Below are 52,169 nucleotides of genomic sequence, written 5' to 3'. Positions count from 1 at the left end.
CCGCCGTCGAGGCAGGCCGGTTCGCAGCCGACGACCAGGACGCGCCCGGCGTCGCCCCCGAGCAGGCGGAGCAGCCGGAACACCGCGTCCGGCCGCAGGCCGTGCGGATCGATCGACGCCGAGGCGGCCAGGTCGTCGGTGTCCGCCTCGATCAGCGAGAGCGTGCCGGGCGGACGGCCGTGCGGGGTCGCGTCGAGCAGGATCGTCGTGTCGTAGCCGCCCGTCAGGTCGTAGGCGAGGTAGGGGACGGCGATGCCGTAGTCGGCGATCTGCACCCACGGCGGCAGGTCGGCCGCCGCCAGCTCCTTGATGACCTCGACGCCGAAACCGTCGTCGCTCAGGAAGATGTTGCCGATGCCGGCGACCAGGACCCGTGGCCTCATTCCGCGACCTCCAGTGCGGTGGCTCGTCCCCGGTCCAGGCTAGAACTGTGAAATGGATCACACAATAGATCGAACGGTCAGAAGTGGTGCTCCCGGTCGTCCTGGACGTGCTCCGCCCGGGCGAGCCACTGCTCCGCCTCATGGGCGGCCCCGCGCGACCGCAGCATCCGGGCCAGGCTGAGCATGCCCTGGACGTCGCCGGTGTCGGCGGCCCGGCGGAACCACCGCTCGGCCTCGCCGAGGTCGTCCCGGTGCTCGGCGAGGTGCCCGAGGTTGGTGAGCGCCGGGACGCTGCCGTGCTCGGCGGCCTTGCGGTACCAGGCCGCGGCCTCGCCCTCGTCGCCGCGGTTGCGGGCCAGCACGCCGAGGTTGGTCATCGCGGCCGGGTCGCCGCGCTCGGCCGCGTCGAGGTACCAGTTCTCGGCTTCTTCGAGGTCGCCGCGGCGGTGCAGCAGCAGCCCCAGCCGGACGATCGCCTCGACGTGCCCGCCGACCGCGCCTTGGCGGTACCACGACTCGGCGTCGCCGGGCCGGCCGAGCCGTTCGGCCTGCCGGCCCAGCTGGCAGGTGGCGGCGAGGTCGCCGGCCTGCACGGCCGAGCGCCACCAGCGGGAGGCTTCGGCGGCCTGGCCGCGGTCGCGCAGCACGACGCCGAGGTCGATCATCGCGCTCGTGAACCCGGCGTCGGCGGCCTGCCGCAGCCAGGTCTCGGCCTCCTCGGTCCGCCCCTGCTCACGCAGCATGTGCCCGAGCGCGGCGATCGAGGGCAGGTCGCCGGTGCGGGCGGCCTCGCCGTACCAGTGCTGGGCGTCTTCGCGCTTGCCGCGCCGCTCGTAGGAGCGGGCGAGGTTCAGCATCCCGTGCGGCTCGCCGGCCAGGGCGGCTTCGTGGTACCAGCGCTCGGCCTCTTCCTGCGCGCCGCGTTCGGCGAGCAGGTGCGCCAGCGACGTCATGGAGACGCGGTCGCCGCCCATCGCCGCCTTGCGGAACCATGACTCGGCCTCGGCGAGGTTCCCCTGCTCGCGCATGGCCGAGCCCATCCTGGCCATGGCGATGACGTTGCCGCCTTCCGCGGCTTTGCGCTGGAAGAACTCGTCGAACTTCTTGAGCCGGCCGGGCATCGGCTGCTCCCTCCGGATGGGTCCTGCTCCGGTAGTCGCAGATGATCGGCTCGGTGTGACACCCCTGCCGTGGGTGGGCGAGGTCACATTCGCGCCAGGTCGTCGTGTCGGCGCGGTTTTCCCAGGCCGGCAGGGGTGAGACTACGCCGCGCCCAGGTGAATTCGAGAGGAGAAAATCGTGGCGGCCCGCGGCTTTCGGCTCAGCGTGACCCAGCGATCTCTGCTGGTAGTCGCGATCATCGCGGTCGCCTTCTTCGGGTACTGGGCGACGAGAAGCTCCGGCGCGACCCCGCCGCCGCCGTCGTCGCCCTCGGCACCGGTTCCGGTCGGCGCGGCCGACGCGCAGAAGCAGCTCGGCGAGCTGACCATCGCCGCGCGGACGTCCATGGACGGCTACTCGCGTGAGAAGTTCCCGCACTGGGACAGCCAGGGGTCAGGCTGTGACACCCGCGAAGTCGTCCTCAAGCGGGCCGGCAAGGACGTCAAGACCGACAAGGACTGCAGGGCGACGTCCGGGACGTGGACCAGCGTCTACGACGACGAGACGTGGACCAAGGCGACCGACCTCGACATCGACCACATGGTCCCGCTCGGGCAGGCGTGGGCCAGCGGCGCGAAGACGTGGACGACCGAAAAGCGCGAGCAGTTCGCCAACGACCTGACCCGGCCGCAGCTGTTCGCCGTCACCGACAACCTCAACCAGCAGAAGAGCGACAAGGCGCCGGACCAGTGGAAGCCGCCGCTCGTGGCGTTCTGGTGCACCTACGCGACCGACTGGATCGTCGTGAAGCACTACTACGGCCTGACGATCACCGAAGGCGAGAAAACCGCCTTGACGGACATGCTGCGCCGCTGCTGAGCTGGCCGGCATGACGACGTTCGCGCTGATCCACGGGGGCGGCGGCAGCGGGTGGGACTTCCACCTGCTCGGCCCGGAACTCCAGGCGCGCGGCCACGGCTTCGTCGCGCCGGACCTGCCGATCACGGACCCTGCGGCGGGGCTGTCCGCCTTTGTCGACACGGTCTTGGCGGCGTTGGGGGACGCTTCGGACGTCGCCGTCGTCGGGCATTCGTACGGCGGGTTCACGGCGTCGCTGGTCGCGGCGAAGGTGCGGGCGCGGCTGCTGGTCTACCTGGCCGGGATGATCCCGGCGCCGGGGGAGCCGCCGGGGCAGTGGTGGTCCGCCACGGGCTTTTCCGCTCCCGAGGGGGTGAGCGAGACCGAGCAGTTCTTCAACGGCGTCCCGGCGGCATTGGCCGAGGAGTGCCAGGCGCACGGGCGCGACCAGGTGAGCAAGGAGTGGGACGAGCCGTGGCCGTTGCCGGCGCACCCGGACGTCCCGACGCGGGTCCTGCTGTGCCGGGACGACCGGTTCTTCACGCCGGACTTCCAGCGCCGGGTGGCCGAGGAACGCCTCGGCCTGACGCCGGACGAGGTCGACGGCCCGCACTGCGCGCCCCTGAGTCACCCCGCGCAGATCGCCGACCGCCTGGTGGGTTACCTCGGCTGAGCCGATCGGGGTACCGGGAAACTTAAAGGTCTAGACCTATTGACTGGGTGGTCCAGGCCACTTAACGTCGGTTGCGCGGCGAACCCGCACCTCCCCACCTGCGTCACCTCCACCCCGGTCCCCACCATGGAGGTCTCCTCGTCATGCGCTTCGCCAGGGTCCTCGTGCTGGCGGCCTTCGCCGCCGGCAGCGTGCTCGTCGCTCCCGCCGCGTCCGCGGCCACTTTGCCCGCCTGTCAGCACTTCTACCAAGGCACCATCCCCGATCGCCCGGTCACCGGCGGCCACGGGCCCGGCACGCTCGTCGGCGCCGTCGACGTCACCGACCGCCTGCCCGCGCCGGGCTCGGTCAGCGGCGGCCTCGGCGCGGACGGCAAGATCACCTTCACCTTCGCCCGCGTCTCCGGCGCGAAGGCCTACCGCGCGTTCCGCAACGGCCAGGCCCTGCAGTGGATCAGCGACTGGGGCCAGCCGACGCTCACCGTCACCGACGCGAGCCCGTGCCAGAACGCGAACTACCAGCTCTACGCGATGACGGCGGAGGACAACTCGCCCGGCTCGCTCGGCCAGATCTCGACGGCGTACCGCCTCGACGGCGCCGGCCGGCTCGCGGCCTACCGCATCCCCGCCGGCACCACGCTGAACTACCGCGTCACGTCCTACAACGACGTCGCCCAGACCGCGCTGGGGTACAACGCCGGGCCGGGCTTCTGCGCCGTCGACGCCCGGATCATCCCGTGGGGCACCCGGTTTTCCGTGCCGGGCTACGGCGAGTGCTACGCGGCGGACATCGGCAGCTGGATCTCCGGCGACATCGTCGACGTCTGGCTGCCCGGCTCGCAGGCCGACGCCTGGGGCATCCAGCGGCTCACCCTGACCGTGCGCTGAGCCACCAGGCGGCCGAAAGGCCGTGGCGGCCTCCTTGCCGACGTCCCCAACGCCCCGGCAAGGAGGCCTTCACGGCGGTTCACCACCGGTCGAGGTGCAGCACTTCCTCGAGCGGCTGCCGCGCCGCGGGCTTGAACGTCTCGCCCGTGTAGAACGCCGTCGGGATCAGCGCCGCCTGGTGGACGTTCTTCGGCAGCTCCAAGACCTCCGCCGCCTCCTGCTCGTACGCCAGGTGCAGCGTCGTCCACGCCGTGCCCAGCGTCACCGACCTCGCCGCCAGCATGTAGCTCCACACCGCCGGCAGCAGCGAGGCCCACAGCCCCGCCTGGTTGCCCGCCGGGAGCTCCGCCGACGGCGTCTCCAGGCACGGCACCACCAGCACCGGCACGTCACCCATCCGGTCGGCCAGGTACTCGACGCTGCTGCCGACCCGCTGCTGCACCGCGGCCCGCGAAGGGTCGTCCGCGAACAGCTTGCCGGCCGCGCGGTCCGAAGCCAGGTACTCGCGGCACGCCCGGCCGTAGATGCTCCCGAGCGCCGCCCGCTGGTCCGCGTCCGTGACCACCAGCCACTGCCAGCGCTGGGTGTTCGAGCCGCTCGGCGCCTGCAGCGCCACCTGGACGCAGTGTTTCACCAGGTCGAGCGGCACGGGCCGGTCGAAGTCGAGCCGCTTGCGGACGGTCCTGGTGGTCGTCAGGAGCTCTTCGGGCGTCATCATCGGCCCATCATGCCGGGACTACCAGCGATCGTGCACGAGCGGACGCACCAGCTCGTCGTACGTCTCGCGGACCCCCGCCAGCGCCTCCGCGGACAACGGCGGCAACGCGGCGGCCGCAGTGTTCGCCGTGGCCTGGGAAGCGTTGCGAGCGCCCGGGATCACCGTGCTCACGCCCGGCTGGTCGATGATCCAGCGCAGCGCGAACTGCGCCAGCGTCTGGTCGGCGGGCACCAGCCCGCGCAGCCGCTCGACCGCTTCCAGCCCGACCTCGTACGGCACGCCCGAGAACGTCTCGCCGACGTCGAACGCCTCTCCGTGGCGGTTGAAGTTGCGGTGGTCGTCCGCGGCGAACGTCGTCGAAGCCGTGTAGCGCCCGGACAGCAGACCCGACGCCAGCGGCACCCGCGCGATGATCCCCGCGCCCGCCTCGGCCGCCGCGGGCAACACGCGCTCCAAGGGCTTCAGGCGCAGGCAGTTCAGGATGATCTGCACCGAAGCGACGTTCGGCCGCGCCAGCGCCGTCAACGCCTCATCACACGTCTCGACGCTCACGCCGTACGCCTTGATCCGGCCTTCGTCGACCATCGCGTCGAGCGCGTCGTACACCGCGTCGGACGAGTACACCGGCGTCGGCGGGCAGTGCAGCTGGACCAGGTCGAGCGTGTCCACCCCGAGGTTGCGGCGCGACCGGTCGTTCCACTCGCGGAAGTTCGCGGCGACGTAGTTCTCCGGCACCTGCTCGACCCGCCGGCCCATCTTGGTCGCCACGAAGACCTCCCGCGCGGCCGCGAACCGGCCCACCAGCCGTTCGCTGCGCCCGTCGCCGTAGACGTCCGCGGTGTCGAAGAAGGTGACGCCGGCGTCGGCTGCCGCGTGCAGCACCGCCAGTGCGTCCTTTTCGTCGACTTCGCCCCAGTCCGCCCCGAGCTGCCAGCAGCCGAGCCCGACGACGGACACCTCACGGCCCAGCCGGGCGATCTTCCGGTTCTCCATGCCGCGATCCAAGCACACGGCCCCGCCTATGATCGGCCGTCATGGCCATGACATCGGGTCCGGACGGGCTGGGGACCCGGATGCGGCACGTCCTCGAGATCTTCGAGACCGACGTCGCGGGGTTCCTCGCCGACATCGGCCTCGCCGACTACCGCCCGCGGTACTCGCCGGTGGTGCGGGCGCTGCTCGCGCGCGGCCCGCTGGCCATCCGCGACCTGGCCGGGGAGATCGGCGTGACGCACTCGGCGGCCAGCCAGACCGTCGCGCAGATGAACCGCGCCGGGCTCGTCAGCCTCGAACCGGGCGTGGACGCCCGCCGGCGCATCGTGTCGCTCACCGAGAAGACGCGCGGCCTGCTGCCGTTGATCGAGGCGGAGTGGACGGCGACGACCGAGGCGTCGGAGGCGCTGGAAGCCGAGCTGCCCTACCCGTTGCGCGGGGTGCTGGCGGCGATCGTCGAGGCGCTCGAGCGGAAGCCGTTCCGGCAGCGGATCGCGGAGACCGCCGCCGCGCGGGAGCTGCTGGAACCCTGATCAGGCGCCGGGGACGCGGAAGACGGCCCAGACGAGCTTGCCGCCGGGGCAGCGCTCGAAGCCCCAGTCCTCCGAGAGCGCCTGGACCAGGACGAGCCCGCGGCTGCGCGCCTCGGCCGGCGACGGCGCCCGCAGCTCCGGCAGCAGCTGCCCGGCGTCGTACACCCGCAGCGTCAGCCGCCCGTCGGCGTAGCCGAACTCCAGGGACCGCGGGCACTCACCGTGCTCGAAGGCGTTGGTGACCAGTTCGGACGTGGCCAGCAGGACGTCGTCCAGCTGCGCCTCGTCCAGGCCGGCCGCGAGCATGGCCGAGCGCACCTCGTGCCGCGCCCGGGCCGGGGCCGTCACGTCGTCCGGGAGGGGCACCGTCAGCGGCGCGGCCGGAACAGCCGTGCGCTGCGGAAGCTCCGAGGTCGTCATCGGTCCCCCTCCCAGTGAGTTCCGGTACCGTCCGCTTGGTACCCAAGCGGGTCGGCGGCTAATCAGGTGCCGTCGGCGAGCTCGGATTCGTCCAGGCCCGAACGCAGCTTCTTCAAGGTCGCGGCCAGCAACCGCGACACCTGCATCTGGGAGACCCCGACGCGGCGCGCGATGTCCGACTGGCTCATCCCGGACCCGAACCGCAGCGCGACGATCTTGCGCTCCCGCTCGGGCAGGCTCTCCAGCATCGGCCGCAGGGCCTCGCGCAGCTCGGCCTGGCCGAGTTCGGCGTCCGGCGCCCCGAACCGCGTGTGCGCGGCGTTCTCCAGCAGGTGGTCCAGCGAAGCGCCGTACCGGCCCTGACCGGCGCGAAGGCCCTCGTAGACGTCCTCGATCGGCACGCCGAGCCGCGACGCGATCTCACTGGGCTTCGGCGCGCGCGAAAGCTGCACCGTGAGCTCCTCGCGCGCGGCGGAGATGTTCGCGTTCAGCTCCTTGAGCCGCCGCGGCACCCGCACCGACCAGCTGTTGTCGCGGAAGTGGTGGCGCAGCTCCCCGGAGATCGTGGGGACGGCGAACGCCAGGAAGTCCGTCCCCTGCTCGGGGTCGAACCGGTCGACGGCGTGGATCAGCCCGACCGTGGCGATCTGGACCAGGTCCTCCATCGCCTCGTCGCGGTTGCGGAACTTCCGGGCGAGGTTGCGCGCGAGCTCCAGGTGCGTGCGCACCAGCGTGTCGCGGATGCGCTCCCGCTCCGGGGAGTCCGCCGGCAGCCCGGCGAGTTGGGTGAACAGCGCGGCGACGTCGTCCCCGCTGCCCCCGGCGGGGTCGGTCACGAGTCCGCCGCCTGGCTCTCCCGGACGAGGTCGACCCGGGACAGGTAGCGCCCGTTCTCCGGGGTCACCGTGCGCTCGGCCGACGTCGCGAGCGCGGTCAGCAGCTGCCACGACAGACCGGAGTCGTCTTCGTGGTCGGGTGTGTCCGAAAGCACCGAAACCGAGACCTCGATGCGCGGCCCGCTCCACGAGAAGACGCAGGTGAGGCGGCCGTCCGAGGCGGCGGGGAGCAGCAGTGAGCAGGCCTCGTCCACCGCCATCCGGAGGTCCTCGACGGCGTCGAGGTCGAAGTCCTGGCGCATGGCGATGTCCGCCACGATCGTGCGCAGCGTCGGCACGACGTGCGGGATCGCGGCCGTCCGCACCTCGATGACCTGCGCGCCTTCCGGGACGAGCGGGGCGTTGTCCTCCACTTTTGTTCCTTTCTCCGGCTCGCGCTCCAGGGGTCGGCGGTGTCCTCTTCACGCCCGGTCGCGAGATGCCCGTGGGGTGAGCAAACCAAACCCGCGTTTGATCCGCTCCACCGGCGGGCATGTAGCGGTCGACATGCTCTTCCGGGGAAAGGCAGGGACGACATGGCTGACGTCAGCCGGCTGCCCAACGTGGTTGCTGAAGAGTGGGAGTGGCAGCTGCGCGGTTCGTGCCGGGGCGCGGACAGCAGCCTGTTCTTCCACACGGACAACGAGCGGGGTTCGGCGCGCGAGCGTCGCGAGTCCCGGGCCAAGGCGATCTGCCAGACCTGCCCGGTGCTGGCCCAGTGCCGGCAACACGCGATGACCGTGCAGGAGCCGTACGGCATCTGGGGCGGCCTCGGCGAGATCGAACGGCGGCAGCTGTTCCTGCGCCAGCGCAGGGCGGCTCGCAAGGCCGTCGGCGCGCACTGACCAGGCAGGATCCGATCGCAAGTGAACAGTCCACGCGAAAGGGCGGCGGCCGTGGCGGGCTCGGTCGCTTCCTGGGTTAGGGTTGGCCTCGGAGTTGCCTTTGACCGTGCCGGCGCGAGCTTCAGGAAGGCACGGTGACACGGTTGCCGCTTGAGACAGCAGGCGCGTACCCGGCGCAGGAGCAGCGCCTGACGAGGAGAAACTGCATGCCCGCAGCCGACCAGAACGCCACCCCGCCCGGGTTCGGCATCACGCTGGACACCGACGCGACGGAGCCCCGGGTGGTGGTCACCGGCGAGCTCGATCTGCTCACCAGCCCGCAGCTGCAGGAGGCCCTGGCCGGGCTGATCGCGGACAAGCGCGCGCAGCGGGTCGTGGCCGATCTGACCGGGGTGACCTTCTTCGATTCCTCCGCGCTGAACGTGGTGCTCCGCGCACAACGCCAGGCCGGCGAGCAGGAAGTCGAGCTCGAGGTCGTCCCGAGTCCCGCCGTGAGCCGCGTGATCGAGCTCACCGGCGTGGCCGAACACCTGAGCGTGTCGGAGGACCCCCAAGCCTGACCGCCCGCTACGGTTCCGCGAGCTGATTTTCGTTCGCGGACCTGGGGGACGGCACGATGATGGGGCGGACGCACGCCCTGACCGGCTGGTGCGCGGGCTTGGCCCTGGCGCCCGCGGTCGGGGCCGGGTCGGTGCACCAGGCGGTGGTCTTCGCGGCCACCACGGCGGGGTTCGCCCTGCTGCCCGACCTCGACCACCCCGGAGCGAGCGCGTCCCGGCTGCTCGGCTGGCTGACGGGCGCGTTGTCGTGGCTGCTTCGCCGCGTGTCGGCGGCGTTCTACGCGCTGACGAAGGGGCCTCGCGACGAGAAGGTGACGGGCCAGCACCGCCACCTGTCCCACACGGTCCTGTTCGCGGCCGGCGTGGGCGCGCTGACGTCGTGGGGTACCGAGGCCGGCGGTCCCTGGGCGGTCGTCGGCGTGGTGATCTTCGGCTTGATGCTGGCGGAAGGCGCGCTGGGCGACTGGCTGCTGCCGGTGAGCGGTTCCGCGGTGGCCTGGTGGTTCTTCACGGCGCCGCCCGACCGGGCCGGCGAGCTCGAGTCGATCACCGGCTGGCTGGGGATCGCGGTGGCCGCGGGCTGCCTGACCCACTGCCTGGGCGACGCGCTGACCGAGTCCGGCTGCCCGTTCCTCTTCCCGATCCCGATCGCGGGCGAGACCTGGTACGAGCTGGGACCGCCGAAGGCGCTCCGGTTCAAGACGGGCAAGAAGGTCGAGAAGCGGCTGGTCTTCCCGGTGTTCCTGGTGCTCGGCGTGCTGCTGGTGCCCGGCGTGTGGGACTGGTCGGTGAGCACGTTCGAGCGGCTGTTCATCCCGCCGGCGAGTCAGCAGGCGACAACGCCTTGATTCGTTCCGCCGCCGCGGCGGTGTCGGTGTAGTCGCGGGTGTGCGTGATCAGGCCGTCCTTGATCGTCATGACCATCACGTACGTGGCGACGAAGCTTTCGCCGCCCATTTCCTGGTGGAGGTCGAACTCCGCGACGAGCACCGCGGGGTCGGCCGTCTCGTGGACGACGACATTGGCGGCCTTCGTGATCCGGCGCGCCTCGCCGACGCGGCGGAACCGGCGGCGCAGCTCCTCGCGGCCGTGGGTCACCCGCGGTGCTCCGGGCAGGGTGAACGGCATTTCGAGGGTGACGTCCTCGGCGTAGCAGTCGGCGAGGTCGTCCCAGCGGTTCTCGACCGAGGCGGCGAGGAAGCGGTCGAAGACAGCGCGGATCTCGGACATCGGAATTCTCCTGGAAGACTGGGCGTTGAATCGGAACGGTGCACCCGCTTACGACGATACGGAGCATGCGTTCCGGTTGTCAACGAGGAGACGAACATGGAGAAGATGCGCGCGGACGCGCGGCGCAACCGGGCCAAGGTCCTGGCTGCCGCCGAAGAGGCGTTCGCCGCCGACGGGCTCGCCGTGCCGCTCGACGACATCGCGCGGCTGGCCGGCGTCGGCGCCGGCACCGTCTACCGGCACTTCCCCAGCAAGGAGGCGCTCTTTCAGGCCGTCGTCCTCGAGCGGATCGAGCAGTTCGCCGAGGAGGCCCGCGGGCTCGCCGCCGCCGACGACCCCGGTGAGGTCTTCCTCGACTACTTCGTCCGGGTCATCAAGCAGGCGTCGCTCAACCGGGCCATCTGCGACGCCCTCGCCGAGTCCGGCGGCCACGCTTTCAAGGCCGGCGCGGGCGACGACTTCCGCTCCGCGCTCGGCGCCCTGCTGAAGCGGGCGCAGGACGCCGGGACCGTCCGGCGCGACATCGACGGCGACGACCTGCGCGCGCTCATCGTCGGCTGCCTCGCCGTCGAGCGGTACTCGCCGGGCAGCCGGCACCTCGTTCGGATCGTCGTCGACGGGCTGCGGGCGTCAGCCGGGGAGAGCGACGTCGCGTAGCTGCGCCCGGCTGGCGACGCCGAGCTTCGGGAACACCTTGTACAGGTGGTACCCCACGGTCCGCGGGCTGAGGAACAGCCGCGCGCCGATCTCGCGGTTGGACAGCCCGGCCGCGGCGAGCTCCGCGACCTGACGCTCCTGCGCCGTCAGCTGCCCGGTCCCCGGCGCGGACGACCCGGCCGCCCGCAGTTCGCGGCCGGCGGTGGCGGCCCACTCGGCCGCGCCGAGGCTTTCGAACGTCTCCAACGCCGCCCGCAGCTCGACCTTCGCTTCGGTGATCCGCCGTTCCCGCCGCAGCCGCTGGCCCAGCCGAAGCCGGCCTCGCGCCTGTTCGAATGGCAGGTCGGGCCCGTCGACCCACTCCGACGCCGCTTCGGCGCGGTCGAGCGCGGACGCGGCGACGACGTCGCGGTGCCCGAGCGCCGCAAGCCGTTCCGCCGCTTCGGCGAGTTCGCCGCGCGAAAGGTGCAGCGCGCCCAAGGCCCACCGGGCGTGGGCCGCCGCGAGCGCGTTGTCCTGCGCCGGTGCGTCGCGCAGCACCAGCTCCGCGTACCGGCGACACGTCGAGGCGTCACCACGCAAGGCGGCGAGACGCGCCAGGACGGCGTGGGCGTCGGCCACGGTCACGCGCTGCTCGGCCGCGGTCCGCAGCGCTTCTTCCGCGTGCGCCTGGGCGTCGGCCCAGCGGCCCAGGTCCAGTTCGAGCTCGGCCAGCCAGACCAGCAGGACCGCGTACAACGCGAGAATTCCGTTGGCGCGCAAGCGTTCCGCGGCGACGAGCCCGAACTCGCGGGTCGCCTGCCGGTGCGGGCCGCGGCGGCTGATCGCCATCGTGACGAGCCAGCGGTGCGCGTGCCGCTCGGTGAGCGTGTCCGGCACGGCGTCGACGATCTGCCACGGGTCCGGCGTCTCACCGCCGCCGACGAGCAGCTCGGCCAGGACGTGGAAGCCGGGTTCGCACGGAAGCGTGGTGATCCGCCGGGCCAGCGTGACGACGTCCTCCCAGCGGTCGCGGTGGTGGGCGGCGTCGATGGCGAGGAACAGCAGCCGGGCGGCGTGGCTGGGATCGGTCTGCCCGGCGACGGCGGTCAGGTGCTCCTGCGCGGCGGCCAGGTTCCCGCTGTAGAGCTCGATGAGCCCGCGCAGCCGCCCGGTGAACGGCCGGGCGACGGGCTCGCGCACCTCCGCGGCCATGACTTCGAGCAGCCGCCGGGCCCGCGCGGGATAACCGGCTTTCCACGCGGAGTGGGCGGCTTCGCAAAGGCCGTGGGCCCGCGCGGTTTCGTCCATGCTTCGACGCTAGGGGTGCCCGGCTGAGACCCCGTTCAGGTCACGCAGATTCCGCAGTGGTGACCAGAGCAGGATCGCCGCCGACGCGAGCACCCCGGCCGCCGCGATGTGCAGCGTCACCCGCATCCCGAACGCGCTCGCCAGCGCGCCGCCGAGCAGGCTGCCGAGCGGGATGGCGCCGAAGATCAGCGTGTGCGTGATCGAGTTGACCCGGCCCAGCAGCTCGGGTGGCGCCACGGCCTGCTGGAAGCTCATGCCGAAGACGTTCAGCACGATGACACCGAAGCTGGCGAAGAACCCGGCGACGACGTAGCAGGCGAGCGCCCAGCCGGGGCCGGTGAACGGGTAGAACTGGTAAGCCAGGCCGTACAGCACCGCCGCGCCCCAGAGCGCCCGCGCGCCGCCGATCCGCGCGCCGATCCGCCGCGCGGTGAGCCCGGCGGTGAGGGCGCCGGTCAGCGTCGCCGTGCCGAGCAGCCCGATCGCCCACGCCGACAGGCCGACGTCGCGGGCGAGGAACACGACGACGATGGCCAGGTGCACCGACTGGAAGAAGCTCGACACGGCGCCGTGCAGGCTGATGGCCAGCAGGATCCGGTCGCCGCGGACGACGCGGAGGCCGTCGCCGATCTCGCGGAGCAGCCGCCGTGGCCGGCGATCGGGCCGCACGTCGGGCGTTTCGATCCGGCGCAGCCACAGGGCGGACCACAGGTAGCTGACGGCGTCGACGGCCAAGGCCGCCGCGTTGCCGAGCGCCTGGACGACCAGCCCGGCCAGGCCGGGACCCGCGACCGCGGCCATCGACAGGTTCGTCTGGAGCCGGGAGTTCGCGTCCGGCAGCTGCTCGCGCGTCACCAGCCGCGGGACGTAGGTCTGGTGCGCGATGTCGAAGAACACGCCCAGCAGCCCGACGCCGAGCACGACGACCAGCAGGTGCGCCAGCCCGAGCACGCCGAACAGCGCGGCGACCGGGATGGACGCGATCAGCACCGCGCGGCCGACGTCGGCGGCGATCAGCACCGGGCGGTGGCGCATCCGGTCGCACCACGCGCCGACCTGCAGGCCGAGCACCAGGTACGGCAGGCTCTCCGCCGTCCGCAGGAGCGAGACCTCGAAGACCGACGCGCCGAGCGCGGTGACGGCGAGCAGCGGCACCGCCAGCACGTCGACCCGGCTCCCGAGCTGGCTCACCAGGTCGGCGAGCCACAGCCGGCGGAAGTCGCGGTTCGCCAGTGCCCCCATGAATCCAACGTAGCAACAAGTTGAGTCAAGTCGACTCAAGGTGCACGTTCGGTAACACCAGCTAAGATCAACGCGAGTTATTCCTCGTACCTGCGCTGCGCGTGGCGAGGGGGTGCCCGGATGAACGGCCGACCTACCTGGGGCTCCGCCGCGGTCACCGGGCTGGCGGGATTCTCCGCCGGACTGCTGGTCGCCGCGTTGCTCATCGCCGGCCGGGCCGCTCCCAGGCCGGTCGACCTCACCACCCCGCCGCCCACCACCGTGTCGGCCGTGCCCGTCACCGTGACCGCGTCCGTGCCGCCCTCCACCGTCACCTCGGTGGAGACTTCGCCGCCGACCACCACCACGAGCGTCGTCGAAGTGACCGTGACGCCGTCGACCACGGCCACTTCCGCCACGGAAACCTCGCCCGCGCTTCCGCTGACCAGCGGGTGGCGTGACTGACCCGTGCAACCCGCGTGCCCGGAAACTCCGTCCAGACCGCATGCGAAGGATTCCGTGGATCGCGGTGCTGCTCGTCGCCGGCTGCGGCCAGGCGGGCAGCGGCGGGGTGGCCTGCCCGGACATCGGCACCCGGGTCGGCATCGGTCTCAGCGTCCCGGACCCCGCCGGGGTCACCCGCGCGACGCTCGACGCCTGCTGGGGCGACCGGTGCGTCACCCGCCCGGTCGACCTGCGACCGGAGACGGCCGCCGGGCCGACGTCCTGCACCGGGACCGGCCCGGACGCCGCCTGCGGAGCCGCGATGGCCCCGACCGGCGGCCTCCAGGGCTTCGCCGACATCCCGGGCCTGCCCGCCGAGCCGGTCAAGGTCACCGTCCGGTTCGACGACGGCCGCCCGCACACGGTCACCGTCACGCCCGGCTTCCTGCACCCCGGTGGCCCCGCTTGCGGGCAGGGTGGGCCGCAGGCCCAGCTCGTGGCCGGTCCCGGCCACGAGCTGAAACCGCGCTAGCCGACGTCGCGGCGGCGCCAGCCCACCAGGCCGGCCACCAGCGCGACGATCGCGATCGCCAGCAGCCAGACCAGCGGTGTCGCGACCAGCTCCTGGCCCGGGATCTTCGGCGGGTGCTGGAACGGCGACACGTCCAGCACCGCCTGGGGCAGGTTGACGACCGGGCCGAACAGGCTCAGCAGCAGCGCCAGCGCGCCGACCGCCCACGCGGCGGCCGAGAATCCCGGTACCAGCCCGAAAATCGTCACCGCGAGCGCGACGATCACCCAGGCCGCCGGCAGCTGGACGAGCATCCCGGCGAGCGCGTCACCGACCGAGCCGCCGACGTCGCCGGTGCGCAACCCGTTGGCCAGCCCCATGAACAGCCCGCCGACGAGCAGCAGCAACGCCGTCCCGAAGAACGCGAACACCAGGTGCCCGCCCGCCCAGCGCAGCTTGCCGACGCTCGTGGCCAGCACCGGCTCGAGCCGGATCGCCGTCTCCTCGCCGCGCATCCGCAGCACGGCCTGGACGCCGTACAGCGACGCGACCATGGCGAACATCCCGGCCATCGCGGCCAGGAACGCCTGCGTCAGCGCGTGGCTGCCGCCGAGCCGTTCGAAGATCTGCTGCGCCTGCGGGCTCGAGCCGACCAGGTCGCCGATGCCGCTGGCGATCGAGCCGAAGACCGCGCCGACCACGGCCGTGCCGATCGTCCAGCCGAGCAGCGGGCCGCGGTGCAGCCGCCAGGCCAGCGCCAACGGCGACCGCAGGCTCGCCGCCGCCCGCGCGGGGCCCGGCCGCGGCGGCAGGATGCCGACGCCGACGTCGCGGCGGGGGAGCAGCCAGTACCCGGCCGCGCCGACGACCAGGGTGAACGCCACCGGCAGCAGGAGCACCCACCAGCGTTCCCCGGCGAACGGCCGGACCTGCTGCACCCACCCGATCGGCGACAGCCACGACAGCCAGCGAGCGTCCACAGTGGAGTCCCCGGCGCCGCGCAGCAGGAACGCCGCGCCGACGACGGCGGTGCCGATCCCGTTGGCCGTGCGAGAGTACTCGGCGAGCTGGACGGCGACCGCCGCGACAGCGGTGAACCCCAGCCCTGTCAAGGCTTCCGACGCGCCGAAGGCGACCGAACCCGCGGCGGGCAGGCCGGCGCCGATCATGCTGACCGCCTGGACGAGTCCGATGAGGACACTCGCCCCGCCGGCCACCAGCAGCGCCGACGTCAGCGCCGCGTACCGGCCGACGACCGCGGACGCGAGCAGCTCCGCGCGGCCCGTGTCCTCCTCCGCGCGGGTGTGCCGGGTGACCGTGAAGACCACCATCAGCCCGGTGAGCAGCGCCAGGAACCCGCACATGCGCCAGGCGATGAACCCGCCCGCGGTGGTCAGGTCGAACGGCGGCCCGTAGAGCAGCGCGTACGACGGGTTGGTGTTCGCGCCGGCCTGCAGGGCCAGCCGGTCGGCGACGGTCGGGTAGAACTGCGTGAACGTGTTGACCGTGCTCGCCGGGACGATGCTCAGCAACACGATCCAGATCGGCAGGACCACGCGGTCGCGGCGCAGCGCGAGCCGGGTGAGGTGCCAGGTGCCCGCGAGTTCGTGCGCGGGCGCGACCTCGGCTTCGGCGCGGGAGAGGGTCGCGGTCATTTCGCGCTCGCCTCGGTCGTGTAGTGCCGCAGGAACAGCTCTTCCAGCGTCGGCGGCTGGCTGACCAGGCTCCGGACGCCGACCTCGGTGAGCTGGCGCAGGGCGTCGTCCAGCGACCGCGTCTCGACGTCGAAGCGGACGCGGTTGCCCTCGACCTTGAGGTCGTGGATGTTCGCCAGCTTCGTCAGCCCGTTCGGTGGCCCGGCCAGCTCGGCGGTGATCGACGTCCGGGTCAGGTGCCGCAGCTCGGCGAGGGTGCCGGACTCGACGGTCTTGCCGTTGCGGATGATGCTGACCTTGTCGCACAGCGCCTCGACCTCGGCGAGGATGTGGCTGGAGAGGAGCACGGTCCGGCCCTGCTCGCGCTCCTCCTGGATGGCGTACTGGAACGTCGCCTCCATCAGCGGGTCGAGGCCGGACGTCGGCTCGTCGAGGATCAGCAGGTCGACCCGCGACGCGAGCGCCGCGACGATGGCGACCTTCTGCCGGTTGCCCTTCGAGTACGTCCGCCCCTTCTTCTTCGGGTCGAGGTCGAACCGCTCGATGAGGTCGGCGCGGCGCTTCTCGTCGAGCCCGCCGCGCAGGCGGCCGAGCAGGTCGATCACCTCGCCGCCGGAGAGGTTGGGCCAGAGGTTGACGTCGCCGGGCACGTAGGCCAGGCGGCGGTGCAGGCTCGCGGCGTCCTTCCAGGGGTCGCCGCCGAGCAGGCGGACGTCCCCGGAGTCGGCGTGGAGCAGCCCGAGCAGGACCCGGACGGTGGTGGACTTCCCGGCGCCGTTCGGGCCGAGGAACCCGTGTACTTCCCCAGTAGGTACCTGCAGATCGAGGCCGTCGAGGGCCTTCGTCCGGCCGAACGACTTGTGGAGGCCGGAGATCGCGATGGCGTTTTCCATGCTTCGGAAGCTACACTGGTTTCACAAAGTTGTGAAGTTAAGAAAATGTCTAGATTGAGTGATCTTGGGGGATGGGTACGGAAGGATGGGGCCGATGACGACGCCTGACACGAAGAGAGACGAAGACGCCGTCCGCCGTTACGTCGAAAGCCTCGCGCTCGTGCTTTCGCAGATCGGGATGCAGCGCATGGCCGCGCGGGTGTTCGCCGCGCTGATGACCACCGACGAGGGCCGCCTGACCGCCGCCGACCTGGCTTCGCAGCTGTCGGTAAGCCCGGCCGCGATCTCGGGCGCGGTCCGCTTCCTCGAACAGATCGGCCTGGTCGCCAAGGAGCGCGAGCCCGGCGAGCGCCGCGACCACTACCGCCTCTACGACGACCTCTGGTACGCCACGTTCCTCAAGCGCGACCGCATGATCATCATGTGGCGCGACGCGGCCGAGAACGGCATCGAAGCGCTCGGCGAGGACTCGCCGGCGGGGAAGCGGCTCGCCGAGATGCGGGACTTCCTGTCGTTCATGCTGGTCGAGCTCAACGGCATGTACGAGCGCTGGCACAAGCTCCGCGAAGAGAAGAACGCCTAAAGCGCGGCGAGCAGGGTGGCCGCCAGCCGGCCGGCGAGTTCGGCCGGCTCGCTCTCCTCGAAGGTGGCCAGGAACGCCTGCTGGAAGCACGCGCCGAGCAGCAGGGACGCGGCCGCTTCGACGTCGGCCTCGGGCTTGATCCGGCCCAGCGCCTGCTCGGCGCGCAGGTAGTCGGCGACACCTTTCAACGGCATGCGCGGGCCGGTCGAGCCCATCCGCTCACGGTGGTTCCGGAGCAGCTCGCGGGACGAGAACACCGAGACCGCGATCGGGAAGCCCTCGAGGTAGAAGGCCAGGCCGAGCCGGGCGACGCGGACGAGGTTGTCCCGCAGCGACGCCTGCCCGGGGTCCGCGGTCAGCTTCGCCAGGGTCGCGCCCAGCGCCGGCAGCTCCTCGGCCATGACGCTGAGGAACAGGTCGGTCTTGTCGCGGAAGTGCTTGTAGAGCATCGCCTCCGAGTAGCCCGCGGTCCGCGCGATGACCTTGGTGGTCGCGTGGGCGTAGCCCTGCTCGCGCATCACCTTCGCGGCCGCGGCGACGATCTCCTCACGGCTTCCCATGACGGCTCCTGAGTGCGTTCTCAGCGTGGTTAGTGAACACTCACCCTACCTGGTGAGTGTTCACTAACCGAGGAGGAACCACCATGAAGATCACCGTTCTGGGGGCGACCGGCGGCGTCGGCGGCGAGGTCGTCAAGCAGGCGCTGGAGCGCGGCTGGGGCGTCACGGCCGTGGTCCGCGATCCCGCGAAGCTGCGGTTGCCGGCCCACGTCGTCGTCGCCGGCCTGCACGACCACGACAAGCTGGCCGCCGCGATCGAGGGCCGTGACGCGGTCATCTCGGCGGTCGGCTCCCGCGACCGTGGGCCGACGACGGTCTGCGTGGACGGTGCCCGCGCGGCGCTCGAGGCCGGCGCGAAACGCCTGCTGGTGGTCAGCGCGAGCGGCATGCACACCGAAGGGGACGGCTTCTTCACCCGCACGCTCGTGAAGCCGCTGCTCAACACGTTCCTCAAGCACGGCTGGGCCGACATGCTGGCGATGGAGGACGTCGTCACGGCGTCCGGTGTGGACTGGACGGTCGTCCGCCCGCCGATGCTCCTGAACGGTCCCCGCACGGGCAAGGTCGCGAGCCGGCTCGACGGGAACGTCCGCACCTTCACCATCCGGCGGGCCGACGTCGCCGCGTACCTGCTCGACGCCGTGGCGGACCCCACGCTGATCAGGGCGAAAGTCTCGATCGCCCACGGCTAGCCTCCGCCTTCCTCCCCGCCACCGCCCTCAACGGAGGCGCTTCGCGCCGCTGTTCTAATCGAGCCATGGTGATCCTGGCTCAAGCCCTGTACGTCAAGCGCACGACCCCGCGGCTCCCGGGCGCCGCGGGACCGACCGAGGGGCTCGTGCCGGGAACCGGTGAGCCGTTCCGCCTGGCCGTGCTCGGCGAGTCCACAGTGGACGGCGTCGGCGCGGCGACCCACGAGGAAGCGCTCACTGGCTGCCTCGCCCGCGAACTCGCCCGCGGCGGCCGGGCGGTGCGCTGGCAGGCGGCCGGGCGGACCGGCGCCAACGCCCGGGTCGTCCGCGCCGAGCTGGTCCCGCTGCTGCGCCCGGCCGACCTGGTCGTGGTCGCCCTCGGCGTCAACGACACCATCGAGCTCCGGACGGCTCCCGCCTACCGCCGTGACCTGCTCGAACTGGTCGTCGAGCTGCGGCGGCGGCTCGGCCCGGTCGACGTCCTGCTGGCCGGGGTGCCGCCGATGTCCCGCTTCCCGGCGCTGCCGCGGCCGCTGCGGGACGTCCTCGCCGCCCGCTCGACCGCCCTCGACAAGGCGGCCGTGGCGCTGGCGAAGCTCCCCGGCGTCCGGCACGTGCCGATGGACCCCGCCCTGCTCGACCCGGCCGCCTTCGCCTCCGACAACTTCCACCCCGGACCCGCCGGATACGCCCGCTGGGCGCGAAACCTGGCACTCCCCGTGATCGGTTAGCCGCGCTGCGTCGATCTTCGAAAAAACTCGGAGATTCCGGTATCTGGCGGTGTCGCCACTGCGTCCTGTGGGGCAGCCAAGCACGGAGATGGGAACGAGGCAGGGGGTGCCGAGTTCGACAGATGCGCGGTGGCCGGGAGCCGAGGGGGCTACCGGACACCGTAGGCCGGGTGCTCTTCGGGGGAGGGGACATCCGGCGGGGCCCGTTGGGGAGCGGGTCCTTGAGGGAGGGGAGTACCGGTCGGCGCGGGTTCACCCGCTCGCGTCGGCCGGTACCTCCCTCGATCGTCATTTGACCGGAGCGCGACCGACGAAGTAAGTGACTTGATGTATCCGAGATCCACCTGCACGCTCCTTCCCCCCGAAGGACCCGCGATACTGCCGTTGCCGACTCGAAGACTTTTCCGAAGAGGGGCAGATACCGTGACCGACGTGCAGACCACCGAGGTAGACCCGCCGTGGGAAGGCCTGACCGGCGCCGAGCTGCACGCCGCCTGCATGCGGGCGGCCCGGGACGGCGACCGCCGGGCGATGGACCGCCTGGTCGCCGAGCTGACCCCGCTCGTCTGGCACGTCGCCCGCGCCAACGGCCTCGACCGCTCGGTCGCCGAGGACGTCGTGCAGACCGTGTGGCTGGCGCTGTTCAGCCAGCTCGGCAAGCTCCGTGACCCCAAGGCCCTCGCCGCCTGGCTCATCACGACCACCCGGCGCGAAGCCACCCACCCCTTCGGCCGCCGCATCCAGCCGGTGCCCTTGAGCGACGAGGTCGCCGAGGCCATGCCGAGCACCCAACCGGCACCCGAAGACGAAGCCGTCCGCGCCGACCGCGACCGCCGGGTCTGGCGCGCCTTCGTCCGGCTGCCCCAACGCTGTCAGGAACTGCTCCGGCTGACCGTCCTCGCGGGCCGCGCGGAGTACCAGCTCGTCGCCGAGGCGCTGCGCATGCCACGCGGCAGTGTCGGACCGACCAGGGGGCGCTGCCTCGACCAGATGCGCGATCTCCTCGCCAGTGAAGGGGGAAGCCGATGAACGACCTCGGAGCGCCGGGCGAGGCCTTTTCCGACGACATGATCCTGGCCGACATCGGCCGTTTCCTCGACGAGCTGGACCCGCCACCGGGTGACCTGGTGCAGCGGGTCCAGTTCGCGCTCGCCCTCGAAGACCTCGACGTCGAGGTCGCGCGGTGGGAGCGGCTGGACAACCTCGCCGGCGTGCGCGGCGGCGGCACCGGGACGATCACGTTCACCGTCAGCGACCTGACGGTGATGATCAACCTGACCAAGATGGGCAAGCTGCACCGCATCGACGGCTGGCTGGTGCCCGCCGGCCAGTACGGCGTCGAGGTGCGCGTCGCCGAGCACGGCACGACGTCCACGACCGCCGACGAAGGCGGCCGGTTCGTGCTGGACAACGTGCCGCGCGGGACGACGCAGATCCTCGTGCACCTCGGTGACGTGTCGTGCCGCCGGACGGTCGTGACGCCGACGGTGGTGCTCTAACCGAGGAAGTCGGCCAGGGGGACGGGGGTCAGCCCGTCCTTCTTCGCCTGCTCGACGAACGCCGTGTAGTCCTCTTCGAAGGTCTTGCGGAAGTGCATCAGCACGATGTCGCCGGGCTTGAGCTTGTCGCCGGCCTGGAACTGGACGTGGCCGTCGTTGACCGCGGCCGTCCACAGCACCGCGGCGCGCATCCCGCACGCGGCCGCCGCGCGCAGGGTGTTCTGGTCGTAGTTGCCGAACGGCGGCCGGAAGAGCGACGGCCGCACGCCGAGCTCCGTCGCGAAGTCGTCGGCGTCGTCGCAGATCTCCTTGCGCTGGAACTCGAACGGCTTGCCCTTGAGGTTCGGGTGGTCGACCGTGTGGTCGCCGAGCGTCGCGCCGGTGGCGTCGAGGATCTGCTTGAAGTAGGCCTCGTGGCCCTTCACGTACTTCTGGTTCAGGAACAGCACCGGGTGGGTGCCGTTCTGCTGCATGAGCTTCAGCGCGTCGGGGTCCTTGACCGCGCCGTCGTCCATGGTGAGGAAGACGTACGGCTTGTCGGTGGTGATCCGGCGGACCACCGGGACCTGGCCGTTCTCGACGGCCGGCGCCTTCTGCTGGACCGTGCCGAACGGGTACGGCGCCGACGTCGTCGCCCCGGGCCCGCCGCCGGGTGCCGGGTTCGGCTGGCTGGTGCCGAACTCCCGCTGGTCCGGCTCGGTCGCCGAACAGGCCGTCAAAGCCAGTGCCGCCGCGACGACCACCGCTGCCACGCGCTTCATCCACGTCCCCCTCTCGGAATTACCCGATCGGGTGACGTGGGGGTGGTGCGCGGCGTTGATCGCGTGTGGCGCGGACCACGCAGGTCAGCGCCCGGTTTCGGCCGCCTTGACGAGCTTGCCCGAGAACAGCCGGATCACCGCGCGCAGCCCGGCGGCGAGTGCCGGGCCGCTGCCCTTGACCGGCTCGGTGAACGAGCCGGTCCACCGCAGGTGCGTGCCGCCGTCGGCGGTGGGGGTGAGGAGCACCTCGGCGCGGTAGTCCTTGATCGGGTTGGCGCCGAAGAACGTGTAGACGTGCTTGCGGCCGGGCTCGTACTCGACCGTTTCCTCGCGGATCAGCACCGGCCAGAGGCCGACCTCGCGGACGGCGCCGACGCCGGGGCCGGGCCGCTTCCAGCGGGCCTGGACGATGAGTGGCTTTCCCCACTCCGCCCAGCGCGGGCCTTCGGCCTCGCGCGCGAACAGCGCCTCCGGCGGTGCCGTGCTCGTGCGGTTGACCTCGAAGGAGAACTTGCGGCCCACCGGAACCTCCCACGTTGTTGACAGATTGATAATTAAGCGTTCCCGGCAGCGTAGGTCAAGATGGGGGCGTGAGCACGCCGCGTCCCGACCTCGCCGCGCCGCACTGGCTGACCCAGCTCCTGCGCAGCAAGCCGGTCCCGGTGCCGTGGAACATGGTCGCCCGCGCCGTTCTCGCGCTGGCCGTGCCGCTCGCGATCGCCTACGCGGCCGGCGACATCGCGGTCGGCGCCCTGATCTCGACCGGTGCGCTGCCCGCCGTGCTGTCCGAATCGGCCGGTCCCTACCGCTACCGCGCGCGACGCCTGGGCGGCGCGACGCTCGCCGCGACCGCCGGGTACCTCGTCGGGCTGCTCACCGGCGGCACGCCCGCGCTGTCCGTGCCGGCGGTGATCCTGGTCGCGGCGGTGTCCGCGCTGATCAGCGCGGCCGGCAGCAACGCCTCGGTCGCCGGGCTGCAGATGTTCGTGTTCTGCGTGCTCGGCACCGGCCAGCACGCGACCGGCGTGCGCGTCGAAGTCCTGTTCGGCTTCTTCTGCCTCGGCGCCGCCTGGAGCTTCCTCGTCGCGCTCGCCAGCTGGACGTTCCGGGCGACCAGCCCCGAACGCTCGGCCGTCGCGCACGTGTACGTCGAGCTGGCCGCGATGCTCTCGGCGACCGACGAAGCCGTCTCGCGCGTCGCCCGCCACCGGCTGACCACGGCCATGAACACCGCCTACGACCAGCTGCTCACCGCGCGCTCGTGGCTGTCCGGCCGCGACGCCGCCTACCGGCAACTGCTCAACCTGCTTTCGGCGACGACGCCCGCGGTCGAGGCGTCGGTCGCGATGGTCAACGCCGGCCGCCGCCCGCCGCAGGACGTCATCGACCACTTCGTCGCGCTGTCGGCGTCGGTGCTGGCCAGCCAGCCGCTGCCGGAGCCGCCGCCGAAGCCGGCCGACGAAGGCGACCCGCTGCTCGCCGCGCTGTACGCCGGCCTGGTCCGGATCGGCAAGGGCGACGACCGCAAGCGCCGCGAGCCGACGCCGTGGTACCGGCGCCTGCGGACGTGGGCGGGCTCGCTGGCGTCCGGCCCGCTGACCTGGATCGCCGCGCTGCGGCTGACCCTGTGCGTCGCGATCGCCGAGGTCGTCGGGCTGCTCGTGCCGTTCGAGCGGTCCTACTGGATCACCCTGACCGTCGGGATCGTGCTCAAGCCCGACTTCGGCTCGGTGTTCGGCCGGGCGGTGCTGCGCGGGATCGGGACGGTCGTCGGCGTCGGCGTGGGTGCCGTCGTGCTCGGCGTCGGCGGGCACGGCTGGCTGCTGGTCGCGCTGATCGCGGTCTTCGCCGGCGGGGTCGCGGTCGGGAAGGTGCGCAACTACGGCATCCTCAGCGCCTTCGTGACGCCGTTGATCATCCTGCAGATGGACCTGGCGAACACCGGCAGCTGGGACGTCGTGGTCGCGCGGCTGGTCGACACCGTCCTGGGTTGCGCGATCGTGCTCGTCTTCGGCTACCTGCTCTGGCCGGGCAGCCGCCGTCCGCAGGTCGGCGGGCGGCTGGCCGACGGGCTGGACGCGGTCGCGAAGTACGTCTCGTGCGCGCTGGTCGAGGCGTCGTCCGGGGACGCCCGGCTCGCGCGGTCGCGGGCTCGTCGCGGTGCCTACCGGGCGCTGGCCGACCTGCGGACGGCGTTCCAGCAGGTCGTCGTCGAGCCGTCGGCGAACGGCCGCCAGGCGGTGGCGTGGTGGCCGGTCATCGCGGCGCAGGAACGCGTGGCCGACGCCGTCACCGAAGTCGGCGTGACGATCGGCCGCGGGGTGGCGCCACCGGCGCCGGCTGACATCGAGCTGCTGACCGCCGCCTTGGACGAGCTGGCGTCGGCGATCCGCGAACAGCGCGAGCCGCGGTCGGTGCCGCTGCCGGACAGCCCGCAGCTCGCCGGCGTGGTCGACCAGCTGGAGTCGGCGTTCGACGCCGTCCGCGGGCCCGACCTGGTGGAACGCACGCCGTTGCGGCTGGTCCGGCGGTTCCTGCCGTACCACAGGCGCACCTGAGGTCCGTGCTGTTCAATTGCCGCATGGGAATCGACTTCGACGCGTTGAAGGGCAAGGCCGAAGAGGCCCTGCGCGAGCACAACGACAAGATCGAGGAGGGCCTGGACAAGGCGGCGGACTTCGCGAAGTCCAAGTTCGCCGGCCACGACTCGCAGATCGACAGCGGTGTCGAGAAGGCGAAGGACTTCCTCAACAAGTTCGACGACACGCCGGACAACCCGCCCGCTCAGTAGCTACTGGACCTCGCCGGTCGCGATCCCGTCCGCAAGGCCGGTGATCCGGCCGCCGCGCTCGCCGAGCGCGATCAGGCCCTGCCGCGCGTCCGGTGCCGAAAGGCTGATCCGGACGCCGGCGCGGTCGACATCCAGGCTGGCGGCGAGCGCCTGCGCGCCTTCGTACCCCGCGTTGATCGTGGCCGCCAGCCCGCCGGTCGACGCGAGCGAGCCGCGCGCGGCGCCGAGCCGGCCGAGAGCCTCGTCGACGATCGGCAGCAGCGCGTCCCGGTTGCCCTCGGTCATCGCGCGGACGAGGTGCGGGTTCGAACCCGCGACCCGCGTGCCGTCGCGGTAGGACCCGGCGGCCAGCGACATGGCGAGCGGCCCGCCCTCGGCGCCGATCGTGGCGAGGATCGCTGCGAACAGGTGCGGCAGGTGCGAGATCCGGGCGACGGCTTCGTCGTGCGACTCGGCGGGCAGCGGCACGACGTGCGCCCCGACGTCGAGCACGAACCCCGCGACCTCGGCCCACGCCTCGAGGTCGGTGTCCTCCTCGACGGTGACGACCCAGGCGGCGCCCTGGAACAGCGCGGCGTCCCCGGCCAGCCAGCCCGAGTTCGACGTCCCGGCCATCGGGTGCCCGCCGACGTACCGCGTGTACGGCACGCGACGGCGGACGGCGTCCAGGACCGGCGCTTTCACGCTGGTCACGTCGGTGAGCAGGCAGTGCGACGCGTGCTGGGACACCAGGCGCAGCAGGTCTTCGACGGCGGGCAGCGGCACGGCCAGCACGACCATCGCGTCGGCGGCGGCGGCCCGGTGCAACGCGGCTTCGACGTCCGTCGTGACGTCGTAACCCGCTCGGCTGGCCGCGTCGGCGTCCACTTCGGAAACCGCGGCGCCGAACGCCGTGCGGCCGCTGGCGGCCGCCGCGCGCAGCAGCGACCCGCCGATCAGCCCGAGCCCGATCACGCATACGTCTCGCACGGGGCCCATCCTGCCAGTGCCGGACGCTTATCGGGCTACAGCGCGGCGGCGAGCCTCGTTCCCTGGTCGATCGCGCGTTTCGCGTCGAGTTCCGCGGCGACGTCGGCGCCGCCGATCAGGTGCACCGGCAGGCCGGCGGCCCGCAGTTCGTCCGCGAGGTCCCGCACGGGCTCCTGACCGGCGCAGACGACGACCGTGTCGACTTCGAGCAGCCGCGGGGTGCCGTCGACGGTGAGGTGCAGGCCGGCGTCGTCGATCTTCTCGTACGCCACGCCCGGGATCTGCTCGACGCGCTTCGCCTTGAGCGCGGCCCGGTGCACCCAGCCCGACGTCTTGCCGAGCCCGGAACCGATCCCGGACTTCTTGCGCTGCAGCAGGTACACCCGCCGCGGCGACGGCTCGGGCTTCGGCTGGGCGAGCCCACCCGGCGCCTGTTCCGGGTCGGTGACACCCCACTCGGTCATCCACGCGTCGAGGTCGAGCGCCGGCGAGTCCGTGTGCGTGAGGAATTCGCTGACGTCGACGCCGATCCCGCCCGCCCCGATCACGGCGACCCGCTCGCCGACCGGCTTGCCGTGCTTCACGACGTCGACGTACGACAGCACCTTCGGGTGGTCGATCCCGGGCAGCGACGGCACGCGCGGCGCGACGCCGGTGGCCAGCACGACCTCGTCGAACCCGGTGAGTTCCGCCGCGGACGCGCGCTTTCCGAGGTGCAGCTTCACGCCGGTGACCTCGAGGCGCCGCCGGTAGTAGCGGATCGTCTCGGCGAACTCCTCCTTGCCGGGGATCTTCCGCGCGATGCCGAACTGGCCGCCGATCTCGTCGTCGGCTTCGAACAGCTCGACGCTGTGCCCGCGTTCGGCGAGCGCGGTCGCGGCGGACAACCCGGCGGGGCCGGCGCCGACGACGGCGACGTGCTTCGACCGCCGCGTGGGGAGGAGCGTCAGCTTGGTTTCGTGGCCGGCGCGCGGATTCACCATGCAGGACACGAGCTTGCGCTTGAAGGCGTGGTCGAGGCAGGCCTGGTTGCAGGCGATGCACGTGTTGATCTCGTCTTCGCGGCCGGTCTCGGCCTTGCGGATCCACTCGGGGTCGGCGAGGAACGGCCGCGCCATCGACACGAGGTCGGCGTCGCCGCTGCTCAGCGCTTCCTCGGCCACCTGCGGCATGTTGATCCGGTTCGACGTGACGACCGGGATGCCCACGTGCGGCTTGAGCTTCCCGGTCACCCAGGTGAAGGCGGCGCGCGGCACCGACGTCACGATCGTCGGCACGCGGGCCTCGTGCCAGCCGATGCCGGTGTTGATGATCGTCGCGCCGGCCGCCTCGACCTCTTGGGCGAGCGCGACGACGTCTTCCCAGCGCTGGCCGCCCGGCACGAGGTCGAGCATGGACAGCCGGTAGACGATGATGAAGTCGTCGCCGACCTTTTCCCTGGTGCGCTTGACGATTTCGACGGCGAACCGGCGGCGCTTCTCCGGCGTGCCGCCCCAGGCGTCGGTGCGCTTGTTGGTGCGCTCGGCCAGGAACTGGTTGATCAGGTAGCCCTCGGAGCCCATGATCTCGACGCCGTCGTAGCCCGCTTCGCGCGCGAGAGCGGCGCAGTTCGCGAAGGCGTCGATCTGCTTGCGGACGCCGTGGCCGGTCAACGCGCGCGGGCGGAACGGGTTGATCGGCGCCTTGATGCTCGACGCGGACACGCTCAGCGGGTGGTAGGCGTACCGGCCCGCGTGCAGGACCTGCAGCGCGATCTTGCCGCCGGCGTCGTGGACGGGCGCGGTGAGCTGCCGGTGCTGCTTCGCTTCGGCGGACGTCGTCAGCTTCGACGCCAGCGGCAGCAGCCAGCCGGTGCGGTTGGGCGCGAAGCCGCCGGTGACGATGAGCCCGACGCCGCCGCGGGCGCGTTCGGCGTAGTACTCGGCCAGTTCGGGGAAGTGCGCGGCCTTGTCCTCGAGGCCGGTGTGCATCGACCCCATCAGGACGCGGTTGCCCAGCGTCGTGAAGCCGAGGTCGAGCGGGGACAGCAGGTTCGGGTACGGGCTCATCGGGCGTCCTTGGGGTGGTGGAGGGCGGCGAGGACTTCGTCGAACCACTCGACCTGGCCTTCTTCGACGCGGATGCCGCCGCGCAGGACCAGGTACTGGTGCAGGTGTTGCCCGTGGAGGTCCGCGGGGGCGGGGAAGTCGCGCTTCTCGATCTGGCGGTAGACGTCGAGGCGTTCGGCGTGTTTTGCGCGGTGCCGGACGATCTCCTCGGCGACCTTCGCCGGGTCGCCGAAGGTCGCGCCGCGGATCTTCACGGCGAGTTCCACGGGTCCGGCTGTCGGGTCCGGCTCGGCGAGCCAGCGGACGAGCTCGGCGCGGCCGCCGTCGCTGACCGTGTAGACCTTCTTGTCCGGCCGTCCCGACTGCGCGACGACGTCGACGGCGACCCAGCCGGCCTCTTCCATCCGCTTCAGCACGCGGTAGATCTGCTGGTGGGTGGCGCTCCAGAAGAGCCCGATCGACTTCTCGAAGCGGCGCGTGAGCTCGTAGCCCGAGCCGGCGCGCTCGGACAGCGAGACGAGGATCGCGTGCTCCAGTGCCATGCTGGGAGGGTGCTATGCAACGAGTTGCAGTGCAACGAGGCGCGCATCACTTCACCCCCTCGGGTGGGATAAATCGGGTCGACTAATCGATCGAAAAGACCAGGATGGGAGGAGTGCACCCGGTACTCGAACTGATCTCCGAACGGATGGCGGCGGGCAGTGTCCCGGGAGAACGCACCGACGGCCGGCGCCTCGCGCTCGCCATCGAAGGCGGCAGCAGCCGCGGCACGTACTCCAGCGGAATGGTCCTGGCGCTGGACGAGCTCGGCGTCACGCCGGCGTTCGACGCGGTCTACGGCTCCTCGGCCGGCGCGCTGAACGGCGCGTGGCTGCTCTGCGGCCGCTCGTCGACCGGCGTCCGGACGTGGTGGAACCCGGTCGTCATGCGCCGGATCATCAACCCGCTGCACACCCTGCGCGGCCGCGCGGTGATCGACCTCGAATACCTCGTCCACCAGGTGTATTCGGTGCTGGAACCGATGGACTTCCCGGCGATCCTGGCCAACCCGGTGACGTTCCACCCCCTCGCCACCGACGCGGACACGGGGGAGTCGACCGACCTGCACCCCTTTCTGGACGACGTCGACGCGATCAAGGTCGCGCTCGCGGCGTCGTCGTGCATGCCGGTGCTGGCCGGGCCGCCGATCCCGATGGCCGGCCGCCGGTTCGTCGACGCGGGCGTCGCCGAGCCGATCCCGTACCGGACGGCGTTGCAGCAGGGCGCGACGGACGTTCTGGTGCTGCGCACCCGCCGTGCGGACGAGCTGCCGCTGCCGCCGCCGCGCGTGCACGACGTCGTCGTCCCGCGGTTCCTGCGTCGCCAGGCCCCGGGCGCGATCCCCGCGTGGCGCGACACTTACCGCCGGGACGTCGAGGACGAGGAGGTCTTGGCGTCCGATCCGCGGATCCTGAGCGTCCGGCCGCCGAACGGGTCACCGGACGTGGCGGTGCTGGAGCGCGACCCGGAGGTGCTGCGCAAGGCCGTCGACCTGGGTAAAAGCGCCGTTCTCGACGTGCTGGAAGGCCTACGCGAAGCTTCGTGACCCGGGGTCACGCGGGCGAGAGCGCGTCCCGGTAGGCGTTCACCGACTCGGTCAGGCGGTCCAGCTCGGCGCGCAGCCGGGCCACCCCGGCGTCGTCGAGGCTCATCGCGGTGCCGATCACGTCGGGGATGCCTTTCGCCTTCTCCTGCAACGCTTTCCCGGTATCACTCAGGCTGACGCGGACCGAGCGTTCGTCGTCGGCCTGGCGGTTCCGGACGACCAGGCCCGCGGTCTGCAGCCGCTTGAGCAGCGGCGAGAGCGTGCCCGAGTCGAGGTTCAGCTCGGCGCCGAGCTCCTTCACCAGGCGGTGGTCCCGCTCCCAGAGCGCCAGCATGACCAGGTACTGGGGGTAGGTCAGGTCGAGGTCTTCCAGGACGACCCGGTACAGCGACGTCACCGCGCGCGACGCCGAGTACAGCCCGAAGCAGAGCTGGTCGTCCAGCCGCAGCGATGCCATGGCGTCCTCCTCTCTCGTAACACTCCATGGTTCCCGACATCGGACTGCGTGGCAACTTAAGTGCGCTGCATCTCATTGAGCGTCATTCAGTTGTGCACAACCGAGTTGCGAGCTACCTTCATGGCATCAGCTTGCTTCGCCCCGAGGAGGACAACATGACCGCCAACCCGCACAACCTGGCCCTGGAACCGGCCGCGCAGGCGTTCGCCGAGGCCACCGACGCCCCGCCGTACCTGTTCCAGCTGCCGCCGGCCGAGGGGCGCAAGGCCGTCGACGGCGTCCAGGACGGCGACGTCGCCATGGCCGACGCGTCGATCGAGGTCATCAAGGTCCCGGGCGGCCCGACCGGCGAGGTCGAAACCCGGATCGTCAAGCCGGCCGGGGTCGACGGTCCGCTCCCGGTGATCCTCTACATCCACGGCGCCGGCTGGGTGTTCGGCGACTTCCACACCCACGAGCGGCTCGTGCGGGAACTCGCGGCCGGCGTCGGCGCGGCCGTCGTCTTCCCCGAGTACGACCGCTCGCCGGAGGCGCGCTACCCGGTCGCCATCGAGCAGAGCTACGCCGTCGCGAAGTGGGTCGCTTCGAACGGTGCTTCGCAGGGCCTGGACACTTCGCGCATCGCGATCGCCGGCGACTCCGTCGGCGGGAACATGACCGCGGCGCTGACCATCCTGGCCAAGCAGCGCGGCGACGTCACCTTCAAGCAGCAGGTGCTCTTCTACCCGGTGACCGACGCGAACTTCGACACCGAGTCGTACCACCAGTTCGCCGAGGGCTACTTCCTCGGCCGCGAAGGCATGAAGTGGTTCTGGGACCAGTACACGACGGATCCCGCGCAGCGCGCGGAAATCACGGCGTCGCCGCTGCGCGCGTCGCTCGACGAGCTGGCCGGCCTGCCGCCGGCGCTGGTGATCACCGGCGAGGCGGACGTGCTCCGCGACGAAGGTGAGGCGTACGCGGCGAAGCTGCGTCAGGCCGGTGTGCCCGTCACGGCCGTCCGGTACCAGGGGATCATCCACGACTTCGTGATGGTCAACGCGCTTCGCGAGACCCACGCCGCCGAGGCCGCGATCACGCAGGCCATCACCGTGCTGACCCGCGCTTTGGCGCAGTGATCTTCAAAGCGAACTGAGAAAACGCTGAGTACGCCGCACGTTGCGGCCCTATGACGCAACTCACAGGGCCGCAACGTGCATGCCCGGTCAAACGTGATATATACGCGAGTCCGGGGGGTTCCGGGTGCGCATTCACTGCCCGCCCGGAAGGACCGTCCCATGAACTTGAGCAGCATCCGGCTCGATTCGCCGGTCAACATGATCGTGGTGGTCGTGCTGACGCTGCTCGCGATCATCGCGGTCCCGTGGTTCTGGGACCGCTGGAAGCGCAAGCGGCTGTGGCGCAGCGCCACGATCCTGCTCGCGGTCGTGCTCCTGGTCCTCACGACCGGCATGGCGGGCAACATGATCGGCGGGTTCTTCCCAACGGTCGGCTCGCTGCTCGGCACCGGCTCCTACGCCGGCCAGGGCACCGACGCGGAGGCGTCGCAGAACGGCGAAGACCTCGAAAAGCTGCGTGACACGGGGGTGGCGCACGCGAAGGAGGGCAAGGGCACGGTCGTCCACATGAAGGTGACCGGCCGGCGCACCAAGCTGACCCGCGACGTCACGGTCTACCTGCCCCCGCAGTACTTCGACGCGGCGTACAAGGAACTGCGGTTCCCGGCGGTCGAGTGGATCCCGAACTACCCGTCCGGCCCCGAGGTCTTCACGAGTGGCTACCACATGCCGGAGCAGCTCGACGCGGCGATCGCCCGGAAGGTTCTGCCGCCGGCCGTGGTGATCGTCCCGGACCCGACGGGCGTCCCGAAGGTCGGCCACGACACGGAATGCGTCGACGAGGTCAACGGAACGGCCAACGACACGTACCTGACGGCGGACCTGCGCGACTGGGCCCTGCAGAAGCTGGGCGTGTCCGCGAATCGCCGCGCGTGGACTCTCGCGGGCTGGTCTTCGGGCGGCTACTGCGCGATGAACCTGGCGACGCGCCACCCCCAGTGGTACGGCCAGGCGGTGAGCGTGAGCGGCTACGACAAGGCCCAGGTCGACGCGGAGACCGAGGACCTGTTCCACGGCCGTCAGGACATCAACGACGCCAACAACGTCCGGGTGAACGTCCGCCTCCACCCGTCGCCGGTGGAAATCCTGGCGATTTCGGGGGAGAAGGAGAACTACGAGAGCTTCGCGATCGACCAGATCCGCGCGGCGGCCCGGCCTCCGCTGCAGTTTTCGTCGTGGCGGGTGCCCGACGCGGGCCACAACATGAACACGTTCAAGTCGCAGATCCCGGACGTCCTGGCGTGGATCGGGGCGCACACGTCATCGCCGGCCCCGGCCGGGCGACAGGTCGAGACCACCGGCGGGGTGCTGCCGTGGCCGCTGCCGCGGTCGGGAGCGCACGGCGCGCTGGCGGACACGGACCAGTAGCGGCTCGCGCGCCGAGCCCGTGAGCCGGCTTGGGCTGCGCCGAGCCGTGGGTCGCCCCGCCGTCGAGCCGACCCGCTGCCCGCGCCGCCGCTCATGCCAGCAGGGCCGAGACCACCGCCGTCACGCGCTTCGAAGCCGTCGCGTAGCTCACCGAGGCGGGGTGCTCGCTCAGCACCACCACGATGTACCGGTCGTCGTCGCCGACCAGACCCGACGTGTGCAGCATCCGCGTCGGGCCGCAGCAGGACCAGCCCTGCTTCACCGCCCACGGCCGGCCACCGGCGGCGTCCGGGATGCCGAAGTACTGCCGGAAGCCGTCCGAACCCTGCTCGGTCGCGGCGCGCAGCGCGGTCATGATCGCGGCGGGCCCGTGCGCCAGCACGTACTGGTAGATCTTCACCACGTCCTTGGCCGTGATCCGCGTGTCGCCCCACCGTCCGGGATCCGCGGGCGCCTGGGTGCCGGTGAGGCCGATCTTCTTGGCCCAGCCCGTCACGATCGCCGGCCCGCCGTAGGCCGACCAGAACCGGCTCGCGAGGTCGTCGTCGCTGCGGGACAGCATCCGCTGCACGTCCGCCGTGGGCCCGCCGCGATTCAGCACTGTCAACGCGATCAGCAGCTTCACGAGCGACGCCGAGGTGTACCCGCGGTCCGCGTGCAGCGAGACGGTCGCCGCCCCGCGCTGCCGGTCGAACACGATGGCGCTGACGTGGCCCCCGGCCAGCATCCGGTCCAGCTCGGCGGCGTCCACCGTGGACGGCGGTTCGGCCTTCGGCGTCTCCTTGGGCGTCGTCGTCGGACTCGGCGTCGGCGTCGCCTCGGGGCTCGGGGTCGCCGATTCCGACATCGTTGTCAGCACTTCGGTGGCGGCGCTCGCCCGCGGCGCCTGGACGGCACCGTGACCGATCGTGACCGCCACCGCGCCGATCGCCCCCACGCACAGTCCCACCAGGAAGATGCCGCTCAGCTTGCGCATGATCCGGATTGCCGGAAGCGCTCTCTCGCGTTCCCCGAATCGGGTGACTTTGTGGGATAGGTCTCGAACCGGCCCGGATTCGGGAACGCCCCGGGGGCCTGCGGGCAAGCGCCGTCGTTTCGCTGCCCGTGTTCGCGGGGTACCTGTGTGCGGTGACGATCGTCACCACACTCTGGGAAGGACTGGAGTCATGACTCACGCGAAAGGCGCACGCATCCGGGTTCGCGGCCTGCAGCCGGCGCAGGTGCTGGCCGGGTTGGCCGGGATCGCGTTCCTCGTCGTCGGCATCATCGGGTTCACCAGGACCGGGGTCGGGAACTTCGCCGGCCACCACGACGCCGGGTTCTGGCGGTTCTCCGGCAACCCGCTCATGAGCCTGGTCCGCGTCGTGACCGGCGTCGTCGGCCTGCTGCTGGCGTTCGGTTCGGGCCGCGCCCGGACGTTCGGCTGGCTGCTCTTCATCTTCTACGGCGCCCTGTTCGTCTGGGGCCTGATGATCGACGGCCTCATCTCGACCAACCCCTTCGCCAACGCCGGCAACCCGATGGACATGGGCCCCGCCGACACGTGGCTGCACCTCGGCGTCGCCGCGCTCGGTCTGCTGATCGCCGTCCTGCCGGCCCGCCGGACCATCCTCGTCCCCGAGGAGGAGACCGCCGACGAGCCGACGGTCGCCGAGCAGCGCGTCTCGGACACCGACCGCCCGGTCGCTTCCGACGAGCAGCCGCGCCGCCGGTCGTTCCTGCGCCGGAACCACGACGAGCGAGGCCCGGAGGTCGCTCGTGAAGAGCGTCCGCCGGGCCTCGCCCACTAGTTCGTGGTGGCTCAGTAAGTGGTACCGCCCGAGCCGGAGTTGGTGCTCCCGGCTCCACTGTCAGCCGCCGGAGCCTGGTTGGCGGTGGAGCTGGGGGTGGTACCGACCTTGCAGCCGTTGGGCTCGATGACGAACCACGTGCCGTTGACGCCCATGCCGTTCGCGTCGCCCGGCTTCAGGTCCTTCGCGAAGGTGTAGACCGGCCAGCCGCCGATGGTGACCTGCTCGGTGCCGTCGGAACGCTTGATGCTGCCGAGGAGCTTCGAGTCGATGCCCTGCAGCTCGACCTTGCCGTTGGAGAGGACCGGCGGCCAGGTCTTGGCGCAGTCGCCGTTGCAGGCGGACGTCTTGGCCTTCTTGGTGTCCTTCTGGAACAGGTAGAGGGTCATGCCGTTCTGGTCGACGATCGCCTCGCCGAGCCCGTCGATGTTGCTGGCGCTCAGCTTGACGGTGCCGGCTTCGCTCGCGGCCTGCCCGGCCTTGCCACCCTTGGCGTTGGCCGCGTACCAGGCGCCGCCGACGCCCTGGCCGGTCGCGTCGCCGGCCTTGGTGTCCTTGGCGTAGCGGTAGAGCGCCCACCCGCCGACGGTGATCTGCTCGGTGCCGTCGGAACGCGTCACCTTCCCGACGAGGTTCTTGTCGATACCCTGCACCTGAACGTCCCCGGTGGCCAGCACGGGCGGCCACGCCTTGGCGCAGTCACCGTCGCAATTGGACTTCGGCGGCTTGGCCGTGTCCTTGTCGAACCGGTAGAGGGTCATCCCGTTCTGGTCGGTGATGACCTGCCCGACGCTCGCGACGTCCGCGACGACCAGTTTCGACTCGTTCGACGCGGGGGCGGCGTTGCCGACCTGCCCGTTGGCGATCTGGCCGCCGCCGGTGCCACCGGCCGCTGCGGGGGCGATGACCGGCTGAGCAGTTTCGGCACCCGAGCAAGCGGTGAGCACTGCCAGCCCGGCTGCCGCCGCGGCGACGGAGACGGCGATGCGCGTGCGAAGCATGGAAGTTCTCCTTGTGTCCGTTGGGGTTTCCCGCCGCTCGGTGCGGCTGCTTGATACCCACTACACGGACCCCCGCCGGAGGCGGTTCAAAGAATTTTCGCCGCGGGTTCGCCCGAGGTCAGACGGCGCCGCCCAGCGCCCGGTCGACGAGCGTCCCCGCGGCCCCGGTGTAGGTGGCCGGGTCGAGGAGGGCGTCCAGCGCCGCGGGGGTGAGGACGTCGGTGATCGCGGGCAGCTCGTCGAGCACGTCCCGCAGCGGCCGGTCGTCGCGCACCGCGCGTCGGGACGCCTCGCCGAGCAGCTCCTTGGCCTTGGCCTTGCCGAGCAGCGGCGCGAGCACGGCGGAGAGCCGTTCGGAGACGATCAGCCCGTGCGTCGACGCCACGTTCGCCCGCATCCGCGCGGGCTGAGCGGTGAGCCCGCGCGCGAGTTCGACGGCGGTGTGCGCGGCACCGCCGGTCAGCCGGAGGCACTCGCGGACCAGCTGCCATTCGGCGTGCCAGACGCCGGCCGAGCGTTCGTCCTCGGTCAGCATCGACTGCGTGACGCCGGCGGCCAGCACGGGCACCTGCAGCGCGGCCGAACGGATCAGCGTCGCGAGCACGGGGTTCCGCTTGTGCGGCATGGCCGAGGAGCCACCCCGCCCATCAGCGGCCGGCTCGACGACCTCCCCCAGCTCGGTCCGGGTGAGCGTGGCGACGTCGACGGCCAGCTTCCCCAGCGCGCCGGCGGCGAAGGCGAGAGCAGCGGCGAGATCGGCGACGGGGGTGCGCAGCGAGTGCCACGGCAGCACGGGCGCGGCCAGCCCGGTCTCGTCGGCGAACGCGGCGACGAGCCGTTCCGCATAGTCGCCGGGCAGGCCGGGGCCCCGGTTCCACTCGCCGAGGCCGGCTTGCCCGGCGTGAGCCGCCTGCTCTGGCGCCGCCGCGGCGGGCTGCTCGGCGCCGGCCGTCCGCTCGGGAGATACCGCGTCAGCGAGATCCTGGCCCCCGCCCCCGCCCCCGCCCCCGCCCTCCCGCTCGTCGGCGCCTGCCGCGCCGGATTGCCTCGCCTCGTCGGCCTCCCCGCCCTCCCGCTCGCCGGCGCCTGCCGCGCCCGATCGCCCAGCCTCCCCTGCCACCCCGGCCCGCCCAGTGCCCGCGTGCCCGGCCCGCTCGGCGTCGGCCAGCCGCGCGTACTCCACGTACGCCGCCAGCGTCCCGGCCGCGCCGCCCAGTGAGACCGGCAGCCCGCCGTCCAGCACGCGCCGGATCCGCGTCGCCGCGTCCAGCACCAGCTGCCGCCAGCCCGCGGCCTTGAGCCCGAACGTCGTGGGCACCGCGTGGGCCGTCAGCGTCCGGCCGGCCATCGTCGTGTCCCGGTGCTCGCGCGCCAGCGCGGCCAGCGCCTCGGCCGTCGCGTCGAGGTCGGCCACGAGCGGTCGCAGCGTCCGGTCGGCGACCAGCATCATCGCCGTGTCGAAGATGTCCTGGCTGGTCGAGCCGCGGTGCACGTACTCCGCGGCCTCGGGCGCGATCGCGCCGACAGCCGACGTCAGCGCCTTGACCAGCCCGACCACCGGGTTCGCGGTCGCCCGCGACTCCCGCGCCAGCTCGACGACGTCGATCCGCGCGCTGCCGGCGGCCTCCGTGATCGCGTCCGCGGCCTCGGACGGCACCGTCCCGAGCCGCGCCTGCGCCCGGGCGAGCGCCGCCTCGGCGTCGAGCATGGCGCGCAACCAGGCCTCGTCGCCGGTCGACGCTTCGGCCGGCGTACCGGCCCTGACCGGGGACAAGAGTCCGGAATCGGGGTCGACGCTCATGGTCTCAGCATCGCATGCACCCGGCCGCGGCTGCCTTTCCGCGGCCGCGTCTGGCAGGCTCTCCCGCCATGAGAAGCGCCACGTCCGAGCGTGACACCGAGGACACCGCCCGCTCCGAGACCCGCGGGCTCGCCGCCGAGCGCCTCACCTTCTTCTCGGACGCCGTCGTCGCCATCGCGATCACGCTGCTCGCGCTCGAGCTGCCCCTGCCGGAGGGCGCCACCAGCGCCGAACTGCTGCGGTCGCTCGGGCATCATCGTTCCGAATACATCTCCTTCCTGATCAGCTTCGCCGTGATCGGCGGCCACTGGCGCGCCCACCACCGCCTGTTCCACTACGTCACCACCGTGCGCGCCGGGCTCATGCGGCTCACCTTCGGCTGGCTGCTGATGATGGTCCTCATGCCCTTCGCCACGAAGGTGCTCGCCGACGACGGCGGGTTCGAGTTCCGCTTCGTCCTGTACGCGCTCGTGCAGGTCGTCGCGCTCACGCTGTTCGTCGTGATGACCCGGCAAATCCAGCGTCACGACCTCTGCCGCGCGGACACCCCGCCGGAGCTCTTCGGCGAGTTCTACCGCGGGCTCGGCACGATGATCGCCGCCTTCGCCGCCTCGATCCCGGTGGCCTTCTTCACGCAGTGGGCCTACGCGTGCTGGATCGTCATTCCGCTCGTGGGTAACCTCCTCATCCGGCTTCGCCGCCCGGCGGCGCGCGCCTGAGCCTTCATTCGCCGGTGGCGCCGTCGATCCGTTCGCGAACCAGGTCGGCTTGGCCGATGTGGCGCGCGTACTCGCCGATCATGCGCAGCATGAGCCACCGCAACGTGAACGGCCGGCCCGTGCTGATCCGCGTCCCGGTCTGATCCATCGTGCTGGCCGCGACGATCTCCCGTGACCGCGCGCATTCGGCGTGCCACAAGGAAAAAGCCTCGCCGACGTCACCGTCGAGCGCCGTGAAGTCCTGCTCCGGATCGTCGTCGGAGTAGTAGAGGTTCGGGACGTCCTCACCCGCGAACTGGATCCGGAACCACCAGCGTTCGACGCCGGTGAGGTGCCGCAGCAGGCCGTGCAGCGTCAACGTCGACGGTGGTACCGAGCGTTCGGACAGCCTGGCCGGGTCCAGGCCTTCGCACTTCATCTCGAAGGTGCGCCGGTAGTAGTCGAGGCTTTCGGTCAGGGCCTGGCGCTCGTCCGCGACCGGCGTCGGGTCGGTCCGGTCACCGGTCAGGCGGGGTGGCGCGGCCACCGGGGTCGTGTGTTCGGTCATGTGCGGAGCGTGCCACGGGGGTCTGACAATTTTCGCGTCGGCGGCGTGCCCGGTGACCCGGAAACGGCGTGAACCCCCCCGTCCGTGGCCGGCTGAGTCCACATCAGAGCGAGTACGGCACCGAACGAGCTCGGCGCCGTACTGCGTCCGCGGTCTCGTCGACGGTCTCATGGCTGGTGTCCATGACGTTCTTCTCGAGCTCACCCAGGTCGACGAAGGCGCGGTGCATGCCGGTGAGCGGCTCGACGTCGGTGAGTTCAGTGGCATCGCGAGCGGTCCCCCGGGCGAGGGTGACCTCGAGACTCGGCCGCAGGACGACGTAGAAGAGGTCCAGACCGTCCCGCTTCGCGGCGTCACGGAAGGGTTCCAGCGCCCAGGGACCGACGACACCGTCGAGGACGACGTCGTAGCCACCGCGGGCATAGCCACAGGCGGCCTCGGCGATCACCCCGAGCACGACGTCGTTCTGCCGCGCGGCCTCGGGCAGGTAGGGCGGAACGAGCCCGGTCCGGATCCAGACGTAGAAGCTGTCGGTGTGCAGGTGCACGGTGGGTCGTGGAGCGCGTTCGGTGACCAGCCGGGCAACGGTGGACTTCCCGGCCCCGGGCGGCCCGGTGAGGATCAGCAGCGAACCGGACATGCAGGCATCATGCGGTGCAGGCGGGCGCAGAACCAGTCTTGACCTCGCCGACGGCGTCAGCCGGACCCGGTGTGCAGGTGGGTGCCGGGGTCCTGGCTAGACTTGGGGCGCGGGCCGTTAGCTCAATTGGTAGAGCTGCGGACTTTTAATCCGTAGGTTCTGGGTTCGAGCCCCAGGCGGCCCACTCAAACTCCCTGGTCAGCGGCCTGTCGGTCGCCACCGGTCAAGATCGGCTCCCCGGGTTATCCCCGGAATTGGGGTCCGACGGTTTATCCAAGAGCCCTTCGAGGGCCTGCGCCGTGATCGGGTCAACCGTCTTCCGGCCCAGGTAGGTGTCCTGCGTCATCGACACCCGCGAGTGGCCTAGGTGATCAGCGATCAGCCGCGTCGGGACGCCCGCGTCGTCGAGGGCGGTCGCCGTGGTCTTGCGGAAGTTGTGCGACGTGAGCCACAGGAAGTCGTCCGATCCCCGGATTTCACGGAGCACCCTCAGGACGTTGTTCGGGTCCCGCAGGGTGCCGGTCGTGCTGGCGAAGATCGGGCTAGCCAGAGGCCGGCCATCTGCCTTCGCCTCACCCCACCGCCGCTCCAGCAGGGCCAGCGCCCAGGATGGCAGGAGAAGTGCGCGCATGCTCGACTCCGTCTTCGGCCGAGGCTTGCGGAGCAGGCCCTCACCCTTAACCCGGACGACCGTGTGCGTGATGTCCACCGTGCCCGCCACGAAGTCGACGTCCTCCCAGAACGTCGCCAGCGCCTCGCCGACCCGGACACCCGCCGCCATCATGAAGCGCGAGAGGTCCGGCAGGTCCCAGCGCCGGGCCTTCTCGTTGGCCTCGACACGCGCCAGCCACTTCGTCCGCTCCTCAGCGTCGAGCGCACGAGGCTTTTTCTTGCTCTTCGGGATGCGGCGGGTGTCCCGCGTCGGGTTGCTGTCGATCGCGTCGTACCGGGCGGCCAGGCCGAGCATCCCGGAGAGCGCCGTCCTCGCGGTCTTGGCCGTCGACGCCCCGACGGTTCGTTGAAGCGCGCCGAGGAACCGGTCCAGCCTCATCACGGTCGCCTCGCGCACCCGCAGCTCACCCATCCCCGGGACCACGTGCCGCTTGAGGATGGACTCATAGGTGTTGATGGTCGTCGGCGACTTGATGCCCTCCCGGACGTCCTGCTGCACCTGTTCGATCCACACGGCGGCGAGATCCTTGAGCCGGGTCTCCCGTGTGATCTCCCCGGCCGTCGAGCCCTGCCAGTCGAGGAAGGCAGCTCGAAGCCGGTTCGCAGCTTGGGTTTTGGTCTTCCCCGAGCGCTCGACCTCCCGCGTTTGACCGTCGAAGTCGCGGAAGAGCGCGCGAGCCCGCCAGCCCTTCGCAGTTGCCGAATAGCGAATCTCCCCATAGGTCCCGATCTCCAGCTGAGGGCGAGGCATCACGCCACCTCATCCGACAGTTGGTCCACCCACGAACGGACGTCCTCTTGGCGGTACCGGACGTACTTGCCGATCCGACGGCCGGCCGGACCGTAGCCCTTGGTCCGCCACTGATACAGCGTCGACACCGGGACACCGAGGTAGTTCGAGACGTCCTCGACCGTCCACAGTCGACTGAACCCCGCGTAGTCGTTCATGCCTCCCCCTTCCAGATCAAGCCGCGAGCTGAGTTGCCGAAGTTTCTGGACCGTCCCCTGGTGGTCCGGCGGCAGCGAGTAGCGCGCGGTCGTACTCGGCCTTCCATGTGATCCGTTCCGCGATCGCGCGCATCACGAGATGCGGCCGGGGCGGGACCTGCGGGTCTCCGGGCTCGACCTTGCGCCAGATCAGCCGGGCCGGGTCCGGTTGTGGTTTCTCGATCCCGATCGCGGCCAGCGCCTGCTGCACGAACGCCTTTCGGTCGGCTTTGTGGTCGTCGAGGGTCTTACCGGACCACTTGCGCGACACCAGCACCCGACGACCGGGCAGGCCGAGCGTGGTCCGTCGGTGCGCCCGCCCTTTGCAGTGGCCCGGGGTGGTCTTGCTGCCCGCGCCCTTCGGTTGCACTCCGTAGAGCAGCCAGACTGCGCAGCGCGGCGAGCAGGGCGTGACCGACAGTTCGGCGTGCAGCCGGTCGTGGTGATCCCGCAGCCGCGCGGTGTCGGCCTCGACTACTTCACCGGTGGACTTGGTGAGGTACTTGGTCAGGTAGCCGATGTGGCGGCCGGCCTCTTCGGTGCCGCCGAGGATGCCCTTGGAGTGCACTTGCCGCCCGAAGGTCACCACGTGCGCCGGGTCCTCCACCGCCTCCACGGCGTCGTCCCAGGTGGTCAGCGGTTCGCGGGTGTCCGGGTCGAGGAACGCGCGGGTGTCGCCGTCCCAGACCGGCAGCCGCTCGGTGTAGACGATCTCGTCGTGCGACGGCCACCAGACCTGGTGGTAGGTGGCTTCGGTGACCTGGCGGATGACGTCGTGCGGGATCGCTCCACGGATTGCCGCGTGCAGGTGCGGAGCGGTCCGCTTCTGCGGCTCGACCGTGGCGAAGTACTGCGCGTCCCAGCCGATGACCCGGCGCAGGTTCTGCCACCACCGGTCCACCAGTGCGGAGAAGTGCACCGCGTCCCGAGCGGCCCGTCGGTAGTCGTACCGGGCTGGGTCGACCGGTGCGCCATCACGGACCGGGCCGTAGGTGTCGCAGGTCAGCGTGACGAACATCGACGGCCGGAACTTCCCGGCGAACTCCCGTCCCACGGTGGTCTTCGCGACCTTCCGCCGAGGCAGGTTCGGAGCGTCCTGCCGCCGCTTCGTCGAGCGCTTCACCGCCCGCTTAGTCGGCAGGTCGAGGGCGGGTAGCCGACCGCGCATCCCGAGTTGCCGAAGTTCCGCATCGACCCCGGCAACCTCCTCCCGCAGCTCCTCAGTCTCCGCCGGGTCGTGCTCGACCACCTCCCGATACGCCGCCACCAGGTCCGCCCGGTACGTCAGCAGCTCCTTGTGATCCTCCGACGGCGGCTCAGTGGCGAGGACGGGTTCCTCCGTCATGTGCCAGCCCTCGCGGCACTGGGCCTGCCGCAGTACCTTCGCCTTCCGCGCACACGGCAGGCAAACCGACTCGACGGTGGAGCCGCACGGGACGGGGACGTAGCGGAGTTCGCCGGTCTCGGTATCGCCGACCTCCATCGTGAACGGGCGAACGCAGACGCCGTGCTTCTCCGCCGTCGCCCGGATCACGTCAGCAGCGAGCGGGGTCCGCATCCGTTCGGCCCGCGTTCCGGCCGGCTGGGTCTGTTGCTGGTCGGTCATTAGGCGGCCACCTCCCCGGGGCGGGTCCATTGGCGGAGCTGGAACACGGGCATGTTCTGTCGCTGTCCGGCGGGCAGGTCCGGGAACACGGCCGGGTCGAAGTGGACGCCGCTGTAGACGTGCACGGGGATGCCGCACGGCGTCCGTCCGTTGACCGACAGGTGCACCGAGTCGCCGTCCGAGGTGCGCCAGAGCGAGGCCGACACGTCATCGAGGGTGTTGGCCCAGGTCAGCAAGGCCCCGGCGACGTCGGGCAGTCGGTGGGCGTAGAGCTGGACCGTGAGCGGGTCCGACCACGTGCGCACGGTCAGTGTCGCCACCGGGGGTAGCTGGTGCAGGTCGAGGTGGTCGCGGATGGTGTCGAGGAAGACCATGAGCCGGTTCATGCGGCCGCTCCCTCGCCGCCGAGCACCGGACGTGCTGTGCCGCCGTTGGTGACGTACTGCTCCAGCGTCTTCACGGTCTCGTCGGAGACCCACCCGGCCCGGACACGCAGGGGTTCGCGGATGCCCTCGCCCCACACGAACCCCACCCCGGCTTCCGAGTCGCCGATGCGGTTGGCCCACGCGCCCCGCTCGTAAGCGCCGTCGCCGAGGACCATGCCGACGTGCGTCTTCGACGTGACGCGCAGGCAGACGCGGCGGGTGAACAGCTCCCGGACTGGGACGGTGTCTTTGGTCGGTTCCTGCACATAGCCGCGTACGGAGACGTTGAGCGCGCGCCCTTGGGTGTTCAGCAGCGCCACGCGCTCGACGATCTGTTCGCGGGTCTTGCGGTCGGTGTACTTCGTCAGTGCTCCGATCTCGTCGAACTCCAACAGCTCAAGCGGGTATTCGGTGGACAGGGGGATGGTGCGGACGTGGCCGGCGAACGCGCGCTTGCGGGATTCCATCTCCTCGACCAGGCCGTCGAGCACCTCGAGTGCGTCCTTCCCGGACACCGCGTACCGGGCGAAGATTCCGCGCCCGTAGGCGAGTTCCATCCCCTTGGGGTCGATCCCGGACATGCGCACCAGGCCCGAGCGGATCGCGGGGGCCGCCGCGACGAGCGGGCACCACATCACCGAGTTCTTGCCCGCGCCCGACGCACCGGCGGTGAGGCAGTGCGCGCCCGAGCCGAGCAGCGGCACGCGCCAGTCATGGCCGTACTCGGTGCGACCGGCCCACACCTTGCGCAGATCCACCGCGGATTGCCCCTCTGGGAGCGCGGGACAGTGCACGAGCGCGGCCAGCTGGTCACGACGCTGGAAGTCGACGGAGACCACGTTCGGAGCCAGCTCTCGCACCTGACACCGGGCGACCTTCCGCGCCGAGGCCAGCGCACGAGCCGCGTCATCGAAGTCCTCGGGCTTCTGACCGGGCACGAGCTGCACCCGGACCTCATCCCAGGACGGGCCGGAACGGACGCCGAGAACCTTGGGCACCTGCACCCCGGACTGCCGAGCCGTCGCCCGAGACGCCTTCCGGCGGCCGACCAGGTTCACGGTCACCTCGACCGGCAGCGCTGCGTCCCGCACGCTCAGGCCGCAGGCGTGCAACCAGCCGGGCAGCTTGAGGTGATAGACCGCCCACCGCAGCCACCACGACCGCAACGGCCGGCCGCACCACTGATCGAACGAGGTCACGTCCAGCAGCCGCCAGACGCCGAGGATCAGCGCCAGGCCGCCGAGGTTGACCACGAGCCAAACCCAGCCGACCCAGACGCACCACAGGTAGACCGCGATCACGGTCAACGAGGTTCGCCAGTGGATCACGACCTGGGAGAACAGCCAGAATACGACCTTGCACGCCCACCACAGGGCGACGAACACGACGACCATGGCGGCCAGCGCCTCAGCCATCGACGCCAGCGCACGCCCGATCTTCGCCAGCACCCACACGCCGAGCCCGAGCCCGGCCAGGGCGATCACGAGCATTCCGGGGGAGGTCATCGCCGACCACCACCCAGCACCGCCGAGAGATCCAGCGGCAACGCCCCCAGGCACGGGGCGCACTTGGTCTCACCCGGCAGCAGCCGAGCAAACCGCTTGCATTCCGCGCATCGCGAGCGGGTGACCCCCACTGGCGCGCGGTTGTTGCCATCGTCTAGCGTCTGCATTGTTCACACCCCACGGTTGTGGACAGCGCAGGAGCGGCATGGTTGGTAGCCGGTTTCCGCTTCTGCGCCTTGCCTTTTGGTCGCCGCATTTGGGCGTGCGGCATCGCCGCGCGACCCAGCGCGCGTTTTGTCTAATGTGGACTGCTCTAGTTGGACTTGTGCTGTTCTCGGAACCGTCGCTCGCGGTCGGCTATCGCCCGATCGATATGGGCAACGCAGTTGCGGCAAACGTGGTAGCCATCCACCTGGAGAAACGACGGGTGCCCGCACAGGCGGCAGACCAGCCACTTGAGCCGGATGCGGCGCAGGCGTTTGGCCCTGTATGGGTGGTCGCGTCGCCAGCGGGTGAGCCGTAGCCTGGCATTCACCGCTTCACCTCCCTTGTGGAGCGTGGACGGGAGGCACGGGGACGGTGGCAGGGCCAAACTTCCAACCGTCCCCGTGCCGGACTTAGGTGCCGGGCTCGCCCGGCTCAGGCGCCAGAACCTTGACCATTTCGTCAGCCGCGTCGCGGAGTTCGCGGAGGAACCTGACGAACTCCGGCCACGTCGCCGGGCCACCCGGTGTCGTGATCGCGATGCTGTCCTGGTCCAGGTACATCACGAGCGCGGGTTGGTTGTGGTGGATTCCGACGACCTGCATTCCCGCGACCGCTTCCGGCCCGGGGGCCCACGTCGCGTTGAACGCCATGGCCTTGTCCTTCCTCGTTGTCTGAGCGCGCCTGCCACAGGAGCGCCTGTTCCTCGAACCCCTCGATTGCGGCGGTGACGGCCGCGAGCACCCACCAGGAGAGCTGGCCTTGACTCGCGATGTTTCGCCAGGCAGCCGCGACGTCGATCGAAGCGGCAGCCAGAGCCTGGGCGGTCTGGCCGTCGGCGTGGTCGCCTGCCCGTATCGACAGGTCTCCATAGCGCCGGTAGGCTGCCTCCCAGGCGTCGACCAGGTGCCCGGGTACCAGCGCGACGCTGCCGATCCTGGGCACCAGGGCTCCCATCACGCGGCCTTGGGCGTCGACTCGCTGGTCGACCGGGCCGCCTTTGCACCGCCGCCGGAAGCCGCGGACTTGAAGCCGGTCGCGCGATAGACGTACGACTGGTACTTGAACTCGCCCTGACCAGCGACCTTCGGCTCAGCCGTCAGGCCGTCCAGCTCGACCGGACGCATCCCCGGCAGAGCTTCCGCCGTGGTCGGCACCGGCTGAACGTCGGCGAGGAACGTCACCTCGAACGACGCGCGCTTCGCGTTCTTCTCGCTCGGGTCGGTGACGGTGCCCTTCCACTGCCGCTTTCCGGTGATCTCGTCAACCCGCTGCCGCGTCGGCCGGCCAGCCGCCTTGTCCTCCCGAGACTGGTACTCGTTGTCCGGCGAGACCTCGCCGACCAGCACCAACCCCTGCGGGAAGGCCTGGTCGAAGTCGATCTCGAACCGGTGTCCCCTGATGATCGCCATCGTGTCCCCTTGCTCTTCGTGGTGCCCGCCGTCCGGGCCTGCGCTGGTCCGTTCGAACCAACCTCGTATACGAAGGTAAACCTCGTATGTAAAGCTGTCAACATACGAGGTTCATGAGACGATGACTGGCGACGCCCAGGAGGAGACATGTCAGAGCTGCTGTTCGGCGACCACCCGGAGTTCCCGGACAACGACGAGCCCCGCTACAAGCAGATCGCCAAGGAGTACCGGGCCCGCATCATCAGCGGCGAGCTGCAGGACGGGGAGAAGCTGCCGAGCGAGGCTCAGCTTTGCGAGATCCACGACGTCTCACCCATCACCGCGCGCGCCGCGATGCGCCTGCTGCGGGAGTGGGGCTTCGCGAATGGCATCCGGGGTAAGGGCGTGTTCGTCCGCCGCCTGGACAAGCTGACCCGGATTGCGCCGCTGCGCTACTTCCGAGGTCAGGAGGCCCGTACGTACGTGCGCGAGGCCGAAGCCGCGAACGTCGAAATGCAGGTCGAGCACAAGACGACCAAGACGACGGCGCCGGCCAACATCGCCGAGCGGCTGGGCATCAACGAGGGCGATCCGGTGACCTGTACCCGGTACTTCATCCGGATGGGTAATCCGCCGCAGCCGGTCACGAGCAGCCTGGCGTGGGAGCCGCTGGCTATCACGGGTGGCACGGACATCGAGCTGCCGCACGAGGGCCCGCACGCCGACAAGGGTATCGTCGATCGGTTCTCGGCTATCGGGCACGAGGTCAACCAGGTCGAAGAACGGCTCGACATCCGCACTCCGACCGCTGAGGAGGCCAAGCTTCTCGACATCCCGGCGAACCGGCCGGTAGTGCAAATCACTCAGACATTCCGCGTCGCGGACCGCTTCGGTGCCGAAGACGACCTTGCTGTAGAAACTGCGGATATCTTGTTCCCGGCTGATCGTTATGAACTACGATACGTCATGGAGATTCGCTAGAATTTGAGCGAGTAGGCCAGGCGAAGAAGATTACTCTCCATGCAATTCTGACATGGAGATAGACCTACCCTTTGGGCCTTTGTGGGTTGGAAGTTCCTCGCCTTCTGGGCCAAGATTTGATTCCCATTCGAGTGTTTCCCCGATTTTCCGATGAACCTTAAAGTAGCAGCCTCCATGTCGGTCTTCCATGGCTACGACCCTTGAGTACCATAACGGTCCATTCTCGAACTCGTAGAAGTATCCGAATCTGTCGTGCCGCTTCCTTTTAGTCCAAGATTGAATGGGGAGCGGAGGGTCGGCCACGTCTGGGCCTTTTTGATCCGCTTCAATCGTTTGGGGTAGCTGCGCTTCTGGACCGAGTATAAGACCTGGCTTAATGCTCCTCGCACGAAGCAGCTGGCGTCTTAAGTTATCCGAGAATTCAAACGTTGAATCGCCGTTAATCTCCACTATCTGGCTGCTAATGGCGCCGCGCTGGCTGGCCAGAGAGAATGCTTCGTGGCCGCTAAGTCGGTCGGGCCATAGTCCCAAGACGGATGGGGGCTCACTGCGAAGTCGGTATTCTAAGTCCGAACGAAGAGCTGCCGCGTTGTCGACGATCTGAAGGTCAAAATCAAGTAGGTTACTTGTCGCGTGCCATTGATCAGTTGTCTCCGTAGTTACTTCGGGGTGAGGCGAGTCGCTAACGATCAGGACAAGGCGACGTCTTCTAATTCCTTGAGGTGACTTCCTGGCCGAAGGCGTGGACTGAAACCATAATGACTCCAGTAAAGCCGCGAAAGAAAATGTATCGTCAACCCATCGCGCAGTAACCGACGCGTCCACGGGTGAGGCTCCGCTATGGGTGCCCTCGACCACTATGACGTTTGCGGCGACAGCGAAACGGTCTCCAAGCAGGTAGCCGTCGCCGGAAATCTCGGTTCTCGCTGTATCGAATACGCCCGCTAATCCTATGTGGCGTAGTCTGTGATCAGAGTACTGATTCGCTAAACCGGCGTGAAGTAGTTGCTCCGCAGAGGGTGGGCGTAGTGGAATCACTAAACCGGGAGTTGCTAGAAGGCCGCGCCACACCGCCTCGCGAAAAGCTTTCTCGATGCCCATCGGTGCCTGTTGAACGGCCTCTTTGACGCGCGCAAGACCCCCGTCGAGCCAGGGTAACTTCACGTCCTGCTCGCCGGGTATGGCCCACTTGTGTCTCGCCTTGATGCCGAGACCAAGAGGGTGCTCGCGTCCGTGCACGCGAGTCTGTGCGTCAAGGATCTGGCAGCCTGCGATTAGCGATCTCAGGCTAAAGCCGTTTAACCTATTCACTGCCCCAACATGTACTCCACCGGAATGCGCAACTGAAGAAGTTCCGACAAGGGCATCTTAGCTAATGCCTGAAGGATCCGCTTCCTTAACTCTTCGCCGTCTCTTCCTGTCGATGACCTTTCTTCCGGTTTGTTAACCGTCTCTCGTGTACGTTTTGCGGGTCGAACGGGCAGTATGTTTGGGTCATACAAATCAAATTCAAGGCCGTGAAGCTCCATCCACTGCTTCACTTTACCGGTGACATGTTGGATTCGGAATGAGTTCCACTGGCTCGCGAGCGCGGAGTTTGCCCTGACCGCTGCCGTGAAGGCTGCTAAGGGGCGTTCCATCTTCAATGCCTCACCAAGGAGGCTACGATGCTCTTCTGCTGCGGTCGCGGTGAACTCATTCATCCAACCGAGCTGCTCGTCGAAACTAATAGGCTCGATTTTGTAAAATTCACCGGGACTTGACTGATAGCGCGCGCGCAACTCCGTTGTTGAACTAGGCTCCATCGGTACTGGATCTGTTGGGAAAATCACAGCTCGATGCTCGCGTCGATCAAAAACGTGGACCATGTTGGGGCGAAAATCGAAGAAGGAGGACCAAATATCGGAGCGGATCCGTCGAGGTGAGCTTTCCCGAGATGGGATTGATTCGGCTTCCTCGGGTAGGCCGACATAGGCATCATGCCCACTGCCGTATGAAGGCAAGCGAACGAGGATGGCGCCAGCGCTCTCCGCTGCCACTAAGAATTGTCTGAAGCTTTCGAACCCCTGATCTAGCTCATTGAAGCCACCTGCTGAGAGTCGTTGCATCTCGGTCTTTACCGCTGCCGCAGTCGTTCGTCGTTCTCGGGAGCGGAGTTGAGACACTGCTAGGCGGACTAGCTCGAAGCCGGGATGATCCAGCGGATCTCTGGTGTCTGCTTCGGTGTTGTCGCTCACCACAACAGCGGCAGAGCGTGCCAAATCGTGCACATCTCTACCGCCGTCGTCTGGGGTGAGGTGTGATTCCGGCTGATTCGTCTGACGGGGTAGCGTCTCGGGTTCACCCGCGAGCGCGTCAACGTCAGGTTGTTCGTCGGGAAAGTCGTTCATGCTCAGTAACTACTCCTCAAGCCCAGCGTGCGAGCATGGCAGATCAAGCCTTAGTGGCATGATCTGATGGAGTAGCTGAACAACCGCCGATACTCGCCGCCTTTAGACTCCTCAGGCCTCACCTGTCACCCTCGTTGCCAGAGTGACTGGTTCGCGCTGACGCAGCAAGTACTGTATGTCTACCTCAAAGAAGAGTAGACGCTCAGCCCTCGGGCTCTAGCCTAGCATCTGTGTCTAGGGGGTGCCAGCGTAGTTACCGCGATGACATCAACGTCCAGCTGTCGACGGTCGGGCGTTGCCGAACTTGGCTCTATGGGATCAAGGCGCCGCGCACGCGCGCCGCTGGGCCGCTCGGCCTGCCGCTCCGCTCCGGCCGGCGGCCCCTCGCTACGCAGAGGTCAACGCCTTCGACACAAGTCGATTCAAGGCGGCATTGTCCCCGTAGAACGCCACCTGCCCTACGCCGCCGAGCTCCCTGCGCACAGTCGCGTCCCATTCGTCGCCGCCGTCGGCAACCACAGCGAGCTTCCGGTCGTGGTCGACGGTCCCGAGACTGAACAGGAAGTGACAATGCTCGATCGACTTCTCTCGGCTTGCCCGATCCCCGCCTCCGACGGCTTGGAGATAGAACCGTGTCTCCGATGACTCGCCGATGGCTGCAGTGACCTGGCGTGTGCGACCCGAGGTCAGCTGGAAGGCTGCGTTCGGTGTGACAGTGGCACGGTCGCCGACCATGTCTGTCACTCGTCGCACGACTCGATCGCTGAACCTGCCACGTCGCGGTTCAGCTGCCATCCAGCGAAGCTGATCTGCGCGTAGTGAGGCTTCGGCCACCTCAAGGATGACTGCGCCAAGGTCGCTGACTTGCGCGAACGCTGAGATGACTCCGTCCTCGGCGACCAGCTCTCGCTTACGTACTGTGGCGATCGAGCGGTTCCAGGCGTCTTCAACCTTCGTTGCCTCCAGGTTGAGGCCGACCATGTGGAGCCGCATGAGTGTCATGCCACGGTCGCTGACCCTGATGCCACTCTCGTACTCCTCGACGAAGACGGACACGCGATCGTCGTCGTAGTAGTGCAGCGGAAGGGTCACCAACTCCCCATGGCCGTATGGGGTCGTCGCGATCTCGTCGTTGAAGACGGACATGATTGCCGACCGTGTTGCCCGGCTGTTCACGGGACCACCCCCTTCCACCCTGTCCAGTATCCCTCGGGCAGTGCCACCGAGCACTCCGCAGCGAACGCCTCGAACACGCGTCTGTAGGTACCTGGTGCCACCGTCGGACCGAACGGCACCTCCGGTATGTCGTCAGGCTTGTAAGCATCGTCCTTGCCGGTCTCGGGAACGTAACGATGCTTGTGGGTGCAGCGCGGCCAGGGGCGGTGCACGTCGTTGACGTCGAGGCGCCGTATCGGAGCGTCGTTCACGAGGTACTGGCAGCGTGGCTCGGAAGCGGCGAGATCATTCACAACTAGCTGCAGTCTGCCCAGCTCACAGCCCTGGACGAGGGTCTGGACTTGGATCTGCCCCGTATGGATGAAGCCATGCTTGCTCTCCCAATGCAGCTCGCCGACGGCAGTTGCCTGAGATAGGTCTGAAAGCAGCGTTTCGAGAGCCTGGGCGCTCACAGCATGCTGTCGATGTTGGCCCACGTGCCCTCCCTGCGGTCTCTCTACCGGCGGTATCTACACGCAGCGTGAGAACGTTAGCCACCACTGGGTGACAGAGGTGCAACGTTGTGATGCACGGGTAGCACTGCCACCCCGAAGCCTGATCGTGACAACGGCCAGTGACGCCGCGTCAAGGCTGGAAAGCGTGCCTTGACCCGACGCCACCGGCCGCGTACTGGCTTCGTATCGGGATGGCGGGGGAGGTGTGGGCGGTAGCCTGAGGAGGCATGAGCCGGTCACGAGGCCGCGAAGAGGGCATGATCATCTCCCCGGTTTTCCCCCGGGAAACGACGCAGAACGACGAGAACCAGCGACCGACCATGATCGCTTGGCACGGACGTCCATGCAGGTGAAGACTGGTATCGACAGATGACGAGAACTAGCCGTTGACCTGGGCTTATTCTCCGTAGGTTCTGGGTTCGAGCCCCAGGCGGCCCACTCGATCGACATCCCCGCTGACCAGCGGGGATGTTCTTGTTTGTCGATCTTGCAAGCCTTGGTTGTGATCATGGGTGGGCTCCCGATAAGCCCGTGATGGGCTCGAGGCCGCCGTGGGGCGCCGAGGGCGTGTCGCAGCGGGGTGGGAATCCGGTTTTCGGGCAAGTCACAGCCAGGGCAGGTCTTGGGTTGACCTGTCCTTCGCCGGGTCGGTGACCGTCCTTTCGCGGGTTGCTACGGACTACCCCGGGTGGAGTCGTTGTGGGCGGGTAGCCGAGTAGAGGCTGTGACCAGCGGGTTAAGCCGCTGCGGGGGCGATGGTGGTGGTGCCGCGTAGCCGTGCGCCGGTGGCTTTCGCGGTGGCGAGGACGTGGTGGATGGTGGCTTCGGCGGCGCGGCAGGCCAGGTCGGGCAGGACGCTGACGTAGGTGTCGGCGGTCAGCACGATGCTGGAGTGCCCGAGCATGGTTTGCCCGGTTTTGAGGTCGTTTCCGGCGGCCAGGGAAAGGCTGCCGGCGCCGTGGCGGAGGTCGTGTAACCGGATCGGCGGCAGGCCGGATTTGTCGTTCAGGGCGCGGAATAGGTGGGTCAGATGTTGCGGGGTGAGCAGGCTACCGGACCGGGTCGTGAACATGAAGTCCTGCGATCCAGGATCGACGTCTGCGGCGACGTTTTCCCGGTACTGACGGAGCAGGGCGATGGTTACGCTGTCGAGACTGATGACTCGGTTACTGGCTTCGCTTTTCGGTTTGCCGATTTCGATGCGTGAACCGTATTGGCGGATCTGGCGGGAGATGCTCAGCAGGCCTTGTTCGAGGTCGATGTCGCACCACCGCAATCCCGCGGCTTCGCCGCGGCGGAGCCCGAACAGGGCGATGAGGTGAACAGGGGGTAGAGCGGGTGGTCGTGGATGTGCTCGAGGAATGCGCGGGTCTGCTCGACGGTCCAGACCGCGACCGGTGGTCGTTGCCCGGTGGCCTGCCATTGCGCGATCCCGGGCGCGGTCCACACGACTGCGTGCGGGCGTCTGCCGGTGGGCACGTGGACGTGCCGGGCCGGGTTGGCGGGGAGGAGGCCGCGCCGCACGGCGGCGTTGAGGGCCGCCCGCAACGTCGCGTGGATGTGCCGCAGGGTGCCCGGCCGTAGTGGTTGGCCGGACGCGCCGCCGTCGCGGATGAGGTCGGCCAGCATCGCCTGGATCCGGTCCGCGGTGAGCTCTCGCACAAGGACACCGCCCAGGCAGGGGATGAGATAGGTTTCGGCGTTGGCGCGGTACGAGCACAACGTGGAGCCCCGCAGGTGGACGAGGGATGCCAGCCACAGGCGCAGCCACTGCTCCACGGTCATCGTCGCGTCCGCCAGCCCGGGCCTACCGGTTGCGCCGAACTGGTCTCGTTCGCCGTGCGCAGCCTCGGCAGTGGCGAATCCGCCGCGCCGCAGCTGCCGTCGCCGGCCGTCCGGCCACGGTGTCACCTCCAGGCGGTAGTACCAGC

General features: G+C 69.9%; 59 protein-coding genes and 1 tRNA gene (1 of these 60 cut by a window edge). 24 read left to right on the top strand and 36 right to left on the bottom strand.

What is annotated here, in order from left to right:
* Window positions 1–383 carry the 5' portion of a hydrogenase maturation protease gene (locus ABFJ78_RS00910; RefSeq protein WP_436383599.1) on the bottom strand. The gene continues 115 nt to the left of window position 1, outside the view, so only the first 383 of its 498 coding nucleotides appear in the window; its start codon is at window positions 381–383; its stop codon lies off the left edge, out of view.
* A 77-nt stretch (window positions 384–460) separates the two neighbouring features.
* Window positions 461–1,504, bottom strand: coding sequence for a tetratricopeptide repeat protein (locus ABFJ78_RS00905; RefSeq protein WP_436383598.1), 1,044 nt, complete (start codon window positions 1,502–1,504; stop codon window positions 461–463).
* A 178-nt stretch (window positions 1,505–1,682) separates the two neighbouring features.
* On the opposite strand from ABFJ78_RS00905, the gene ABFJ78_RS00900 reads away from it, so the two are divergent.
* The 3 genes from ABFJ78_RS00900 to ABFJ78_RS00890 all read left to right on the top strand — a co-directional run bounded on the left by ABFJ78_RS00900 (window position 1,683) and on the right by ABFJ78_RS00890 (window position 3,902).
* Entirely contained in the window at window positions 1,683–2,363 is a 681-nt protein-coding gene (locus ABFJ78_RS00900; RefSeq protein WP_436383597.1) for an HNH endonuclease family protein, read from the top strand.
* A 10-nt stretch (window positions 2,364–2,373) separates the two neighbouring features.
* The gene (locus ABFJ78_RS00895) at window positions 2,374–3,015 is read left to right on the top strand and encodes an alpha/beta fold hydrolase (protein WP_436383596.1); all 642 of its coding nucleotides are present in this window, start codon (window positions 2,374–2,376) and stop codon (window positions 3,013–3,015) included.
* A 143-nt stretch (window positions 3,016–3,158) separates the two neighbouring features.
* Window positions 3,159–3,902 carry a 3D domain-containing protein gene (locus ABFJ78_RS00890; protein WP_436383595.1) on the top strand — a complete coding sequence of 248 codons (744 nt, stop codon included), beginning with the start codon at window positions 3,159–3,161 and terminating at the stop codon, window positions 3,900–3,902.
* Window positions 3,903–3,981: 79 nt separating this feature from the next.
* Here the strand turns inward: ABFJ78_RS00890 and ABFJ78_RS00885 are convergent, their stop codons facing one another.
* Both ABFJ78_RS00885 and ABFJ78_RS00880 read right to left on the bottom strand, forming a co-directional pair.
* A complete protein-coding gene (locus ABFJ78_RS00885; protein ID WP_436383594.1) occupies window positions 3,982–4,620 on the bottom strand; it encodes a nitroreductase family protein in 639 nt (212 codons plus the stop codon).
* Window positions 4,621–4,638: 18 nt separating this feature from the next.
* Window positions 4,639–5,613 carry an aldo/keto reductase gene (locus ABFJ78_RS00880; protein WP_436383592.1) on the bottom strand — a complete coding sequence of 325 codons (975 nt, stop codon included), beginning with the start codon at window positions 5,611–5,613 and terminating at the stop codon, window positions 4,639–4,641.
* A 41-nt stretch (window positions 5,614–5,654) separates the two neighbouring features.
* Here ABFJ78_RS00880 and ABFJ78_RS00875 point away from each other — a divergent pair, with 41 nt between their 5' ends.
* Complete coding sequence (locus tag ABFJ78_RS00875) at window positions 5,655–6,146, top strand: MarR family winged helix-turn-helix transcriptional regulator (protein ID WP_436383590.1); 492 nt, start codon at window positions 5,655–5,657, stop codon at window positions 6,144–6,146.
* Here the strand turns inward: ABFJ78_RS00875 and ABFJ78_RS00870 are convergent, their stop codons facing one another.
* From ABFJ78_RS00870 to ABFJ78_RS00860, 3 genes are all read right to left on the bottom strand, one after another.
* Window positions 6,147–6,566: an ATP-binding protein gene (locus ABFJ78_RS00870; protein WP_436383588.1), complete on the bottom strand. Its 420-nt coding sequence runs from the start codon at window positions 6,564–6,566 to the stop codon at window positions 6,147–6,149.
* A gap of 62 nt (window positions 6,567–6,628) precedes the next feature.
* Complete coding sequence (locus ABFJ78_RS00865) at window positions 6,629–7,402, bottom strand: SigB/SigF/SigG family RNA polymerase sigma factor (protein WP_372667849.1); 774 nt, start codon at window positions 7,400–7,402, stop codon at window positions 6,629–6,631.
* A complete protein-coding gene (locus ABFJ78_RS00860) occupies window positions 7,399–7,815 on the bottom strand; it encodes an anti-sigma factor (protein ID WP_436383585.1) in 417 nt (138 codons plus the stop codon). Before ABFJ78_RS00860 ends, ABFJ78_RS00865 begins: the two co-directional genes overlap by 4 nt.
* A 162-nt stretch (window positions 7,816–7,977) precedes the next feature.
* Between ABFJ78_RS00860 and ABFJ78_RS00855 the strand changes: the two genes are divergently transcribed.
* The 3 genes from ABFJ78_RS00855 to ABFJ78_RS00845 all read left to right on the top strand — a co-directional run bounded on the left by ABFJ78_RS00855 (window position 7,978) and on the right by ABFJ78_RS00845 (window position 9,694).
* A complete protein-coding gene (locus ABFJ78_RS00855; protein ID WP_372667850.1) occupies window positions 7,978–8,286 on the top strand; it encodes a WhiB family transcriptional regulator in 309 nt (102 codons plus the stop codon).
* Between the two features lie 206 nt (window positions 8,287–8,492).
* Window positions 8,493–8,846, top strand: a complete 354-nt coding sequence (locus tag ABFJ78_RS00850) for an STAS domain-containing protein (protein WP_086673555.1) — start codon at window positions 8,493–8,495, stop codon at window positions 8,844–8,846.
* A gap of 59 nt (window positions 8,847–8,905) precedes the next feature.
* Window positions 8,906–9,694 carry a metal-dependent hydrolase gene (locus tag ABFJ78_RS00845; protein WP_436385351.1) on the top strand — a complete coding sequence of 263 codons (789 nt, stop codon included), beginning with the start codon at window positions 8,906–8,908 and terminating at the stop codon, window positions 9,692–9,694.
* Here the strand turns inward: ABFJ78_RS00845 and ABFJ78_RS00840 are convergent.
* Window positions 9,657–10,076 (bottom strand): nuclear transport factor 2 family protein, encoded by a 420-nt coding sequence (locus ABFJ78_RS00840; RefSeq protein ID WP_436383583.1) that lies wholly within the window; start codon window positions 10,074–10,076, stop codon window positions 9,657–9,659. The genes ABFJ78_RS00845 and ABFJ78_RS00840 overlap by 38 nt on opposite strands.
* Window positions 10,077–10,172: 96 nt before the next feature.
* Between ABFJ78_RS00840 and ABFJ78_RS00835 the strand changes: the two genes are divergently transcribed.
* Window positions 10,173–10,733 carry a TetR/AcrR family transcriptional regulator gene (locus ABFJ78_RS00835; protein ID WP_436383581.1) on the top strand — a complete coding sequence of 187 codons (561 nt, stop codon included), beginning with the start codon at window positions 10,173–10,175 and terminating at the stop codon, window positions 10,731–10,733.
* Here ABFJ78_RS00835 and ABFJ78_RS00830 read toward each other — a convergent pair.
* Both ABFJ78_RS00830 and ABFJ78_RS00825 read right to left on the bottom strand, forming a co-directional pair.
* Window positions 10,707–12,023 carry a LuxR C-terminal-related transcriptional regulator gene (locus ABFJ78_RS00830; RefSeq protein WP_436383580.1) on the bottom strand — a complete coding sequence of 439 codons (1,317 nt, stop codon included), beginning with the start codon at window positions 12,021–12,023 and terminating at the stop codon, window positions 10,707–10,709. The genes ABFJ78_RS00835 and ABFJ78_RS00830 overlap by 27 nt on opposite strands.
* 9 nt (window positions 12,024–12,032) lie before the next feature.
* Entirely contained in the window at window positions 12,033–13,265 is a 1,233-nt protein-coding gene (locus ABFJ78_RS00825; RefSeq protein WP_436383577.1) for an MFS transporter, read from the bottom strand.
* 120 nt (window positions 13,266–13,385) lie between these two features.
* Between ABFJ78_RS00825 and ABFJ78_RS00820 the strand changes: the two genes are divergently transcribed.
* Both ABFJ78_RS00820 and ABFJ78_RS00815 read left to right on the top strand, forming a co-directional pair.
* On the top strand, window positions 13,386–13,709 hold the full coding sequence (locus tag ABFJ78_RS00820; protein ID WP_436383576.1) for a hypothetical protein: 324 nt from the start codon (window positions 13,386–13,388) through the stop codon (window positions 13,707–13,709).
* 40 nt (window positions 13,710–13,749) lie between these two features.
* Window positions 13,750–14,220 (top strand): hypothetical protein, encoded by a 471-nt coding sequence (locus ABFJ78_RS00815; RefSeq protein ID WP_436383575.1) that lies wholly within the window; start codon window positions 13,750–13,752, stop codon window positions 14,218–14,220.
* Here the strand turns inward: ABFJ78_RS00815 and ABFJ78_RS00810 are convergent.
* Entirely contained in the window at window positions 14,217–15,854 is a 1,638-nt protein-coding gene (locus ABFJ78_RS00810; RefSeq protein ID WP_436383574.1) for an ABC transporter permease, read from the bottom strand. The two genes, ABFJ78_RS00815 and ABFJ78_RS00810, sit on opposite strands and share 4 nt — an antisense overlap.
* A complete protein-coding gene (locus ABFJ78_RS00805; protein WP_436383572.1) occupies window positions 15,851–16,747 on the bottom strand; it encodes an ATP-binding cassette domain-containing protein in 897 nt (298 codons plus the stop codon). The genes ABFJ78_RS00810 and ABFJ78_RS00805 overlap by 4 nt, the downstream gene beginning before the upstream one ends.
* Window positions 16,748–16,841: 94 nt before the next feature.
* Here ABFJ78_RS00805 and ABFJ78_RS00800 point away from each other — a divergent pair, with 94 nt between their 5' ends.
* Window positions 16,842–17,330, top strand: coding sequence for a GbsR/MarR family transcriptional regulator (locus ABFJ78_RS00800; RefSeq protein ID WP_436383570.1), 489 nt, complete (start codon window positions 16,842–16,844; stop codon window positions 17,328–17,330).
* Here ABFJ78_RS00800 and ABFJ78_RS00795 read toward each other — a convergent pair.
* Window positions 17,327–17,890, bottom strand: coding sequence for a TetR/AcrR family transcriptional regulator (locus ABFJ78_RS00795; protein WP_436383568.1), 564 nt, complete (start codon window positions 17,888–17,890; stop codon window positions 17,327–17,329). The two genes, ABFJ78_RS00800 and ABFJ78_RS00795, sit on opposite strands and share 4 nt — an antisense overlap.
* Before the next feature lie 83 nt (window positions 17,891–17,973).
* On the opposite strand from ABFJ78_RS00795, the gene ABFJ78_RS00790 reads away from it, so the two are divergent.
* The 4 genes from ABFJ78_RS00790 (at window position 17,974) to ABFJ78_RS00775 (ending at window position 20,812) form a co-directional block, all read left to right on the top strand.
* Window positions 17,974–18,582: an NAD(P)-dependent oxidoreductase gene (locus ABFJ78_RS00790; protein WP_436383566.1), complete on the top strand. Its 609-nt coding sequence runs from the start codon at window positions 17,974–17,976 to the stop codon at window positions 18,580–18,582.
* A gap of 65 nt (window positions 18,583–18,647) precedes the next feature.
* On the top strand, window positions 18,648–19,313 hold the full coding sequence (locus ABFJ78_RS00785) for an SGNH/GDSL hydrolase family protein (protein WP_436383564.1): 666 nt from the start codon (window positions 18,648–18,650) through the stop codon (window positions 19,311–19,313).
* A gap of 423 nt (window positions 19,314–19,736) precedes the next feature.
* Window positions 19,737–20,342: an RNA polymerase sigma factor gene (locus ABFJ78_RS00780; protein ID WP_086673579.1), complete on the top strand. Its 606-nt coding sequence runs from the start codon at window positions 19,737–19,739 to the stop codon at window positions 20,340–20,342.
* Window positions 20,339–20,812, top strand: a complete 474-nt coding sequence (locus tag ABFJ78_RS00775; RefSeq protein ID WP_436383562.1) for a carboxypeptidase regulatory-like domain-containing protein — start codon at window positions 20,339–20,341, stop codon at window positions 20,810–20,812. The genes ABFJ78_RS00780 and ABFJ78_RS00775 overlap by 4 nt, the downstream gene beginning before the upstream one ends.
* Here ABFJ78_RS00775 and ABFJ78_RS00770 read toward each other — a convergent pair.
* Both ABFJ78_RS00770 and ABFJ78_RS00765 read right to left on the bottom strand, forming a co-directional pair.
* Window positions 20,809–21,555 carry a polysaccharide deacetylase family protein gene (locus ABFJ78_RS00770; RefSeq protein ID WP_436385350.1) on the bottom strand — a complete coding sequence of 249 codons (747 nt, stop codon included), beginning with the start codon at window positions 21,553–21,555 and terminating at the stop codon, window positions 20,809–20,811. The two genes, ABFJ78_RS00775 and ABFJ78_RS00770, sit on opposite strands and share 4 nt — an antisense overlap.
* A gap of 102 nt (window positions 21,556–21,657) precedes the next feature.
* A complete protein-coding gene (locus tag ABFJ78_RS00765; protein ID WP_086673582.1) occupies window positions 21,658–22,095 on the bottom strand; it encodes an SRPBCC family protein in 438 nt (145 codons plus the stop codon).
* Window positions 22,096–22,163: 68 nt separating this feature from the next.
* Here ABFJ78_RS00765 and ABFJ78_RS00760 point away from each other — a divergent pair, with 68 nt between their 5' ends.
* Together ABFJ78_RS00760 and ABFJ78_RS00755 are read left to right on the top strand one after the other, a co-directional pair.
* Complete coding sequence (locus ABFJ78_RS00760) at window positions 22,164–24,131, top strand: FUSC family protein (RefSeq protein ID WP_436383561.1); 1,968 nt, start codon at window positions 22,164–22,166, stop codon at window positions 24,129–24,131.
* Window positions 24,132–24,154: 23 nt separating this feature from the next.
* On the top strand, window positions 24,155–24,364 hold the full coding sequence (locus tag ABFJ78_RS00755) for an antitoxin (RefSeq protein ID WP_436383559.1): 210 nt from the start codon (window positions 24,155–24,157) through the stop codon (window positions 24,362–24,364).
* Here ABFJ78_RS00755 and ABFJ78_RS00750 read toward each other — a convergent pair whose 3' ends face one another.
* From ABFJ78_RS00750 to ABFJ78_RS00740, 3 genes are read right to left on the bottom strand one after another with little or no spacing between them, the layout of a single operon-like run.
* Window positions 24,365–25,318 (bottom strand): prephenate dehydrogenase, encoded by a 954-nt coding sequence (locus ABFJ78_RS00750; protein WP_436385349.1) that lies wholly within the window; start codon window positions 25,316–25,318, stop codon window positions 24,365–24,367.
* Between the two features lie 50 nt (window positions 25,319–25,368).
* A complete protein-coding gene (locus ABFJ78_RS00745) occupies window positions 25,369–27,381 on the bottom strand; it encodes an FAD-dependent oxidoreductase (protein WP_436383558.1) in 2,013 nt (670 codons plus the stop codon).
* The gene (locus ABFJ78_RS00740) at window positions 27,378–27,923 is read right to left on the bottom strand and encodes a PadR family transcriptional regulator (protein WP_436383557.1); all 546 of its coding nucleotides are present in this window, start codon (window positions 27,921–27,923) and stop codon (window positions 27,378–27,380) included. The genes ABFJ78_RS00745 and ABFJ78_RS00740 overlap by 4 nt, the downstream gene beginning before the upstream one ends.
* A 104-nt stretch (window positions 27,924–28,027) precedes the next feature.
* Between ABFJ78_RS00740 and ABFJ78_RS00735 the strand changes: the two genes are divergently transcribed.
* On the top strand, window positions 28,028–28,966 hold the full coding sequence (locus tag ABFJ78_RS00735; protein ID WP_436383556.1) for a patatin-like phospholipase family protein: 939 nt from the start codon (window positions 28,028–28,030) through the stop codon (window positions 28,964–28,966).
* Between the two features lie 7 nt (window positions 28,967–28,973).
* On the opposite strand, the gene ABFJ78_RS00730 is transcribed toward ABFJ78_RS00735, so the two are convergent.
* On the bottom strand, window positions 28,974–29,423 hold the full coding sequence (locus tag ABFJ78_RS00730) for a MarR family winged helix-turn-helix transcriptional regulator (protein WP_436383554.1): 450 nt from the start codon (window positions 29,421–29,423) through the stop codon (window positions 28,974–28,976).
* Window positions 29,424–29,578: 155 nt separating this feature from the next.
* Here ABFJ78_RS00730 and ABFJ78_RS00725 point away from each other — a divergent pair, with 155 nt between their 5' ends.
* Together ABFJ78_RS00725 and ABFJ78_RS00720 are read left to right on the top strand one after the other, a co-directional pair.
* Entirely contained in the window at window positions 29,579–30,541 is a 963-nt protein-coding gene (locus ABFJ78_RS00725) for an alpha/beta hydrolase (RefSeq protein WP_436383553.1), read from the top strand.
* 159 nt (window positions 30,542–30,700) lie between these two features.
* Complete coding sequence (locus ABFJ78_RS00720) at window positions 30,701–31,909, top strand: alpha/beta hydrolase (protein WP_436383552.1); 1,209 nt, start codon at window positions 30,701–30,703, stop codon at window positions 31,907–31,909.
* Between the two features lie 91 nt (window positions 31,910–32,000).
* Here the strand turns inward: ABFJ78_RS00720 and ABFJ78_RS00715 are convergent, their stop codons facing one another.
* Window positions 32,001–32,885, bottom strand: a complete 885-nt coding sequence (locus tag ABFJ78_RS00715) for a hypothetical protein (RefSeq protein ID WP_436383551.1) — start codon at window positions 32,883–32,885, stop codon at window positions 32,001–32,003.
* 190 nt (window positions 32,886–33,075) lie between these two features.
* Here ABFJ78_RS00715 and ABFJ78_RS00710 point away from each other — a divergent pair, with 190 nt between their 5' ends.
* Window positions 33,076–33,699, top strand: coding sequence for a DUF4383 domain-containing protein (locus tag ABFJ78_RS00710; protein ID WP_436383550.1), 624 nt, complete (start codon window positions 33,076–33,078; stop codon window positions 33,697–33,699).
* A gap of 11 nt (window positions 33,700–33,710) precedes the next feature.
* Here ABFJ78_RS00710 and ABFJ78_RS00705 read toward each other — a convergent pair whose 3' ends face one another.
* Window positions 33,711–34,700, bottom strand: a complete 990-nt coding sequence (locus tag ABFJ78_RS00705; protein WP_436383549.1) for an SCO0930 family lipoprotein — start codon at window positions 34,698–34,700, stop codon at window positions 33,711–33,713.
* A 118-nt stretch (window positions 34,701–34,818) separates the two neighbouring features.
* On the bottom strand, window positions 34,819–36,501 hold the full coding sequence (locus ABFJ78_RS00700) for a lyase family protein (RefSeq protein ID WP_436383547.1): 1,683 nt from the start codon (window positions 36,499–36,501) through the stop codon (window positions 34,819–34,821).
* A gap of 68 nt (window positions 36,502–36,569) precedes the next feature.
* On the opposite strand from ABFJ78_RS00700, the gene ABFJ78_RS00695 reads away from it, so the two are divergent.
* Entirely contained in the window at window positions 36,570–37,220 is a 651-nt protein-coding gene (locus tag ABFJ78_RS00695) for a TMEM175 family protein (RefSeq protein ID WP_436383545.1), read from the top strand.
* A gap of 4 nt (window positions 37,221–37,224) precedes the next feature.
* Here ABFJ78_RS00695 and ABFJ78_RS00690 read toward each other — a convergent pair whose 3' ends face one another.
* A complete protein-coding gene (locus tag ABFJ78_RS00690) occupies window positions 37,225–37,767 on the bottom strand; it encodes a DinB family protein (protein ID WP_436383543.1) in 543 nt (180 codons plus the stop codon).
* Between the two features lie 103 nt (window positions 37,768–37,870).
* On the bottom strand, window positions 37,871–38,407 hold the full coding sequence (locus ABFJ78_RS00685) for an AAA family ATPase (RefSeq protein ID WP_436383541.1): 537 nt from the start codon (window positions 38,405–38,407) through the stop codon (window positions 37,871–37,873).
* A gap of 111 nt (window positions 38,408–38,518) precedes the next feature.
* Here ABFJ78_RS00685 and ABFJ78_RS00680 point away from each other — a divergent pair.
* Window positions 38,519–38,591, top strand: a tRNA-Lys gene (locus tag ABFJ78_RS00680).
* Window positions 38,592–38,630: 39 nt separating this feature from the next.
* On the opposite strand, the gene ABFJ78_RS00675 is transcribed toward ABFJ78_RS00680, so the two are convergent.
* The 7 genes from ABFJ78_RS00675 to ABFJ78_RS00645 all read right to left on the bottom strand — a co-directional run bounded on the left by ABFJ78_RS00675 (window position 38,631) and on the right by ABFJ78_RS00645 (window position 45,218).
* Window positions 38,631–39,830 carry a site-specific integrase gene (locus tag ABFJ78_RS00675; RefSeq protein WP_436383540.1) on the bottom strand — a complete coding sequence of 400 codons (1,200 nt, stop codon included), beginning with the start codon at window positions 39,828–39,830 and terminating at the stop codon, window positions 38,631–38,633.
* Entirely contained in the window at window positions 39,830–40,027 is a 198-nt protein-coding gene (locus ABFJ78_RS00670; protein ID WP_436383539.1) for a helix-turn-helix transcriptional regulator, read from the bottom strand. Before ABFJ78_RS00670 ends, ABFJ78_RS00675 begins: the two co-directional genes overlap by 1 nt.
* A 16-nt stretch (window positions 40,028–40,043) precedes the next feature.
* On the bottom strand, window positions 40,044–41,672 hold the full coding sequence (locus ABFJ78_RS00665; protein ID WP_436383538.1) for a replication initiator: 1,629 nt from the start codon (window positions 41,670–41,672) through the stop codon (window positions 40,044–40,046).
* Window positions 41,672–42,058 (bottom strand): hypothetical protein, encoded by a 387-nt coding sequence (locus tag ABFJ78_RS00660; protein ID WP_436383537.1) that lies wholly within the window; start codon window positions 42,056–42,058, stop codon window positions 41,672–41,674. The genes ABFJ78_RS00665 and ABFJ78_RS00660 overlap by 1 nt, the downstream gene beginning before the upstream one ends.
* Complete coding sequence (locus tag ABFJ78_RS00655; protein ID WP_436383535.1) at window positions 42,055–43,602, bottom strand: FtsK/SpoIIIE domain-containing protein; 1,548 nt, start codon at window positions 43,600–43,602, stop codon at window positions 42,055–42,057. The genes ABFJ78_RS00660 and ABFJ78_RS00655 overlap by 4 nt, the downstream gene beginning before the upstream one ends.
* A 617-nt stretch (window positions 43,603–44,219) precedes the next feature.
* Window positions 44,220–44,459: a hypothetical protein gene (locus tag ABFJ78_RS00650; RefSeq protein WP_285986249.1), complete on the bottom strand. Its 240-nt coding sequence runs from the start codon at window positions 44,457–44,459 to the stop codon at window positions 44,220–44,222.
* Window positions 44,460–44,762: 303 nt separating this feature from the next.
* Complete coding sequence (locus tag ABFJ78_RS00645) at window positions 44,763–45,218, bottom strand: hypothetical protein (protein ID WP_436383533.1); 456 nt, start codon at window positions 45,216–45,218, stop codon at window positions 44,763–44,765.
* A gap of 147 nt (window positions 45,219–45,365) precedes the next feature.
* On the opposite strand from ABFJ78_RS00645, the gene ABFJ78_RS00640 reads away from it, so the two are divergent.
* Entirely contained in the window at window positions 45,366–46,178 is an 813-nt protein-coding gene (locus ABFJ78_RS00640; protein WP_436383531.1) for a GntR family transcriptional regulator, read from the top strand.
* A 1,307-nt stretch (window positions 46,179–47,485) separates the two neighbouring features.
* On the opposite strand, the gene ABFJ78_RS00635 is transcribed toward ABFJ78_RS00640, so the two are convergent.
* The 5 genes from ABFJ78_RS00635 to ABFJ78_RS00615 form a co-directional block, all read right to left on the bottom strand.
* Complete coding sequence (locus ABFJ78_RS00635; RefSeq protein ID WP_436383529.1) at window positions 47,486–48,568, bottom strand: hypothetical protein; 1,083 nt, start codon at window positions 48,566–48,568, stop codon at window positions 47,486–47,488.
* A gap of 387 nt (window positions 48,569–48,955) precedes the next feature.
* Window positions 48,956–49,714 carry a DUF1828 domain-containing protein gene (locus tag ABFJ78_RS00630; protein WP_436383528.1) on the bottom strand — a complete coding sequence of 253 codons (759 nt, stop codon included), beginning with the start codon at window positions 49,712–49,714 and terminating at the stop codon, window positions 48,956–48,958.
* A 26-nt stretch (window positions 49,715–49,740) separates the two neighbouring features.
* Window positions 49,741–50,220 carry a hypothetical protein gene (locus tag ABFJ78_RS00625; protein WP_436383527.1) on the bottom strand — a complete coding sequence of 160 codons (480 nt, stop codon included), beginning with the start codon at window positions 50,218–50,220 and terminating at the stop codon, window positions 49,741–49,743.
* A 754-nt stretch (window positions 50,221–50,974) separates the two neighbouring features.
* Window positions 50,975–51,514 carry a site-specific integrase gene (locus tag ABFJ78_RS00620; RefSeq protein ID WP_436383526.1) on the bottom strand — a complete coding sequence of 180 codons (540 nt, stop codon included), beginning with the start codon at window positions 51,512–51,514 and terminating at the stop codon, window positions 50,975–50,977.
* Window positions 51,475–52,023 carry a hypothetical protein gene (locus ABFJ78_RS00615; RefSeq protein ID WP_436383525.1) on the bottom strand — a complete coding sequence of 183 codons (549 nt, stop codon included), beginning with the start codon at window positions 52,021–52,023 and terminating at the stop codon, window positions 51,475–51,477. The genes ABFJ78_RS00620 and ABFJ78_RS00615 overlap by 40 nt, the downstream gene beginning before the upstream one ends.
* Between the last annotated feature and the right edge of the window lie 146 nt (window positions 52,024–52,169).

It is taken from the genome of Amycolatopsis sp. MEPSY49 (assembly GCF_051337345.1).
Taxonomy (GTDB): domain Bacteria; phylum Actinomycetota; class Actinomycetes; order Mycobacteriales; family Pseudonocardiaceae; genus Amycolatopsis.
This window is presented reverse-complemented; position numbering and strand designations above follow the sequence as displayed.

What these genes read in the sequence shown, in the direction of transcription:
- ABFJ78_RS00655 (WP_436383535.1), bottom strand. Translation starts at nt 43,602, where the DNA reads ATGACCTCCCCCGGAATGCTCGTGATCGCCCTGGCCGGGCTCGGGCTC.
- ABFJ78_RS00695 (WP_436383545.1), top strand. Translation starts at nt 36,570, where the DNA reads ATGAGAAGCGCCACGTCCGAGCGTGACACCGAGGACACCGCCCGCTCC.
- ABFJ78_RS00795 (WP_436383568.1), bottom strand. Translation starts at nt 17,890, where the DNA reads ATGGGAAGCCGTGAGGAGATCGTCGCCGCGGCCGCGAAGGTGATGCGC.
- ABFJ78_RS00715 (WP_436383551.1), bottom strand. Translation starts at nt 32,885, where the DNA reads ATGCGCAAGCTGAGCGGCATCTTCCTGGTGGGACTGTGCGTGGGGGCG.
- ABFJ78_RS00825 (WP_436383577.1), bottom strand. Translation starts at nt 13,265, where the DNA reads ATGGGGGCACTGGCGAACCGCGACTTCCGCCGGCTGTGGCTCGCCGAC.
- ABFJ78_RS00645 (WP_436383533.1), bottom strand. Translation starts at nt 45,218, where the DNA reads ATGGCGATCATCAGGGGACACCGGTTCGAGATCGACTTCGACCAGGCC.
- ABFJ78_RS00755 (WP_436383559.1), top strand. Translation starts at nt 24,155, where the DNA reads ATGGGAATCGACTTCGACGCGTTGAAGGGCAAGGCCGAAGAGGCCCTG.
- ABFJ78_RS00835 (WP_436383581.1), top strand. Translation starts at nt 10,173, where the DNA reads ATGGAGAAGATGCGCGCGGACGCGCGGCGCAACCGGGCCAAGGTCCTG.
- ABFJ78_RS00615 (WP_436383525.1), bottom strand. Translation starts at nt 52,023, where the DNA reads ATGACCGTGGAGCAGTGGCTGCGCCTGTGGCTGGCATCCCTCGTCCAC.
- ABFJ78_RS00855 (WP_372667850.1), top strand. Translation starts at nt 7,978, where the DNA reads ATGGCTGACGTCAGCCGGCTGCCCAACGTGGTTGCTGAAGAGTGGGAG.
- ABFJ78_RS00880 (WP_436383592.1), bottom strand. Translation starts at nt 5,613, where the DNA reads ATGGAGAACCGGAAGATCGCCCGGCTGGGCCGTGAGGTGTCCGTCGTC.
- ABFJ78_RS00670 (WP_436383539.1), bottom strand. Translation starts at nt 40,027, where the DNA reads ATGAACGACTACGCGGGGTTCAGTCGACTGTGGACGGTCGAGGACGTC.
- ABFJ78_RS00705 (WP_436383549.1), bottom strand. Translation starts at nt 34,700, where the DNA reads ATGCTTCGCACGCGCATCGCCGTCTCCGTCGCCGCGGCGGCAGCCGGG.
- ABFJ78_RS00800 (WP_436383570.1), top strand. Translation starts at nt 16,842, where the DNA reads ATGACGACGCCTGACACGAAGAGAGACGAAGACGCCGTCCGCCGTTAC.
- ABFJ78_RS00785 (WP_436383564.1), top strand. Translation starts at nt 18,648, where the DNA reads ATGGTGATCCTGGCTCAAGCCCTGTACGTCAAGCGCACGACCCCGCGG.
- ABFJ78_RS00830 (WP_436383580.1), bottom strand. Translation starts at nt 12,023, where the DNA reads ATGGACGAAACCGCGCGGGCCCACGGCCTTTGCGAAGCCGCCCACTCC.
- ABFJ78_RS00875 (WP_436383590.1), top strand. Translation starts at nt 5,655, where the DNA reads ATGGCCATGACATCGGGTCCGGACGGGCTGGGGACCCGGATGCGGCAC.
- ABFJ78_RS00905 (WP_436383598.1), bottom strand. Translation starts at nt 1,504, where the DNA reads ATGCCCGGCCGGCTCAAGAAGTTCGACGAGTTCTTCCAGCGCAAAGCC.
- ABFJ78_RS00775 (WP_436383562.1), top strand. Translation starts at nt 20,339, where the DNA reads ATGAACGACCTCGGAGCGCCGGGCGAGGCCTTTTCCGACGACATGATC.
- ABFJ78_RS00640 (WP_436383531.1), top strand. Translation starts at nt 45,366, where the DNA reads ATGTCAGAGCTGCTGTTCGGCGACCACCCGGAGTTCCCGGACAACGAC.
- ABFJ78_RS00805 (WP_436383572.1), bottom strand. Translation starts at nt 16,747, where the DNA reads ATGGAAAACGCCATCGCGATCTCCGGCCTCCACAAGTCGTTCGGCCGG.
- ABFJ78_RS00870 (WP_436383588.1), bottom strand. Translation starts at nt 6,566, where the DNA reads ATGACGACCTCGGAGCTTCCGCAGCGCACGGCTGTTCCGGCCGCGCCG.
- ABFJ78_RS00710 (WP_436383550.1), top strand. Translation starts at nt 33,076, where the DNA reads ATGACTCACGCGAAAGGCGCACGCATCCGGGTTCGCGGCCTGCAGCCG.
- ABFJ78_RS00730 (WP_436383554.1), bottom strand. Translation starts at nt 29,423, where the DNA reads ATGGCATCGCTGCGGCTGGACGACCAGCTCTGCTTCGGGCTGTACTCG.
- ABFJ78_RS00895 (WP_436383596.1), top strand. Translation starts at nt 2,374, where the DNA reads ATGACGACGTTCGCGCTGATCCACGGGGGCGGCGGCAGCGGGTGGGAC.
- ABFJ78_RS00815 (WP_436383575.1), top strand. Translation starts at nt 13,750, where the DNA reads ATGCGAAGGATTCCGTGGATCGCGGTGCTGCTCGTCGCCGGCTGCGGC.
- ABFJ78_RS00685 (WP_436383541.1), bottom strand. Translation starts at nt 38,407, where the DNA reads ATGTCCGGTTCGCTGCTGATCCTCACCGGGCCGCCCGGGGCCGGGAAG.
- ABFJ78_RS00840 (WP_436383583.1), bottom strand. Translation starts at nt 10,076, where the DNA reads ATGTCCGAGATCCGCGCTGTCTTCGACCGCTTCCTCGCCGCCTCGGTC.
- ABFJ78_RS00700 (WP_436383547.1), bottom strand. Translation starts at nt 36,501, where the DNA reads ATGAGCGTCGACCCCGATTCCGGACTCTTGTCCCCGGTCAGGGCCGGT.
- ABFJ78_RS00845 (WP_436385351.1), top strand. Translation starts at nt 8,906, where the DNA reads ATGGGGCGGACGCACGCCCTGACCGGCTGGTGCGCGGGCTTGGCCCTG.
- ABFJ78_RS00735 (WP_436383556.1), top strand. Translation starts at nt 28,028, where the DNA reads ATGGGAGGAGTGCACCCGGTACTCGAACTGATCTCCGAACGGATGGCG.
- ABFJ78_RS00650 (WP_285986249.1), bottom strand. Translation starts at nt 44,459, where the DNA reads ATGGCGTTCAACGCGACGTGGGCCCCCGGGCCGGAAGCGGTCGCGGGA.
- ABFJ78_RS00635 (WP_436383529.1), bottom strand. Translation starts at nt 48,568, where the DNA reads ATGAACGACTTTCCCGACGAACAACCTGACGTTGACGCGCTCGCGGGT.
- ABFJ78_RS00690 (WP_436383543.1), bottom strand. Translation starts at nt 37,767, where the DNA reads ATGACCGAACACACGACCCCGGTGGCCGCGCCACCCCGCCTGACCGGT.
- ABFJ78_RS00745 (WP_436383558.1), bottom strand. Translation starts at nt 27,381, where the DNA reads ATGAGCCCGTACCCGAACCTGCTGTCCCCGCTCGACCTCGGCTTCACG.
- ABFJ78_RS00720 (WP_436383552.1), top strand. Translation starts at nt 30,701, where the DNA reads ATGAACTTGAGCAGCATCCGGCTCGATTCGCCGGTCAACATGATCGTG.
- ABFJ78_RS00725 (WP_436383553.1), top strand. Translation starts at nt 29,579, where the DNA reads ATGACCGCCAACCCGCACAACCTGGCCCTGGAACCGGCCGCGCAGGCG.
- ABFJ78_RS00885 (WP_436383594.1), bottom strand. Translation starts at nt 4,620, where the DNA reads ATGATGACGCCCGAAGAGCTCCTGACGACCACCAGGACCGTCCGCAAG.
- ABFJ78_RS00820 (WP_436383576.1), top strand. Translation starts at nt 13,386, where the DNA reads ATGAACGGCCGACCTACCTGGGGCTCCGCCGCGGTCACCGGGCTGGCG.
- ABFJ78_RS00740 (WP_436383557.1), bottom strand. Translation starts at nt 27,923, where the DNA reads ATGGCACTGGAGCACGCGATCCTCGTCTCGCTGTCCGAGCGCGCCGGC.
- ABFJ78_RS00675 (WP_436383540.1), bottom strand. Translation starts at nt 39,830, where the DNA reads ATGCCTCGCCCTCAGCTGGAGATCGGGACCTATGGGGAGATTCGCTAT.
- ABFJ78_RS00790 (WP_436383566.1), top strand. Translation starts at nt 17,974, where the DNA reads ATGAAGATCACCGTTCTGGGGGCGACCGGCGGCGTCGGCGGCGAGGTC.
- ABFJ78_RS00630 (WP_436383528.1), bottom strand. Translation starts at nt 49,714, where the DNA reads ATGTCCGTCTTCAACGACGAGATCGCGACGACCCCATACGGCCATGGG.
- ABFJ78_RS00810 (WP_436383574.1), bottom strand. Translation starts at nt 15,854, where the DNA reads ATGACCGCGACCCTCTCCCGCGCCGAAGCCGAGGTCGCGCCCGCGCAC.
- ABFJ78_RS00850 (WP_086673555.1), top strand. Translation starts at nt 8,493, where the DNA reads ATGCCCGCAGCCGACCAGAACGCCACCCCGCCCGGGTTCGGCATCACG.
- ABFJ78_RS00665 (WP_436383538.1), bottom strand. Translation starts at nt 41,672, where the DNA reads ATGACCGACCAGCAACAGACCCAGCCGGCCGGAACGCGGGCCGAACGG.
- ABFJ78_RS00890 (WP_436383595.1), top strand. Translation starts at nt 3,159, where the DNA reads ATGCGCTTCGCCAGGGTCCTCGTGCTGGCGGCCTTCGCCGCCGGCAGC.
- ABFJ78_RS00660 (WP_436383537.1), bottom strand. Translation starts at nt 42,058, where the DNA reads ATGAACCGGCTCATGGTCTTCCTCGACACCATCCGCGACCACCTCGAC.